At 64.9% G+C, this 54,933-nt stretch carries 50 protein-coding genes, 1 pseudogene and 1 riboswitch; of the genes and pseudogenes, 16 read left to right on the plus strand and 35 right to left on the minus strand.

The window, feature by feature from the left end; all coding sequences use genetic code 11:
• Nucleotides 1-147: 147 nt before the first annotated feature.
• Together cobW and H8B02_RS09515 are read right to left on the minus strand one after the other, a co-directional pair.
• Complete coding sequence (gene cobW, locus H8B02_RS09510; RefSeq protein WP_229165975.1) at nt 148-1,182, minus strand: cobalamin biosynthesis protein CobW; 1,035 nt, start codon at nt 1,180-1,182, stop codon at nt 148-150.
• Complete coding sequence (locus tag H8B02_RS09515) at nt 1,179-1,553, minus strand: DUF1636 family protein (protein ID WP_229165976.1); 375 nt, start codon at nt 1,551-1,553, stop codon at nt 1,179-1,181. The genes cobW and H8B02_RS09515 overlap by 4 nt, the downstream gene beginning before the upstream one ends.
• 93 nt (nt 1,554-1,646) lie before the next feature.
• Nucleotides 1,647-1,862: riboswitch (cobalamin riboswitch) on the minus strand.
• Between the two features lie 36 nt (nt 1,863-1,898).
• Between H8B02_RS09515 and cobO the strand changes: the two genes are divergently transcribed.
• Together cobO and H8B02_RS09525 are read left to right on the plus strand one after the other, a co-directional pair.
• A complete protein-coding gene (gene cobO / locus H8B02_RS09520) occupies nt 1,899-2,552 on the plus strand; it encodes a cob(I)yrinic acid a,c-diamide adenosyltransferase (protein ID WP_229165977.1) in 654 nt (217 codons plus the stop codon).
• 11 nt (nt 2,553-2,563) lie between these two features.
• Nucleotides 2,564-4,012, plus strand: coding sequence for a cobyric acid synthase (locus H8B02_RS09525; RefSeq protein ID WP_229165978.1), 1,449 nt, complete (start codon nt 2,564-2,566; stop codon nt 4,010-4,012).
• On the opposite strand, the gene cobD is transcribed toward H8B02_RS09525, so the two are convergent.
• Together cobD and cbiB are read right to left on the minus strand one after the other, a co-directional pair.
• Nucleotides 4,009-4,974, minus strand: a complete 966-nt coding sequence (gene cobD, locus H8B02_RS09530) for a threonine-phosphate decarboxylase CobD (RefSeq protein WP_229165980.1) — start codon at nt 4,972-4,974, stop codon at nt 4,009-4,011. The genes H8B02_RS09525 and cobD overlap by 4 nt on opposite strands.
• 11 nt (nt 4,975-4,985) lie before the next feature.
• Nucleotides 4,986-5,927 (minus strand): adenosylcobinamide-phosphate synthase CbiB, encoded by a 942-nt coding sequence (gene cbiB / locus H8B02_RS09535; RefSeq protein WP_229165983.1) that lies wholly within the window; start codon nt 5,925-5,927, stop codon nt 4,986-4,988.
• 149 nt (nt 5,928-6,076) lie between these two features.
• On the opposite strand from cbiB, the gene cobU reads away from it, so the two are divergent.
• Genes cobU through H8B02_RS09560 form a run of 5 tightly spaced genes read left to right on the plus strand, consistent with a single transcriptional unit; the run spans nt 6,077 to nt 8,524 of the window.
• Nucleotides 6,077-6,580: a bifunctional adenosylcobinamide kinase/adenosylcobinamide-phosphate guanylyltransferase gene (cobU, locus tag H8B02_RS09540; RefSeq protein WP_229165984.1), complete on the plus strand. Its 504-nt coding sequence runs from the start codon at nt 6,077-6,079 to the stop codon at nt 6,578-6,580.
• Between the two features lie 32 nt (nt 6,581-6,612).
• Nucleotides 6,613-7,245, plus strand: coding sequence for a 5,6-dimethylbenzimidazole synthase (gene bluB / locus H8B02_RS09545; protein WP_229166053.1), 633 nt, complete (start codon nt 6,613-6,615; stop codon nt 7,243-7,245).
• A complete protein-coding gene (locus H8B02_RS09550; protein WP_229165986.1) occupies nt 7,223-7,567 on the plus strand; it encodes a hypothetical protein in 345 nt (114 codons plus the stop codon). Before bluB ends, H8B02_RS09550 begins: the two co-directional genes overlap by 23 nt.
• Nucleotides 7,568-7,596: 29 nt before the next feature.
• Complete coding sequence (locus H8B02_RS09555) at nt 7,597-7,776, plus strand: CbtB domain-containing protein (RefSeq protein WP_229166054.1); 180 nt, start codon at nt 7,597-7,599, stop codon at nt 7,774-7,776.
• 10 nt (nt 7,777-7,786) lie between these two features.
• Nucleotides 7,787-8,524 (plus strand): CbtA family protein, encoded by a 738-nt coding sequence (locus H8B02_RS09560; protein ID WP_229165987.1) that lies wholly within the window; start codon nt 7,787-7,789, stop codon nt 8,522-8,524.
• A gap of 25 nt (nt 8,525-8,549) precedes the next feature.
• On the opposite strand, the gene H8B02_RS09565 is transcribed toward H8B02_RS09560, so the two are convergent.
• Genes H8B02_RS09565 through H8B02_RS09585 form a run of 5 tightly spaced genes read right to left on the minus strand, consistent with a single transcriptional unit; the run spans nt 8,550 to nt 13,749 of the window.
• Nucleotides 8,550-9,821, minus strand: a complete 1,272-nt coding sequence (locus H8B02_RS09565) for a CaiB/BaiF CoA transferase family protein (protein ID WP_229165989.1) — start codon at nt 9,819-9,821, stop codon at nt 8,550-8,552.
• A 1-nt stretch (nt 9,822) separates the two neighbouring features.
• Nucleotides 9,823-10,557 (minus strand): glutathione S-transferase N-terminal domain-containing protein, encoded by a 735-nt coding sequence (locus H8B02_RS09570; RefSeq protein ID WP_229165991.1) that lies wholly within the window; start codon nt 10,555-10,557, stop codon nt 9,823-9,825.
• Nucleotides 10,558-10,575: 18 nt separating this feature from the next.
• A complete protein-coding gene (locus H8B02_RS09575; RefSeq protein WP_158231186.1) occupies nt 10,576-11,193 on the minus strand; it encodes a DsbA family protein in 618 nt (205 codons plus the stop codon).
• Between the two features lie 20 nt (nt 11,194-11,213).
• The gene (locus H8B02_RS09580; protein ID WP_229165996.1) at nt 11,214-12,434 is read right to left on the minus strand and encodes an ABC transporter substrate-binding protein; all 1,221 of its coding nucleotides are present in this window, start codon (nt 12,432-12,434) and stop codon (nt 11,214-11,216) included.
• A gap of 58 nt (nt 12,435-12,492) precedes the next feature.
• On the minus strand, nt 12,493-13,749 hold the full coding sequence (locus H8B02_RS09585) for a CaiB/BaiF CoA transferase family protein (protein ID WP_229166002.1): 1,257 nt from the start codon (nt 13,747-13,749) through the stop codon (nt 12,493-12,495).
• Between the two features lie 113 nt (nt 13,750-13,862).
• On the opposite strand from H8B02_RS09585, the gene H8B02_RS09590 reads away from it, so the two are divergent.
• Both H8B02_RS09590 and H8B02_RS09595 read left to right on the plus strand, forming a co-directional pair.
• Nucleotides 13,863-14,789 carry a LysR family transcriptional regulator gene (locus H8B02_RS09590; RefSeq protein WP_229166003.1) on the plus strand — a complete coding sequence of 309 codons (927 nt, stop codon included), beginning with the start codon at nt 13,863-13,865 and terminating at the stop codon, nt 14,787-14,789.
• A 130-nt stretch (nt 14,790-14,919) separates the two neighbouring features.
• Nucleotides 14,920-15,960, plus strand: coding sequence for a LacI family DNA-binding transcriptional regulator (locus tag H8B02_RS09595; protein WP_229166005.1), 1,041 nt, complete (start codon nt 14,920-14,922; stop codon nt 15,958-15,960).
• An 11-nt stretch (nt 15,961-15,971) separates the two neighbouring features.
• Here H8B02_RS09595 and H8B02_RS09600 read toward each other — a convergent pair.
• Together H8B02_RS09600 and H8B02_RS09605 are read right to left on the minus strand one after the other, a co-directional pair.
• Nucleotides 15,972-16,381: pseudogene (locus H8B02_RS09600) on the minus strand ((R)-mandelonitrile lyase).
• Nucleotides 16,382-16,506: 125 nt separating this feature from the next.
• Nucleotides 16,507-18,138 carry a flavin-containing monooxygenase gene (locus tag H8B02_RS09605; RefSeq protein ID WP_229166007.1) on the minus strand — a complete coding sequence of 544 codons (1,632 nt, stop codon included), beginning with the start codon at nt 18,136-18,138 and terminating at the stop codon, nt 16,507-16,509.
• Nucleotides 18,139-18,319: 181 nt separating this feature from the next.
• Between H8B02_RS09605 and H8B02_RS09610 the strand changes: the two genes are divergently transcribed.
• Nucleotides 18,320-19,546 (plus strand): ABC transporter substrate-binding protein, encoded by a 1,227-nt coding sequence (locus tag H8B02_RS09610; protein ID WP_229166008.1) that lies wholly within the window; start codon nt 18,320-18,322, stop codon nt 19,544-19,546.
• A 290-nt stretch (nt 19,547-19,836) separates the two neighbouring features.
• On the opposite strand, the gene H8B02_RS09615 is transcribed toward H8B02_RS09610, so the two are convergent.
• The 12 genes from H8B02_RS09615 to H8B02_RS09670 form a co-directional block, all read right to left on the minus strand.
• Nucleotides 19,837-20,670: an inositol monophosphatase family protein gene (locus tag H8B02_RS09615; protein WP_229166010.1), complete on the minus strand. Its 834-nt coding sequence runs from the start codon at nt 20,668-20,670 to the stop codon at nt 19,837-19,839.
• A 57-nt stretch (nt 20,671-20,727) separates the two neighbouring features.
• The gene (mmsB, locus tag H8B02_RS09620; RefSeq protein WP_229166012.1) at nt 20,728-21,918 is read right to left on the minus strand and encodes a multiple monosaccharide ABC transporter permease; all 1,191 of its coding nucleotides are present in this window, start codon (nt 21,916-21,918) and stop codon (nt 20,728-20,730) included.
• A complete protein-coding gene (gene mmsA, locus H8B02_RS09625; protein ID WP_229166013.1) occupies nt 21,915-23,495 on the minus strand; it encodes a multiple monosaccharide ABC transporter ATP-binding protein in 1,581 nt (526 codons plus the stop codon). Before mmsA ends, mmsB begins: the two co-directional genes overlap by 4 nt.
• Before the next feature lie 57 nt (nt 23,496-23,552).
• On the minus strand, nt 23,553-24,620 hold the full coding sequence (gene chvE / locus H8B02_RS09630) for a multiple monosaccharide ABC transporter substrate-binding protein (RefSeq protein WP_229166015.1): 1,068 nt from the start codon (nt 24,618-24,620) through the stop codon (nt 23,553-23,555).
• Between the two features lie 619 nt (nt 24,621-25,239).
• Nucleotides 25,240-25,956, minus strand: coding sequence for an HAD family hydrolase (locus tag H8B02_RS09635; RefSeq protein WP_229166016.1), 717 nt, complete (start codon nt 25,954-25,956; stop codon nt 25,240-25,242).
• A complete protein-coding gene (gene cbbX / locus H8B02_RS09640) occupies nt 25,953-26,882 on the minus strand; it encodes a CbbX protein (protein ID WP_229166018.1) in 930 nt (309 codons plus the stop codon). Before cbbX ends, H8B02_RS09635 begins: the two co-directional genes overlap by 4 nt.
• A 111-nt stretch (nt 26,883-26,993) precedes the next feature.
• Nucleotides 26,994-27,419 (minus strand): ribulose bisphosphate carboxylase small subunit, encoded by a 426-nt coding sequence (locus tag H8B02_RS09645; RefSeq protein WP_229166020.1) that lies wholly within the window; start codon nt 27,417-27,419, stop codon nt 26,994-26,996.
• Nucleotides 27,420-27,431: 12 nt separating this feature from the next.
• The gene (locus tag H8B02_RS09650) at nt 27,432-28,895 is read right to left on the minus strand and encodes a form I ribulose bisphosphate carboxylase large subunit (RefSeq protein ID WP_229166022.1); all 1,464 of its coding nucleotides are present in this window, start codon (nt 28,893-28,895) and stop codon (nt 27,432-27,434) included.
• Between the two features lie 33 nt (nt 28,896-28,928).
• Entirely contained in the window at nt 28,929-30,011 is a 1,083-nt protein-coding gene (gene fba, locus H8B02_RS09655; RefSeq protein WP_229166023.1) for a class II fructose-bisphosphate aldolase, read from the minus strand.
• A gap of 15 nt (nt 30,012-30,026) precedes the next feature.
• Complete coding sequence (gene tkt / locus H8B02_RS09660) at nt 30,027-32,048, minus strand: transketolase (RefSeq protein WP_229166025.1); 2,022 nt, start codon at nt 32,046-32,048, stop codon at nt 30,027-30,029.
• Nucleotides 32,045-32,920, minus strand: a complete 876-nt coding sequence (locus H8B02_RS09665; protein ID WP_229166028.1) for a phosphoribulokinase — start codon at nt 32,918-32,920, stop codon at nt 32,045-32,047. The genes tkt and H8B02_RS09665 overlap by 4 nt, the downstream gene beginning before the upstream one ends.
• 10 nt (nt 32,921-32,930) lie before the next feature.
• The gene (locus H8B02_RS09670; protein ID WP_376711633.1) at nt 32,931-33,962 is read right to left on the minus strand and encodes a class 1 fructose-bisphosphatase; all 1,032 of its coding nucleotides are present in this window, start codon (nt 33,960-33,962) and stop codon (nt 32,931-32,933) included.
• Nucleotides 33,963-34,116: 154 nt separating this feature from the next.
• Here H8B02_RS09670 and H8B02_RS09675 point away from each other — a divergent pair, with 154 nt between their 5' ends.
• The gene (locus H8B02_RS09675; protein WP_229166030.1) at nt 34,117-35,043 is read left to right on the plus strand and encodes a LysR family transcriptional regulator; all 927 of its coding nucleotides are present in this window, start codon (nt 34,117-34,119) and stop codon (nt 35,041-35,043) included.
• A gap of 103 nt (nt 35,044-35,146) precedes the next feature.
• Nucleotides 35,147-36,898 (plus strand): ATP-binding protein, encoded by a 1,752-nt coding sequence (locus H8B02_RS09680; protein ID WP_376711631.1) that lies wholly within the window; start codon nt 35,147-35,149, stop codon nt 36,896-36,898.
• A gap of 55 nt (nt 36,899-36,953) precedes the next feature.
• On the opposite strand, the gene H8B02_RS09685 is transcribed toward H8B02_RS09680, so the two are convergent.
• Together H8B02_RS09685 and H8B02_RS09690 are read right to left on the minus strand one after the other, a co-directional pair.
• On the minus strand, nt 36,954-37,343 hold the full coding sequence (locus H8B02_RS09685; protein WP_229166032.1) for a hypothetical protein: 390 nt from the start codon (nt 37,341-37,343) through the stop codon (nt 36,954-36,956).
• Nucleotides 37,343-38,053: a TetR/AcrR family transcriptional regulator gene (locus H8B02_RS09690; RefSeq protein ID WP_229166034.1), complete on the minus strand. Its 711-nt coding sequence runs from the start codon at nt 38,051-38,053 to the stop codon at nt 37,343-37,345. The genes H8B02_RS09685 and H8B02_RS09690 overlap by 1 nt, the downstream gene beginning before the upstream one ends.
• 156 nt (nt 38,054-38,209) lie before the next feature.
• Between H8B02_RS09690 and H8B02_RS09695 the strand changes: the two genes are divergently transcribed.
• Both H8B02_RS09695 and H8B02_RS09700 read left to right on the plus strand, forming a co-directional pair.
• A complete protein-coding gene (locus tag H8B02_RS09695; RefSeq protein WP_229166036.1) occupies nt 38,210-39,397 on the plus strand; it encodes an HlyD family secretion protein in 1,188 nt (395 codons plus the stop codon).
• 8 nt (nt 39,398-39,405) lie between these two features.
• Nucleotides 39,406-41,019, plus strand: coding sequence for a DHA2 family efflux MFS transporter permease subunit (locus tag H8B02_RS09700; protein ID WP_376711632.1), 1,614 nt, complete (start codon nt 39,406-39,408; stop codon nt 41,017-41,019).
• A gap of 46 nt (nt 41,020-41,065) precedes the next feature.
• Here H8B02_RS09700 and H8B02_RS09705 read toward each other — a convergent pair whose 3' ends face one another.
• The 3 genes from H8B02_RS09705 to H8B02_RS09715 form a co-directional block, all read right to left on the minus strand.
• Nucleotides 41,066-42,709, minus strand: coding sequence for a benzoate-CoA ligase family protein (locus H8B02_RS09705; protein ID WP_229166043.1), 1,644 nt, complete (start codon nt 42,707-42,709; stop codon nt 41,066-41,068).
• A gap of 160 nt (nt 42,710-42,869) precedes the next feature.
• The gene (locus H8B02_RS09710; RefSeq protein WP_229166044.1) at nt 42,870-43,685 is read right to left on the minus strand and encodes an alpha/beta hydrolase; all 816 of its coding nucleotides are present in this window, start codon (nt 43,683-43,685) and stop codon (nt 42,870-42,872) included.
• Between the two features lie 3 nt (nt 43,686-43,688).
• Nucleotides 43,689-44,183, minus strand: coding sequence for a MarR family winged helix-turn-helix transcriptional regulator (locus H8B02_RS09715; protein WP_024579672.1), 495 nt, complete (start codon nt 44,181-44,183; stop codon nt 43,689-43,691).
• A 293-nt stretch (nt 44,184-44,476) separates the two neighbouring features.
• Between H8B02_RS09715 and H8B02_RS09720 the strand changes: the two genes are divergently transcribed.
• Both H8B02_RS09720 and H8B02_RS09725 read left to right on the plus strand, forming a co-directional pair.
• Complete coding sequence (locus tag H8B02_RS09720; RefSeq protein WP_229166045.1) at nt 44,477-45,643, plus strand: ABC transporter substrate-binding protein; 1,167 nt, start codon at nt 44,477-44,479, stop codon at nt 45,641-45,643.
• Between the two features lie 21 nt (nt 45,644-45,664).
• Nucleotides 45,665-46,117 carry a cupin domain-containing protein gene (locus H8B02_RS09725; RefSeq protein ID WP_092125312.1) on the plus strand — a complete coding sequence of 151 codons (453 nt, stop codon included), beginning with the start codon at nt 45,665-45,667 and terminating at the stop codon, nt 46,115-46,117.
• 201 nt (nt 46,118-46,318) lie between these two features.
• Here the strand turns inward: H8B02_RS09725 and H8B02_RS09730 are convergent, their stop codons facing one another.
• The 7 genes from H8B02_RS09730 to H8B02_RS09760 all read right to left on the minus strand — a co-directional run.
• Entirely contained in the window at nt 46,319-47,560 is a 1,242-nt protein-coding gene (locus H8B02_RS09730) for a flavin-dependent oxidoreductase (RefSeq protein ID WP_229166046.1), read from the minus strand.
• Nucleotides 47,561-47,840: 280 nt separating this feature from the next.
• Complete coding sequence (locus tag H8B02_RS09735) at nt 47,841-48,236, minus strand: RidA family protein (RefSeq protein ID WP_229166047.1); 396 nt, start codon at nt 48,234-48,236, stop codon at nt 47,841-47,843.
• A 1-nt stretch (nt 48,237) separates the two neighbouring features.
• Complete coding sequence (locus H8B02_RS09740) at nt 48,238-49,077, minus strand: enoyl-CoA hydratase family protein (protein ID WP_229166048.1); 840 nt, start codon at nt 49,075-49,077, stop codon at nt 48,238-48,240.
• 11 nt (nt 49,078-49,088) lie between these two features.
• Nucleotides 49,089-49,868 carry an SDR family NAD(P)-dependent oxidoreductase gene (locus H8B02_RS09745; protein ID WP_229166049.1) on the minus strand — a complete coding sequence of 260 codons (780 nt, stop codon included), beginning with the start codon at nt 49,866-49,868 and terminating at the stop codon, nt 49,089-49,091.
• On the minus strand, nt 49,865-52,180 hold the full coding sequence (locus H8B02_RS09750) for a bifunctional salicylyl-CoA 5-hydroxylase/oxidoreductase (RefSeq protein WP_229166051.1): 2,316 nt from the start codon (nt 52,178-52,180) through the stop codon (nt 49,865-49,867). Before H8B02_RS09750 ends, H8B02_RS09745 begins: the two co-directional genes overlap by 4 nt.
• 502 nt (nt 52,181-52,682) lie before the next feature.
• Nucleotides 52,683-54,221, minus strand: coding sequence for a sugar ABC transporter ATP-binding protein (locus H8B02_RS09755; RefSeq protein ID WP_229166052.1), 1,539 nt, complete (start codon nt 54,219-54,221; stop codon nt 52,683-52,685).
• A partial coding sequence (locus tag H8B02_RS09760; RefSeq protein WP_512699906.1) for an SMP-30/gluconolactonase/LRE family protein occupies nt 54,218-54,933 on the minus strand: 716 nt, incomplete at its 5' end. The genes H8B02_RS09760 and H8B02_RS09755, both read right to left, overlap by 4 nt.

Below are 54,933 nucleotides of genomic sequence, written 5' to 3' on the forward strand. Positions count from 1 at the left end.
CGGCGCGGCCCCGCCGCCAGCCGGCCGCGAACGCGGCGAGATCGCTGTCGGAAAACGACAACACCACGAGATCGGCCGGATCCTGGCCGAGGTCCCTTGGCGTCGCGGTCTCCTCAAGGCCGCGGCTCTCGCGGAAGACGACGTGCATCAGACACCTAGTCGCGCCCTGATCGCGGCTTCGTCGATATCGCCGTGTTCGCCGATCACGACGAGCTTTGACTGCCGCGCCCGCGCGCCCCAGGGCATGTCGAACTGATGCCTGACCCGCTCGCCGACCGATTGCACCAGCAACCGCATCGGCTTGCCGCCGACCGCGATGTAGCCCTTGGCGCGCAGCACGTTCTGCTCGCGCGCCAGCCCCTTGATCGACGCGATGAGCGCATCGACATCCGCGATCTCCGGAAGATCGATCACCACGGAATTGAAGTCGTTGTGCTCGTGCTCGTCCTCACCGTCATGGTGGGACGGCCGCGACGCGAGGTCATCCTCTGCCGCCGCCTCGAGGCCCAGGATCACGCGGGCGTCGATCGCGCCGTCGACGATGGGCAACATCGGCACCTCGCGCGGCATCTCGGCCGCGATCACCGCCTTGGCCGCTTTGATCCCCTCGGCTCCGGCGAGATCGGCCTTGGTCAGCAGCACGATATCGGCACAGGCGATCTGGTCCTCGAACACCTCGGACAGCGGCGTCTCGTGATCGAGATTGTCGTCGGCCGCGCGCTGCGCATCGACCACGGCCGGGTCCGGCGCAAAGCGGCCGGCGGCAACGGCCTCCGCATCGGCCAGCGCGATCACGCCGTCGACCGTAATCCGCGAGCGGATTTCCGGCCAGTCGAAGGCCTTCAGCAGCGGCTTCGGCAAAGCGAGGCCCGATGTCTCGATCACGATGTGATCGGGCCTCACAGGGCGCGCGAGCAATTGCTCCATCGCCGGGATGAAATCGTCGGCGACGGTGCAGCAGATGCAGCCATTGGCGAGCTCGACGATGTTCTCGGTCGGACAATTGGCGTCGGCGCAAGACTTCAGGATGTCACCATCGACGCCTTCGCTGCCGAATTCGTTCACCAGCACCGCGAGCTTCTTGCCGTTGGCATTCCGGATCAGATGCTGGATCAGCGTCGTCTTGCCGGACCCGAGAAAGCCGGTCACGACGGTGACCGGAACCTTGGCGAGCGTCATCATTCTGCGGCCTCCGGCACGACGGCGATGGGGGGAATTCGGGCAAGCGATTGCTTGCGAAAGATTTCGGGACGGCTGCGCCACGGCACGATGCCGTCAGGCGCCGACGCATAGGCGGCAGCACCGGCGATCACATCCTTGGCATGATCAGCGGACAGGCGGCCGTACACATACGACCACCGGCCCGGAGCGCTGAGCGCGACCGAGCAGCCCTGGCTGCAAGCCGACAGACATTCGACAGGAACCAGATTGACGTCTTCGGGCACGCCGGCCTCAACAAGCGCGGCATGCAGGCGCGCACCGGGCGCGATCTCACCCTCGGCCAGTGTCTGGCCCGCGCGGCAGGTGATACAGACATGAAGTGTAACGCTCATCGCCCTTCCTGGATTGACTGCGGGAAGCGATGAGGCACACGAACCTGACGTGAACAGGTTCGTTCCCCGTCGCGGAACACCCCGTCCGCCGGTCTCAAACACACTGCGTCGGCAGGTCTCCCGGCTTGCGGAGTAGGATTTCTCCCGTGATGCCCACCTTCCCGACTCCATCAGGGAATCAGTGGCTTGGGCATCTCTCCGGTCACGGTCGCGGGGGCGGCTGCGCTTCGGGCAAACCTTACGGTCCGAGCCCTATCGCATTCCCTCTTCGCCTGTCGTAGGACAGGAACCAACGCGGGGTCACCATTCGTCTTGGCCTCGCACTTGTCAAGCCGAAGGAACGTGATGATTTCTGATGGAAACGACGCTGAAGATCGCGACGTCGGCACCGACCCTTCGCTGGATGCGCGGCATGCGGCCAAAATGGCGAAAAAGAAGGTCGCCCGCGACAAGATCATGGCGACCAAAAGCGGTGAAAAGGGCCTGATCATCGTTCATACCGGCGCCGGCAAAGGAAAATCATCCTCCGCCTTCGGTATGATCGTGCGCTGCGTGGCGCATGGCTTTCCCTGCGCCGTGGTGCAATTCATCAAGGGCGCCTGGGATACCGGCGAACGCCGCCTGCTCACCGGGCATTTCGGCGATCTCTGTCAATTCCATGCGATGGGCGAAGGTTTTACCTGGGAGACGCAGGATCGCGCCCGCGACGTCGCGGCAGCGCAAGCCGGCTGGGAAAAAGCCAAGCAGCTGATCGCGGATCCGAGCCTGCGGATGGTCGTGCTCGACGAGATCAACATCGCGCTGCGCTACGATTATCTCGCGATCGCCGATGTCGTCGACTTCCTGACCACTTCGAAGCCGCCGATGACGCATGTCGTGCTCACCGGGCGCAACGCCAAGGACGAATTGATCGAGATCGCCGATCTCGTCACCGAGATGACGTTGGTCAAGCACCCCTTCCGGTCCGGCATCAAGGCCCAGCCGGGCGTCGAGTTCTGACAGACATCACCATGGCGCGCGCATTGATGATCCAGGGAGCCGGCTCGGACGTGGGCAAGTCGCTCATCGTCGCCGGCCTTGCGCGTGCCGCGAAACGGCGCGGCCTGCGCGTGCTGCCGTTCAAGCCGCAGAACATGTCCAACAACGCCGCCGTGACCGTCGACGGCGGCGAGATCGGCCGCGCGCAAGCCTTGCAGGCGCTTGCCGCCGGCGTCGAGCCGCACACCGACATGAACCCGGTGCTGCTGAAGCCCGAGACCGATGTCGGCGCGCAGGTCATCGTGCACGGCAAGCGGATCGCGACCGCCCGCGCGCGCGAATATGCCGCCATGAAGCCGTCGCTGATGGGCGCGGTGATGGAGAGCTTTGGGCGCCTGAAGCAGCGCGCCGACCTGGTGCTGGTCGAAGGCGCCGGCAGCCCCGCCGAGGTCAATCTGCGCAAGTCCGACATCGCCAATATGGGCTTTGCGCGCAGGGCCGACGTGCCCGTGGTCTTGGTCGGCGACATCGATCGCGGCGGCGTGATCGCGCAGCTCGTCGGCATCCAGGCGGTGATCGATCCTGATGATGCTGCGATGATCCAGGGCTTCGTCATCAACAAATTCCGCGGCGATCCGACGCTGTTCGACGACGGCTACCGCCAGATCGAAGCCCGGACCGCGTGGCGCGGCTTCGGCGTGCTGCCCTGGTTCGCTCGCGCCGGTGAGTTACCTGCCGAAGATGCGCTCGGGCTTGGCGACGCGCGCAAGCCCGGCCAGTGCAAGATCGCGTTTCTGGCGCTGTCGCGGATCGCCAATTTCGACGACCTCGATCCGCTGAAGCTCGAACCCGGCGTCGATCTCGTGATGGTGCGGCCGGGTGAAGCCATTCCGGGCGACGCGAAGCTCGTCATCCTGCCCGGCTCGAAATCGACCCGCGGCGATCTCGCCTTCCTGCGCGCGCAAGGCTGGGACATCGACCTGCTGGCGCATCATCGCCGCGGCGGCCATATCCTCGGCCTGTGCGGCGGATACCAGATGCTTGGGCAAAGCGTCGCCGATCCTGACGGGATCGAGGGGCTCGCCGGCGAAACGCCTGGCCTCGGGCTGCTCGACGTCACGACGACCATGACCGAACAGAAGACGCTGACCCGCGTCAGCGCGGTGCACGCTGCGACCCATCAACCGATCAGCGCCTACGAGATCCACATCGGGCGCACCGACGGGCCGGATCGCGCACGGCCTTTTTCAATGCTTGACGGCTCGCCGGAAGGTGCCATGTCGCGTGACGGGCGCGTTCACGGCAGCTATCTGCACGGCCTGTTCACCTCGGACGGGTTTCGCAAGGCGTTTCTTGCGCAGCTCGATATCCCAGCGGCGGATCAGCCGTACGGCGCCAGGGTCGAGAGCGCGCTCGACGCGCTTGCCGAGCATATCGAGACCCATCTCGATGTCGAAGGCCTGCTCGCGTTGGCGCGCTAAGCCGACAACGCGGCGGCAAGGCGGGACCATTCGGCCTCGCTGCCCGGTAGACCGAGGCGCAACCATCCCGGCTTTTGCTGAAAGACGCGCGACCAGATCTGGCCGCGGGCAAGCTTGTCCTGCGCGGCCAGCGCATCGCCGGTCTCGTAGAGACGAAACAGCGGCGTGCCGCCGAGCATCGTCCAACCCAGCGATCGCGCCTCCGCATCGAGCCTGGCGCAATCGTCCGCCAGCCGTGCGGTCGTCGCCGTTGTCCAGTCGTGATCGAGCAAGGCCCGCCGCCCGATTGCGATCGCGGCGCCCGAAACCGGCCATGGTCCCACCATCGCCGCAAGCGCGGCGATATCCGGCTCGCTGCCGATCGCGAAGCCGAGCCGCAGACCCGCAAGTCCGTAAAATTTACCGAATGAGCGCAGGATCAGGAGCCCCGGCTGTCCGGCCGCTCCTGCAAGCGACAGGTCGGATACAGCGTCCGCAAAACTCTCGTCAATCACGAGCCGGCCAACGCGTGGCAGCAGCGCGAGCAGTTCGTCCCGATCATGGCACCTGCCATCCGGATTGTTCGGATTGACGATGATGCCAATGTCCGCTCCCGCAAGCGCTGCGAGATCGGACACCTCGGTCACGTCCCAACCGGACGCCGACAACATCCCGGCATACTCGTTGTAGGTCGGCGCAAGAATGCGTGCCCGTCCGCGCGGCGCCAGATGCGGCAGCAACTGGATGGCGGCCTGCGCGCCGCCCATCGCCACGATCGGCGCGTCGGTGCGGTAGGCCTGCCGCGCGGCGTGATGGAGGGATTCAATTTCGGATCGCGACGGCAACGCGCTCCATTGTCGCAGCTCGACATCGACGTCAGGATAAGGCACCCGATTGATCCCCGTCGACAGATCGATCCAGTCTTCCGCAGCGCCGCCGAAGCGCTGCTGGGCGACATCGAGATTTCCGCCATGCTCACGCATGCGTCGCTCCTTTACGCCAGCGCCAGGGCCACGAACGCCGCGGCCAACAGCATCATGGCGTAACGATAGAGCTTCAGCCCGGTGAGGACATCAGCGGCAGCCGGATCGCGCGCCCCCTCGTTCAGCCAGGGCTCGTTCGCGATGCTGCCGTGATAGATGCGGGGCCCGCTGAGCCGCACGCCCAGCGCGCCGGCCATCGCAGCTTCCGGCCATCCGGCATTCGGCGAGCGATGGCGCCGCGCATCGCGCAACATGCAGGACCACGCCTGCGAGAAGCGCGGCGCAAGCAGCACGAACAGAAGCCCGGTCAGCCGCGCCGGAATCAGATTGGCGAGATCGTCGATCCGGGCGGCGGCCCAGCCGAACGCTTCATGCCGCTCGGTGCGATGGCCGATCATCGAGTCCAGCGTGTTGATCGCCTTGTAGCCAAGAATTCCCGGCAGGCCGAACAGCGCGCCCCAGAACACCGGCGCCACAATGCCGTCGGATGCATTCTCGGCAAGGCTCTCGATCGTCGCGCGCGCGAGGCCGGCGTCGTCGAGCGTTGCGGGATCACGACCGACAATCTGCGCGACCGCCGAACGCGCGGCCGCGATGTCGCCGGACGCAAGCGGATGTGCCACCGCGGCGACATGATCATGCAGCGAGCGCAGCGCCACCAGCGGCCACGCCAGCACACCGACGAGGACGACGCGGACCCATCCGGATGCGAGCGTGGACTGAACCGCCCAACCCAGCGCCGTCGCCAGCGCGATCACCAGGATGGCCGCCGCGACACCGGCGACGCGCCGAAACGCCGGCGGATCGGAGGCCCGGTTCCAGGCGGTATCGACAAGATGGATCAGCCGGCCGAGCCAGGTCACGGGATGGCCGATGCGGGCAAACAGCCAAGCCGGCCAGCCGATCAAGGCGTCCACAGCCATCGCCACCGCCATCGCTTCCGCAAAACCCACGCACCTCTCCTCACCGCGATCCCCCTGATGCGCAAGACGTCGGCCGAGTGCAAGCCCTCCGGGGCGGATTTCGGCTTTGTCTTTTACCGCGATTGGTGGTTAGAGCGTTTTCGAGGCGAAGCGGATACCGGTCCGCAACAGGAGACCATATGGCCGTCATTCTGATCACCGGCGGAGCCCGGTCCGGAAAGAGCCGGCGCGCCGAATTGCGCGCGCGCAGCTTTCCAGGTCGGCCGGTCTATATTGCGACCGCCGAGGCGCTCGACGCGGAAATGGATGAGCGCATCGCCAAGCATCGTGCGCGCCGCGGCGATGACTGGATCGAACGCGAGGTGCCGCTCGATCTCGTGGAGGCGCTGGCCGAGACCGATGGCGGTGGCGCAAGGCTGGTCGATTGCCTGACGTTGTGGCTGTCCAACCTGCTGCATGCGGAGCGCGACTGGTCGCAGGAAGTCGCGCGGCTGGCGGACGCGTTGTCGCGCCAGCGCAGCCCGGTCATCATGGTCACCAACGAGGTCGGCCTCGGCATCGTGCCCGACAACGCACTGGCGCGGACCTTCCGCGACGCTGCAGGACTCATGAACCAGAGCATTGCCGGTGCGGCGGACGAGGTCGAATTCGTCGTTGCGGGCCTGCCGATGAAGCTGAAATGAGCAACACGATCGATCCTGTCAAAGGCCCCGCGATGGTCTCGTTCGACGATGCGTTTCGCGGGCAACTGCACGAACTTTTTGTGTGGCGGCGCGACGTGCGCCGCTTCCGGTCCGAGCCGCTGCCTGATGGTACGATCGAGCGGCTGATCGAGATCGCCTGCCTCTCGCCTTCGGTCGGGTTGAGCCAGCCTTGGCGGTTCGTCATTGTCGACGATGCGGCACGGCGCCGCGCGGTGATCGAGGACTTCAAGAGCTGCAACGCCGACGCGCTGCGATCCTATTCCGGCGAGCGTGCAGCAAAATATGCCGCATTGAAACTATCGGGCCTCGAAGAGGCGCCCGGCCATCTGGCCGTGTTTGCCGAAAAGACCGACCAGATCGGCTCCGGCCTGGGGCGCGCCACAATGCCGGAGACGACGGAATATTCGGTGGTCGCCGCGATCTGCTCGATGTGGCTTGCCGCGCGCGCGGAAGGCATCGGGCTCGGCTGGGTCTCGATCTTCAATCCAGGCCGCGTTCATAAGATTCTGGAGATACCCGATACGTGGAAATTTATCGGCTACCTCTGCATCGGTTACCCCCAGGCGGAATGCGACCGTCCTGAGCTCGAGCAGGCCAAGTGGGAATCGCGGCGAGGTCCGGATGAATTCACCATCCGGCGCTGACCAATCTCCGAGCGGCAGCGGCGCCTCGAACAACGCCGCCCACTGGCGCGCCGACATCGCCTCCCTGGTTTTTCCGCTCCCGGAGCACGGCGCCATCTGCGCGGTACATCGGGGCGCGTTTCGAACATTGCTTGGCGCCGACCCGACGCCGGACGGCTGCCTCGGCTATTTCGCACGGTTTGAAGACGCGTTCAGGGCCGCGGCGCGCGCCAAGATCCTGCGCAAGCGCATCCCCCTTGGAACAAATCTGCATCTTACCAGTCGCGACATCGCTCGAAAGCTGCTAGAAGCCGACCAAATCGAATGTGGAGAACGACCATGAGCCAGTCCCCGGCCGCGCAAACCCAGGTCATGCAATCCCAGGTCACGCATCTGCCGGTCGCGACCGGACGGGTCGGACGGCTTGCCCAGTCCCTGATGGCGATGTCGCTCGGTCTGTTCATCGTCGGGGTGGTGGGCTTCTCGCACATGGACGTGATCCACAATGCCGCGCACGACGTGCGCCACTCCAACGCCTTCCCCTGCCACTGACCCCGCTGGCATGAGCACGTTTCGCTCGATCGTCTTCTCCTCGGTCATTGCCGGATTCATCGTTGGCCTGATCGTCACTGCGGCCCAGCAGTTCGGCACCGTTCCGCTGATCCTCAAGGCCGAGGTCTATGAGAAGGCGGCCGAGCACAAGCACGAAGCCGCCGCGCCAGCGCAGGCCATCCTCGTCCACGATCATGCGGAACATGATCACGGCGCCGAGGCGTGGGAGCCGCGCGACGGCCTGGAGCGCAACCTTTATACCGTCGGGGCGAACATCCTGACCGCGATCGGCTTTGCGCTGCTGCTTTGCGGCTTCTTTTCGGTGCGCAGCGGCGCCACCGGTGAGCCGATCTCGTGGCACGAAGGCTTGATGTGGGGCCTTGCAGGCTTTGCCGTCTTCACGATTGCGCCGGGCCTTGGGCTGCCGCCTGAACTACCGGGGGTCCCCACCGCACCACTGTTGTCGCGTCAGATTTGGTGGGCGACGGCGGTGCTGGCGACATCCGCCGGCCTTGGGCTGATCGTGTTCCGGCGCTCGATGCCGGCCGCCATCGCCGGCGTGGTCCTGATCATGCTGCCGCATTTGATCGGCGCGCCCGAGTTGGAGCATGTCGAGACCAACATGCCCTCGTCATTGTCGCATCAGTTCGTGGTCGCGGTCACGCTGACCAGCCTGGTGTTCTGGTCGCTGCTCGGCAGCCTGACCAGCGGCGCGTTCGCCTATTTCGACCGGCCCGCGTGGGCGTAACGCCCCTGCCTGATATCGTGGCCGCTCAGCTCGCCTGCCTGAGCGGCTTGCCGGCCCGCAGCTCCCTGTCCTGCACCAGCACCTTCTCCGCATAGAGCTCGTCGATCTCCTGCTCGGACAGCCCGAGTTCGCCCAGGATCTCCTCATTGTGCTCGCCGAGCAGGTCGGCCCTCAGCCCAGTGCGCTGCGGCCATTCCGAGAAGCGCATCGGCGCGCCCGGAATCGCAAATTGGCCGATCCGGGGATCGCTGACATGGCGGACCGTGCCGCGCTCGATCAGATGCGGCTGGGCCATGGCGTCATTCAGGGTCAGCACCGGCGCACAGGGGATTCGTTCCTGCTCCAGCGCCGCGATCGCCGCATCGCGTGACGGAAAAGTCTTGAGCCAGGCTTCGACGATCTCCCCCACCAGCACCCTGTTGTCGGCCCGCGCGCGTGCGGACTCGAACCGCGGATCTTTCTCGAGCTCCGGCCGCCCCAGCGCGCGAACCATTTGCGGCCATTGATGCGCCAGCGCGCAGATCACGAGAAACTCACCCCGGCCGCACTCGAACACCCCGACTGGACCGCCATTCGGGTGCAGCGAGCCCTCCCGCTGCGGCACGAAGCTATCCCCGCGCAGCGAGACCTTCGGCACGTTGGCCTCGTGCATGTGAAAATATGTGTCGAGCAGCGTCGACTCGATGAACTGGCCCTCTCCCGTCCGCGCGCGGTGCAGCAGCGCAAAGCCGACGGCCATCGCTGCGGCAACGCCGGTCGAGGCGTCTCCGATCGCAACCGGCACCTGCGCCGGCTTCCCATCGGGATCGCCGATCACGCCGGTGATGCCGGCGAAGGCCTGAGCGATGTAGTCGAAGCCCGGCTTGTCGCTCAGCGGGCCGGTCTGTCCGGCGAAAGAGATCGAGCACATGATCAGCCGCGGATTGATTTTCCTGAGTGTCTCGTAACCAAGTCCGGCGCGCTCCATCACGCCGGGCGTGAAATTCTCCACCAGAACGTCAGCCTTGGCGGCGAGCCGGGTCAGGATCTGGCGGCTCTTCTCATGCTTGAAATCGAGCGCGAGGCTGCGCTTCGAATGGTTCTGCTGGAAGAAGTACGTGCTCTGCGAGGTGTTCTTGTACGCGGGACCGCGCGGCTTCAGGCCTTGGAAGCGCGACCGGTCGCCGAACGGCGCGAGCTCGATCTTGATCACGTCGGCGCCGGCTTCGGCCAGCAGACGCGTGCACGTCGGGCCTGCGACGAACTGGGTGATATCGAGCACGCGATAACCGGTCAGCATTTTGGGAGGCAGTATCATCTCAATTGTCCAGTTGTTGTGACTGAAGAGTTTGGGCGGGCGCGTGTCCGCTCGCCGGCCTCGCTCCAAACAGATTACTGCGGGCCTGCGCGTCGAGCGTCTTGCGCACCCCGCGCCGGCCGACCGCCAACCCCTTCTGGAGCAGCGGCCGCGCGCGCAGCGCGGCGAACCAGCGCCTGACGTGCGGGACATCGTCGAGCGTGACGCCTTGCGCCTTGTGGGTCATCACCCAGGGAAAGCAGGCGATGTCGGCGATCGAATAGTCGTCGCCCGCGACGTGGCTGCTCTCGCCCAGCCGATCGTTGAGCACGCCGTAGAGCCGGCGTGCTTCGTTGCCATAGCGCTCGACCGCATATGGAATCCTGCCCGGCGCATAGAGCGAGAAGTGCCCATTCTGGCCCAGCATCGGCCCCAGCGCGCTCATCTGCCACATCAGCCATTGCTGCACGCGGGTGCGGCCATGCAGATCACGCGGAGCGAACCTGCCGGTCTTCTCCGCAAGGTAAAGCAAGATCGCCCCCGACTCGAAGATCGTCAGCGGCTCGCCTCCGTCCGGCGTATCCCTGTCGACCATGACAGGGATCCGCCGATTGGGATTGAGCTTTCGGAATTCGGGCTTGAACTGGTCCCCGCGCGTGATGTTAACGGGCACGACGGTGTACGGCAGCCCGCACTCCTCGAGCATGATCGAGATCTTCCAGCCATTCGGCGTCGGTGCGAAGTGAAGATCGATCATCGGAGCCTCCGGCACGGCTCAGGCCAGCTGCTTTTCGCGCGACAGCGAGAGTCCGGCCTCCTGCAGCCGCCGTTCGAGCATCGGTACCCGGTCGTTGCCCCAGAACTGCTCGCCGCGAAACACGCAGATCGGCACGCCGAAGATGTGATCACCCTGGCTCTCCTGCTGCGCCTCCTCATATTCGCGCCGGCCGTCGCCTTCGAAATAGCTGCGGAATTCAGCGCCGGACATCCCGAGCGATTCGATGAAGCGCTCCACTGCATCGACCTCGTCGACCGCGAGCTCGCGGCGGAAGAACAGCTCGTAGACCAGGCGGCTGTATTCGATCAGCCGCCCCTGCTTCTCCGCGAACAGCCCGCCGATCAGCGCCGGGGCGGTATCGAAGATCTTCAGCGGGCCGCGGATGATCTTCTTGTCGCCGCGCTCGTTCGCGGACCGCCGCGCATCCATGTAGGAATACTTGACCTTGTATTCCGAATAGACGCTGCGCTGGCCGGAGCCCTTGATCCGGAGCTGGAACGGCCGCCACTGCACCTTGATGTCGAACTTCTTTTCCAGCTCGAACACCGGATCGAATGCCAGCCAGGCATAGGGGCTTTTGTAGTCCGAATACATCTTGAGGACTTCGCGGGACATTGTCTCTCCTTTGTCGATTGTCATTGCGATTGAGCGACGAGCGGGCACTGGCTCTCCGACAACGGCTGCGCCGCCTCGGATGCCGGAATGACCTTCACGATGGTGTAGTAGTCCCAGGGCTTCTTCACCTCGCCGGGGGCCTTGATGCTCGCCATGTAGAACGGATGCATCAGCCAGCCGTCGGCGCGCACAAAACCGTTCTCGACATACATGTCGTTGACCGGCAGCTTGCGGATCTCGTCGGCGACCCTCAGGCCGTCCAGCGTTTTGGCGGCCGCGACGGCCTGCAGATAGTGCAGCGTTCCCGAGTAGACCGCGGCCTGGTCCATGGTCGGCATTGCGTGGTGCTGCCTGAAGAAGCGTTCCGACCAGGCACGCGTCTTGTCGGTGCGGTCCCAGTAGAACGGGGTTGCAAAGGTCAGGCCCTGCACATTCGCGATCCCGAGTGCGTGCACATTGGTGATGTAGGTCAGCGGCACCACGATGTGCTGACCGCCCTCGGCGATGCCGAACTCCTTGGCCTGCTTCAGGGCGTTGGTGGTGTCCTCCGCCGCCGAGATCAACCAGATCACCTTCGCCTTCGACGCCACCGCCTGCAGCAGGAAGGAGCTGAAGTCGGGATTGTTCTGCGGGAAGCGCACTGAGCCCAGCACCTTGCCCCCGGCCGTCTTGATCGCACCCGCTGCAGCGTCTTCCATCGCCTTGCCGAAGGAATAGTCGGCCGACAGAAAGAAGAACGTATCGAGCCCGCGCTCGATCAGCGGCTTCGGTAGCGGCGCCGAAATCGCATAGGCGTTGAGCGACCACGAGAAAGCGGTCGCCGCGCAGGCCTGCTGGGTGATTGCAGGGCTTCCGGTCACGCCGTGGATCACGATCCTGTTGCGCGTCCGCGCCAGCTCCTGAATGGCGAGCGCCACGGCCGACTGCGCGACGTCGACAACGACGTCGGCTCCGCCATTGTCGAACCAGTTGCGGGCGATCGCCGCGCCGACATCGGCCTTCGCCTGGTGATCGCCGGAGATCACCTCGATCGGACGGTCCAGCACCTTGCCACCGAAATCCTCGACCGCCATCCTGGCAGCGAGCACCGAGCCCGGCCCCATGATGTCGCGGTACATCCCCGACATGTCGGTGAGCACGCCGATCCTGACCGGCTGCACATCCGCCGCCTGAACCGGCGTCAGCATCGCGCTGGCGACCAGCAACGCGATCGCTGCACCTGTGGTTGTTGGTTTCTTCACCATGACTATCCTCGACGTTCCCGCTTGGGACGGCATGCATGTGCCGGCCTTCTTGCTTTCAGATGATCCGCCTGGACGTCAGATCGTCGATCCGCCGCCCGGAGAGGCCGAGCAGCCCGCCATAGATCTCCTGATTGTTCTGCCCGAGCGTCGGCGCCGGCGCGGTGTATCCCTTGTGCGTCCGTCCCATCTTGATCGGGAACCCGGCGCCGATGACGCGCTGCTCCAGCGGCTCGGTCGGATGCACGACCGGCTGCAGCATGTCGCGGGCGCCGAGATGCTCCCAGGCGAGGATGTCGTCGATGTCGCGGATCGGGCTCGCGGCGACATCGCCGCGATTGAGCGCCTCGATCGCCTCGAGCGTGGTGCGGCCCAGCGTCCATTCGCTGACGATCGCATCGACGATCGTGTTGTTGGCGACGCGCCAGCCGGTGTTCATGAACTTCGCATCCGCGGCGAGGTCGAGCCGGTCCATCACACCCAATAGCGCCAGCCAGTCCTCATTCGTGGCGGCGCCGAGCGCGATCGCACCGTCGCGCGTGGCATAGGTATTGAACGGCGAGAACCGCATGATGCGGTTGCCCTGCCTTGGCGCCATCCCCATCTGCGGGTAGCAATCCAAGGGCTCGTCGAGCACCAGCGACAACAGGCAGTCGGCCATCGCGACGTCGACGAACTGGCCTCGTCCCGACATGCGCTGCTCGGTCAGCGCGGCGAGGATGCCGGAGACCGCAAAGGCGCCCGTGATGCCGTCGGCAAGCGCGGTGCCGGCCTTGCTTGGGCTGCCATCCGGCGCACCGGTGATCGACATCAATCCGGCGGCCGCCTGGATCATCAAATCGTAGGCCTTGAGCCGCCGGTCGGCGCCGGTCGAGCCGTAGCCGGTCAGCGCGCAATGCACGATCGCGGGGTTGACCTGGCGGTTCGCCTCATAGTCGATCCCGAGCCGCTCGGCCGCACCGGGACGCAGATTCTCGACCAGGATATCGGACTTGCGCAGCAGCGCATGGAACAGTTCCATGCCCTCCGCCGTGCGCATGTTCAGCGTGATCGACTTCTTGTCGCGGCAGCGCTTCAGATAGGCGAGACCGAGATCGCTGTCATGCTTGCGGTCGAGCGAGACGCCGTCCTTGCCGAGGAATGGCGGCCCGGTCATGGTGGGGTCGCCTTGCTCCGGGGTGTCGATGCGAATGACCTCGGCGCCGAAGCCCGCCAGCATCAAGGTCGCGAACGGGCCTGAATAGAACCGCGTGAGATCGAGAACGCGGACACCGTGCAGCGCGCCTTGCCTCGTCGTCGTCGCGCTCGCCGTCATCCGCAATTTCCCTTCCCGCTTGCCGCTCTGTCGTTGTCTTCATCGTTGACGCGGCGGGCATATAGGTCAAATATTTTCCGATCCGGATTATTGATGCGAAAATGGAATGAATGATGCGCGAGCGACGCCCACGCCGGTTCGAGGTCAGCCTCAAACATCTTCGTGCCGCCAACTCGGTCGCGGTGTATGGCAGCTTCACCGCGGCCGCCGCCGACCTCGGCATGACGCAGTCGGCGGTGAGCCGTCTGGTGCTGCAGCTCGAACGGCAGCTCGGCGTCTCGCTGTTCCTCAGATCGACGCGCAACGTCATCCTGACCGCGCCGGGCCGCGAATTCACGGCATCGACGCAGCGCCTGCTCGCCGATCTCGGCGCCCAGGTCGACAATGCCCGCGCGCTCGGCGAGCAGATCAAGGGACGCCTGATCATCTCATGCCTGTTGTCACTCACGCACCACGTGGTGCCGGAGGCCGTGCTGAAATACAGGAAGGCGCATCCGGGTGTTGAGATCCACCTGCGCGAGGGCCTTGGCAGCGAGGTCTATGAAGATGTGCGCAGCGGCCTCGCCGATTTCGGCGTCGGCAACGTCACCGCGCTCGGCCAGGAGGTCGTCAGCGACGACGCGGTGCAGGAGTCCTGCTTCGCGATCCTGCCGTCGCGCCATCCGTTGCGAAACAACACCACGCTGAGCCTCCGCGAACTGCGCAACGAAACCTTCGTCTCGCTTCCGACCGGCTCGGGCCTGCGCAAGCAGATCGACAGCGCCGCGACCGCAAGCGGCATCGTGCTCAATCACAGCACCATCGTCGAGCAGTTCGGCACGCTCTACGATTTCGTCGCAGCCAATGTCGGCATCTCGATCGTTCCGGCCTCGGCGGTGCCGCCGCGGGCGCCGCGCGGCGTGATCGTCAAGCGGCTGGTGTCGCCGCCGCTGGTTCGCAAGATCGGGATCCTGCGGCTGAAGAACCGCCCGCTGACGCCGGCCGCGACCGGATTTCTCGATATCTTCCGGCCATTGTTCCTGAGCGCGTCACGGCGATAGCCCAAGAGCCACCCAAGAATCATTTGAGATTCGCGGCAGAGCCTGATTAGGTTCGGCGATGCCGTCTGCTGCACGCCGCAACTGGCACGCATGGCGGCGGCAATGCCGAACCGACAGGGCCCGACCACCGATGACCAGGACGCGACGGACACGACCGACGATTCGTGACGTCGCGGCCGAGGCCGGCGTCTCCGTCTCAAGCGTCAGCCGCACGCTCAATGGCGGCATCTATACCAGCGCCGAGCTGCATGCGCGCATCATGCGCGCGGTGAAGCGTCTCGGGTTTGAGCCCGACCAGGCGGCGCAGGCGCTGCGCTCGCGGGCCTCCAACACGATCGGCTGCATGGTGGCCGATTTCTCCAATCCGCACTACACCGGCATGGTGAGCGCGGCGGAGGAGGAATTCCAGCGCGCGGGCTTCCTCTTGATGCTGGCGGCGACCAAGCATGAGGAGGCGCGCGAGGCGGCGTTCCTGTCGGCGGTGCGGCGCCGCCAGATGGATGGATTGCTGCTGTTCGCCGGCGACAATTCCCACAAGGATTTCATGAAGGGGCTGGCGACGCTCGACCTGCCCTGCGTCACCGTCGACCGCGAGGTACCTGATAGTGTCATGGTTCGCGTCGATCACCGCGGCGGCGCGCTGGAGGCAACGCGCTATCTGATCGGCCTCGGCCATCGCCGGATCGCGTTGCTGACCGGAAGTGCTGCGGTGCTGCCAAGCTCGGAGCGGCTTGCGGGCTACCGGCAGGCGCATCAGGAGGCGAAGATCGAGGTCGATCCAACCCTGATCCGCCCGCACATGCAGGGCGCCAACACCGCCTTCAGCTCGGTGTGCCAGCTGCTGCAAATGACAAGACCGCCGACCGCGATCATCTCGCTCGGCACCAGCATGCTGGCCGAAGTGCTGGAGGCGATCACCAGCAACGGCCTGCGCTATCCGCAGGACGTATCGATCATGTGCAGCGGCGACACCGACCTGGCCCGCCATGCGACGCCCGCGATCTCAGCCCTGAGCTGGGACATGAACGAGGTCGGCCGCACCGCCGCGCGGCTGTTGCTGGAACGGATCCGCGAGCCCGACAAAGCCGGCAGCAGCGCCCCGGTGTTCCTGCCGACGCGCCTTATCCTACGCCATTCCTGCGCCGCACCGCCAACGCGGGGGCGGAAGTAACGCCGCGCCGATCAATCGACCAGCGGCGCCGCAGCGTATTGCGCGTCGGAGACGTGCTCCATCCAGGTCGCGTAGTCGCCGTCGAGCGCTTCGTGGATCGCGATGTGGCTCATGCCCGTGGTGGCGCCGCGCCGTGCCAATGCTTCTCGCCCGGCGGAATCCATACCACGTCACCCGGACGGATCACGCGGATCGGGCCGTCCCAGCTCTGCACATATCCGGCGCCGGCCGTGACGTAGAGCGTCTGGCCGAGCGGATGGGTGTGCCACGCCGTACGCGCACCCGGCTCGAAGGTGACGCGCGCGGCCTGCACACGCGCGGGTGCGGGTGCATTGACGATCCCGTCAGCCCATACCGTGCCGCTGAACCAATCGGCGCTGCCGCGCCGGCTTGCGATCGATCCTGCGCGCTTGATGTCCATTCGCAATCCTCTCGTCTATCCAGGCTGGAAACGGTTCCAGCATTTCGTCATTGCCGGCTATCGCCCCTCTCAATGACGGAGATCGCCCCTCTCAATGATGGAGCGAGACCGCGGTCGCGCTACTCTCAGCGCAGCACGAAACCCTCATAACCGCGCTGCGCGATCTGCGCGATGCGGTGCCGGTAGCCCTGGCCGACATAGGGCATGAACACGCGCGGCTTGCCCGCGATGTTGGCGCCCTGGTACCAGGAATTCGCCTTCGGATAGAGCGTGCGGCTGGCGGCGTCGGCGACATGCGCCATCCAGGCCCGCTCGGCGTCGCGTACCGGCTCGATCCGCGTCAATCCCTTGGCGCGCATGTTGCCGAGACAGGCGGTGATCCACTCGACATGGTTCTCGCAGGCATGGATCACGTTGCCGATGACAGAGGGGCTGCCCGGCCCGGTCACGACGAACAGGTTCGGAAAGCCCGACACCATCAGGCCGAGATAGGCGCTGGGCCCGTCGGCCCAGGCCTCCTTCAACGTCGCGCCGTCCCGCCCGCGGATCTGCATCGCGGCGAGCGCCCCGGTCATCGCGTCATAGCCCGTCGCCAGCACCAGCGCATCGAGCGTAAAGGACCGCGTCGCGGTCTCGACGCCGGTCTCGGTGACGGTCTCCAACGGCTCTGTGCGCAAATCGACCAGCTCGACATGCGGCAGATTGTAGGTCGCGAAATAACCGGTATCGATGCAGATGCGCTTGACGCCGAGCGGATAATCCTTCGGTGACAGCGCCTCCGCCGTCGCCCTGTCGTGCACGATGCCGCGGATCTTGTCGCGCACGAACTCGCAGGCGACGTCGTTGACGGCCTCGTCGGTCAGGATGTTCGGGAACGCGGTCAGGATACCGCCGCCGCCCTGCTCCCAAAGCTGTTCATAGCGCGCCCACTGCGCGTCCCGCTCCGGCACCGGTGCGTCGAGGGCATTCGCAGGAACCCGCCCGAACTCCGGCGTCTCGAGGCTCTCGCGATATTTCGCGATCACGGGCTCGGCGGCAGCGATGTCGGCTTCGGACAGCGGTGCATTGCGTGCAGGCACCGAGTAGTTCGGCGTGCGCTGGAATACGGTCAGGCGGCTCGCCGCCTTCGCGACCATCGGGATCGTCTGCACACCCGACGAGCCGGTGCCGATCACGGCAACGCGCAAGCCGGAAAAATCGATCTCCTGATGCGGCCATTGCCCGGTATGATAGACCGGCCCACGAAAACGCCCGAGGCCCGCGAGCTTCGGCTTGTTAGGCACCGAGAGATTGCCGGTCGCCATCACGCAAGTCGATGCGACGATGCAATCGCCGCGATCGGTGCGCAACGTCCAGCTCTCGCCTTCTTCGTCCCAGTCGGCGCCCGTCACGCGGGTGTCGAAGCGGATCAGGGAGCGCAGATCGAACCGGTCAGCGACACGCTGCGCGTAGCGCAGGATCTCCGGCTGGGCGGCGTATTTCTCGCTCCAGCGCCATTCCTGCCGCAACTCCTCCGACCAGCTGTAGGAATAGAACAGGCTCGGTATGTCGCAGCGCGCGCCGGGATAGCGATTCCAGTACCAGGTGCCGCCGACGTCGGACGCCGCCTCGATGCCGATCACCTTCAGCCCGAGCTCGCGCAACCGATAGATCGCATAGAGCCCGCCGAAGCCGGCACCGACCACGACGGCATCGCATTCGGCGACCAGCGGCGGCCTCGCGCCATGGTCCGGGCTCGTCTGCTCCAGTCTGCTCATTTGTCACATCTCTCCGGCCGCAGGAATATTGCCATCGGCGGGAACGCGCGCTAATCTGGAAACGTTTCCAGACTGGAAGCGCATACGATAATTGTCGCCGGACGTCAACGCGCCGGCCCTCGGCAAGGGGCCGCGCGCACGTCACAAGGCGATCAACGGACAATCAGGGAGTGACTGAGGGATGTTGGACGGATTTTGTCTTCGTGCGTGCCTGGCGGCCGCGGTAACCATCGGCGCGCTGTCGCCGGCACTCGCGCAGAAGAACTACGGCCCAGGGGTCTCGGATACCGAGATCAAGATCGGCAACATCATGCCCTATAGCGGCCCCGCTTCGGCCTACGGCGCGATCGGCAGGACCGAGGCGGCCTATTTCAGGATGATCAACGACCAGGGCGGCATCAACGGACGCAAGGTCAACTTCGTCAGCTACGACGACGGCTTTTCGCCGCCGAAATCGGTCGAGCAGGCACGCAAGCTGGTCGAGGGCGACGAGGTGCTGCTGGTGTTCCAGCCGCTCGGCACCGCGCCTAATGTCGCGATCCAGAAATATCTGAACGGCAAGAAGGTCCCTCACCTCTTCATCGCATCGGGCGCGACGCGTTTCGGCGATCCGCAAGGCTTTCCCTGGACGATGGGCTGGCAACCGAACTACCAGAGCGAAGGGCGGATCTACGCCAGATACATCCTGGACAAATTCCCGAACGGCAAGATCGCGGTGCTCTGGCAGAACGACGATGCCGGCAAGGATGCGCTCAAGGGGCTGCGCGACGGCCTCGGCGACAAGGCGAGCAGCATGATCGTCGCCGACAAGTCCTACGAGCTGACCGATCCGACGCTGGATTCGCAGATAGTGGCGCTGCGGGCCTCCGGCGCCGACATCCTGTTCACCTGGGCGGCGCCAAAGGGCGCGGCGCAGACCATCAAGAAAGTCGCCGAGCTCGGCTGGAAGCCGACCTTCTTCCTGACCTCCACCGCGACGTCGGTCGCCTCGGTGATGCGCGCCGCCGGCATCGAGCATTCGCAGGGCATCATCTCGGTCGCCTACCTCAAGGATCCGACCGACACGATCTGGAACGACGATGCCGAGACCAGGGAATGGCGGGCGTTCATGGACAAGTACATGCCCGACGGCGACAAGACCAACGGCAATCACGTCTATGGCTACGCCGCTGCGCAAACGCTCGCGCAGGTGCTCAAGCAGTGCGGCGATGATCTCACACGCGAGAACGTGATGAAGCAGGCTGCCGGCCTGAAGGACTTCGCGCCGAAGATGATCCTGCCTGGGATCAGGATCAACACCAGCGCAACGGACTTCCGTCCGATCGAACAGTCGCAGCTGGTGCGGTTCGAGGGCGAGAGCTGGAAGCTGTTCGGCAACATCATCACCGGCGAGGTCGGCAGCGAATAGTGCGCCTGCGCACACTGTTCAATGAGAGGACGGAACGGGACGCAAAGCTGAGGCAATTCGCGTCGCGAGGACGCGGGTGTTTGACTCACGGGCGTGCAGCATGTTCGACGTCGTCCCTGCGAAAGCAGGGACCCATAACCACAAACGGTCGTTATTGCGCGACGCCGGAACTACGAGTCGCAATCACAACACCCGCCGCGGAGTATGGGTCCTGCTTTCGCAGGGACGACACCGAGTGTGTTGCTTGACAGTTGAGCTCGAAACTCTATTCCGAACGCACATCACCCGCCCTACCCGGCCGGCGTCAGGATCGCCTGCTGTGCTGCATGCCAGCTCGCTTCGTCGGGCGCGCAGAGCAAGCCGCCGGTCAGATTGACCGGCTTGTAGGGCGATCCGTCGAAATGTGCGCTGTAGCCGCCGGCCTCGCGATGCAACAGCCAGCCCGCGGCATGGTCCCACGGCATCAGCTTGTTGTAGAACAAGAGATGGCAATGGCCGGACGCCGCCATGCGATACTCATGCGCGGCGCATCTGAGCCAGGCGCTGACGCCAAGCCTGGACAGATTGCCGGCGACGATTGGGCGCAGCGCCTCAGACAGAAAGTTGACGCCAACCACCGCGTCCATCTGCTTGACCGGCACCGCCGGGGCTACCTTCAAATCATGCCGCCTGCCGTCCGGCATTTCGAGCCACGCCCCCTCGCCGCGCAGCGCGAACGCAGTGTCGTTGCTGACCGGGTCATGGATCGCGCCGAACACGATTTCGCCGCGCATCGTGGCCGCCACCATGGAGCCGAACAGCGGCAGGCTCGAGGTAAAATTCCTCGTGCCGTCGATCGGATCGATGATGAAGGCAAGCTCAGCGGTTCCGACCTGATCGAGCGCGGCCGGATCGCGTGCCGTGCCCTCCTCGCCGATCACGACCGCATTCGGAAACGCCCGGAGCAACGCGACCGAGATCGCCTGCTCCGCAAGTTCATCGGCTTCGGTCACCACGTCGAATGCCGATGTCTTGGTCCGGACCTCGATCTCCCGCACGCGGCGGAACCGCGGCATGATCTCGGTGCGGCCGACTTCGGCGAGGATGTTTCCGATGTTCAGCGCATCGGCATGGGACAGTTTCACGCGGCATTCTCCTGCGTTGCGCCGGCATCCTATCGCAGGATCATGACTGCGCGGCAATCACCGGCGCTGGTTGTAGACATCGATGCAGACGGCACCCAGCAGGACGAGGCCCTTGATCACTTGCTGATAGTCGATGCCGATGCCGAGGATCGACATGCCGTTGTTCATCACGCCCATGATCATGGCACCGACCACCGCGCCGCCGACCCGGCCGACGCCGCCATAGGCCGAGGCGCCGCCGATGAAGCAGGCGGCGATCACGTCGAGCTCGAAGCCAAGGCCTGCCTTCGGCGTCGCAGTGTTGAGGCGGGCAGCAAACACCAGCCCGGCGAGCGCCGCCAGCACGCCCATGTTGACGAAGGTGAAGAAGGTCAGCCGCTCGGTCTTCACGCCCGAGAGCTTCGCCGCCTTGGCGTTGCCGCCGACCGCATAGATCTGGCGGCCGATCACGGTCCGCCGCGTGACGAAACCGTACAGCGCGATCAGCAACGTCATGATGACGAGCACGTTCGGCAGGCCGCGATGCGAGGCGATCAGATAGGTGAAGTAGAGCACCGCGCCCGCCAGCGCGATGCTCTTGGCGATGAAGAACGCGTAGGGCTCGACCTCGATGCCGTGCGACTGCTCGCGCGCCCGGCTCTTGGCGCTCGCGAGCACCAGCGCGAACGCCAGCACGACGCCGATCAGGAGCGAGGTCGGATAGAGCGTGCCGGCGCTCGGAAACAGCTCGGGGATGAAGCCCGACGACAGCTTCTGGAAGGTCGGCGGAAACGGCCCGACCGACCGGCCCTGCAGCACCGCGAGCGCAAGGCCCTTGAACACCAGCATGCCCGCCAGCGTCACGATGAAGGACGGAATCTTGAAATAGGCGACCCAGTAGCCCTGCGCAGCGCCGATCGCGGCACCGATCAAGAGACAGACGATGAAGGCAGTCGGGTAGTCGACATGGTAGCTCACCATCAGCACCGCCGCGACCGCGCCGACGAATCCGGCGACCGAGCCGACCGAAAGGTCGATATGCCCGGTGACGATCACGAGCAGCATGCCGAGCGCCATGATCACGATGTAGCTGTTCTGCAGCACGAGATTGGTGAGATTGACCGGCTGCAACAGCGTGCCGTCGGTCACGATCTCGAAGAACAGCATGATCGCAAGCAGCGACAGCAGCATGCCGTAGTTGCGCAGATTGTTCTTGATGAAGCCGGAATGCTTGGGGGTCTCGGGAAGTGACACCGTCTTGTCGGTCATTGTGCTCCGTCTCCCGCCCGTACCTCGCTGTCGTGGGCGCCATTCCCGGACATCCTGACATTGCGCATGATGGCGCGCATGATCTTCTCCTGCGTCGCATCGTCCTTCGCGAACTCGCCGACGAAGGCGCCGTCGTTCATCACGCAGATCCGGTCGCAGATGCCGAGCAATTCCGGCATTTCCGACGAGATCACCACGACGCCCTTGCCGGCCTCCGCGAGCTCGTTGATGATACAATAGATCTCGTATTTTGCCCCGACGTCGATGCCGCGGGTCGGCTCGTCCAGCAGCAGCACCTGCGGATCGGTCATCAGCCATTTCGACAGCACCACCTTCTGCTGGTTGCCGCCCGAGAGCTGTCCGGCCTCCTGATAGACGTCGGAACAGCGGATCCGCATCCGGCTGCGGTAGTCGCTCGCGGCCTTCAGCTCGACGACATCGTCGATCACGCCGCGATCCGACACCTGGCGCAGGCTCGCCAGCGTCACGTTCTTGCGGACGTCGTCGGCGAGGATCAACCCGAGCTGCTTGCGGTCCTCGGTGACATAGGCGAGGCCGGCATGGATCGCAGCCGGCACGCTGGCAAGGTTGGCCTCGCGTCCGTCAAGGCTGATCCTGCCGGAGATATTGTAGCCCCAGGCCCTGCCGAACAGGCTCATGGCGAACTCGGTGCGGCCGGCGCCCATCAGGCCGGCGATGCCGACCACCTCGCCGCGGCGCACCCTGAAATCGACGTTCTTGATCACCTGCCGGGCGGTGTGCAGCGGGTGATACACCGACCAGTTCTCCACCGTCATCACGGGATTGCCGATCGCAACGTTTCGCTCCGGGAAACGATGCGCGAGATCGCGGTTGACCATGCTGCGGATGATCCGGTCCTCGTCGACCTGCTCGATCCGGCAATCGAGGCTGTCGACGGTGCGGCCGTCGCGCAGCACCGTGATCCGGTCGGCGACCCGCGCGACCTCGTTGAGCTTGTGCGAGATCAGGATCGAGGCGATGCCCTGCTCGCGGAATACCAGCAGCCGGTCCAGCAGCGCGGCGCTGTCGGCCTCGTTGAGGCTCGCGGTCGGCTCGTCCAGGATCAGGAGACGCACCTTCTTCGACAGCGCCTTGGCGATCTCGACCAGCTGCTGCTTGCCGACGCCGAGATCGGTGACGAGAGTGTCCGGCGATTCCCGCAGGCCGACCTGTGCCAGCAGCTCTGCCGTCCGCCGGTACACCGCGTTGCGGTCCACCACCCCGAACCGCGACGGTGCACGCGACAGAAAGATGTTCTCGGCGATCGACATCAGCGGGATGAGCGCCAGCTCCTGGTGGATGATGATGATCCCCAGCGCCTCGGAGTCGTTGATGTAGCGGAACCGGCGCTCCTCGCCATCGAACAGGATCGACCCTTCATAGCTGCCGGCGGGATAGACCCCGCTCAGCACCTTCATCAGGGTCGACTTGCCCGCACCATTCTCGCCGACCAGCGCATGGATCTGCCCGGCTTCCACGGTGAAATTGACGTCGCGCAGTGCCTGCACGCCGGCAAAGCTCTTGCTGACGTTACGCATCTCAAGCATCGCCGTCATCGGATCACATCCCGCAACGTCACTAGGCCTCGGCGCTATCAGCCCCGCTCGCCCGCCTTAGTCGAATTGCGAACGCTTGTAGTAGCCGCTGTCAATCAGGACTTTCTCCCAATTGGTCTTATCCACCACGACCGGCTTCAGCAGATAGGACGGAACCACCTTGACCCCGTTGTTGTAGGTCTTGGTGTCGTTGACACTGACCTCCTTCTTGCTCAGCACGGCATCGACCATGTCGGCCGTGACCTTGGCGAGATCGCGGGTGTCCTTGAAGATGGTCGAATATTGCTCGCCGCGCAGCATGGCCTTGATCGAGGGCACCTCGGCATCCTGGCCGCTGACGAACGGCATCGGCTGATCCTTGCTGCCGTAACCGACGCCCTTCAGGGAGGAGATGATGCCGATCGACAGGCCGTCATAGGGCGATAGCACGGCATCGACGCGCTTCTTGCCGTAGAAGGCGCTGAGCAGGTTGTCCATCCGTGCCTGCGCGGTCGCGCCGTCCCAGCGCAAGGTCGCGACCTTGCCCATGCCCGTCTGGCCGCTCGCGACGACAAGCTTGCCGCTGTCGATATAGGGCTTCAGCACCGACATCGCGCCGTCGTAGAAGAAATAGGCGTTGTTGTCGTCGGGCGAGCCGCCGAACAGCTCGATGTTGAAAGGACCCTTGCCGTCCTTCAGCCCGAGCGCATTCACGATCGACCCTGCCTGCAGCACGCCGACCTGGAAATTGTCGAAGGTCGCGTAATAGTCGACGTTCGGCGTGTCCCGGATCAGTCGGTCATAGGCGATCACCGTGATGCCCTGGGCCTTGGCCTGCTTCAGCGCATCGGACAACGTGGTGCCGTCGATCGCCGCGATGACCAGGACCTTGGCGCCCTTGGTCACCATGTTCTCGACCTGGGAGAGCTGGTTCGGGATGTCGTCGTCGGCATACTGCAGGTCAGTGCCGTAGCCGCGTTCCTTCAGCACCTTGACCATGTTGTTGCCGTCGTCGATCCAGCGCGCCGAGGACTTGGTCGGCATCGCGATGCCGATGGTCGGCTTGCTCTGGGCGCGTGCGTCCGGTGCGGTCGCAGTAAGACCTGCCAACGCCAGTGCGATCAACGAGACCTTCAGTTTGAACATGCTTCGCTCCCTTGGTTTTTTTGAGTTGAGGGTACCGTTGCCGTGGACCGCGTCAATCGACGGCTATCATTCGTGGGCCGGCCGCAGATCTACGGCGATGTCGGATCGGCGCCAGGACCGTCACGACCCGAAATTGCGGAATGTCGATTGAACCCGTCAACAGCGCCAATGCTCACTCCGCACAGTCAGCCATGTCGATCCTGCAATACCAAGTTCACCCGCGAGTCATGTCGTGGGATGAACGAGGTGTCGGAATGACGTGGAGGATCATGAGGCGCCGGTCTCCCGGAACTGTTGGCAAGCGCTACCACCCGCCAGACTTTCTGGTGGTACGTCACCGTCTCGAGCAACCTTTGGTGGATGCCACCCCTACTATATGAATGCGCGCACCGACTGGCCATTTATTTAGATAGCCAAATAAATTTATCGGAGGCATGGAGGCTCACGAGGCGTTATCTCCCGAAATAATTGAGCAAGCCTCGCCATCCGCTAGGTGCGGCGCTGCTTCCGACAACCTTTGGTGAGATTGTGCCCCTACTATGCGATGGAGGCAAGCATCATTTATTTAACTTCCAGAATAAATTAATCAGAACTGACGGCCGGCCCGCGGCAGCGGCCTTCAGGCGTCGATGTCAGACAGATCGTCAACAACAAGCAACGCTCCGGCGAAATCGTCGTCGCTGAAATAGGTGCTGCGGGTGATGACCACGGGGATGCCCGCCCGCGCGGCGGCGGCGAGGCCGTTGCCGGAATCCTCGACGGCAATGCAATCCGCCGGTCCGAGCCCAAGCCGCGCCAGCACCTCGACATAGACATCGGGTGCCGGCTTCTTCCGCGGCACGTCGTCGCCGGCGACGATCGCCTCGAACAGATCGGCCCAGTCCAACCCCAAGGCGACCGACAGCAGCGCATCGATATTGCCGTGCGAGGTCGTCGTGGCGATTGCCAGGCGCTGGCCGCGGCTGCGCGCGCCGGCGAGCCAGGCCCGCACGCCCGGCCACAACGGGCAGTCACCCGCTGCAATCAGCGCGGCGTAGCGCTTGGTCTTGATCCCGTGCAGGTCGGCAATGTCGGCGAATGTCAGCGACGGAACCGCGTTGCGCTGGTCGAAGGCGCGGATGCGCTCCTTGCCTCCGGCAACCCGAAGCAGCCGCGCGTAGGTGACCTGGTCCCAGAACCAATCGAGGCCGGCCTCGGCGAACGCCTCATTGAAGGCGCGGCGATGCACTTCCTCGGTTTCGGCGAGCGTGCCGTCGACATCGAAGATCAACGCGCGGGCGCCCGCAATGATGTGGCGCATCCCGGCGTTCCTGATGCCGGCGAGCGCCTGGTTCATTGTGCCTCGCCCGCCGCGCCGGTCCCTTTCGCGAACACGCGGCTGGCGAGCACGTCACCGGCCTCGATCGACATGACGTCGTCGGCAGTGAGCGTGCGGTCGAGCTTTGCCACGATCCGGTTGGCCTGGCGCAGCCGGATGCGGTCGAGCGCGTTGCGGATCGAGCGCGCATTGGAGAACAGCGGCTGTTGCTTGCGGATGCCGATGTACCGGGTGAAGGCCTCGCGTGCTTCCGGAGAGAAACGATAATTCTGCCGCTGCAACATCAGCTCGGCGATCCAGAGCAGCTCCCCGTCAGAATAGTCCGGGAAATCGATGTGATGCGCGATGCGGGAGCGGAACCCCGGATTGCTCTGGAAGAATTTCTCCATACGGTCGCCATAGCCGGCCAAGATCACCACCAGATCCTCGCGCTGCTGCTCCATGATCTGCAGCAGGATCTCGATCGCCTCCTGGCCGTAGTCACGCTCATTCTCGGGACGGTACAGATAATAGGCCTCATCGATGAACAGCACGCCGCCCATCGCCTTCTTCAGGATCTCCTTGGTCTTCGGCGCGGTGTGGCCGATATATTGCCCGACGAGGTCATCGCGCGTGACGCTGATGACGTGGCCGCGGCGCACGAAGCCGAGCTTGTGCAGGATGCCGGCCATCCGCAGCGCGACCGTAGTCTTGCCGGTGCCGGGATTGCCGGTGAACGACATGTGCAGCGTCGGGAAAGTCGTCGCCAGCGCCATCTTCTGCCTGATGCGTTCGACCAGCAGCAGCGAGGCGATCTCCCAGATGCGGGTCTTCACGGGCTTGAGGCCGATCAGTTCGGAATCGAGCTGGTCGAGCACGTCGCCGATGCCGAGATCGGCGAATTCATGCCGGAGATCGATGCTCTCGGGCGGGGTCTCGCGGATCTGTTCTTGCGGTTGCGTCATTATCCTCTCGCTTCGAGAAAAGCTCCGTCGCCGCGGCGGCGACGACGGAGAAGTGCATCCGGACCAGGACGGTCGAGGGAGCAATCCGCCTGGCTTGCAAGCCGGACGCGGTCAACGATCGGTGTAGCGTTCGCCCTCGGGGCGGGTTACTGCATAGGAATGCGTCGCGTAATGCAGGTTGCGTCCGGCAGCCTCCTGGCGGTCGAGGCGGAAGCCGGGTTCCTCGCGCGGCCGGTTGACGATGAAGGAGATGCGAACCGACTCCCAGCCGGGGCCGGAATCGAAGCCGGAGATCCGGATGTAGCGGTCGCCATAGACCCGCCGGCAATCGGCAAGCTCCTTCATGATGCCGGCCGCATCGCGCAGGTCGAACATCGGCAGGCCCCACATGTCCCAATAGGTGTTGCGGGGATGCGGATCGTCGGTGAACTCGATGTTCACCGCCCAGCCCTTGTCGAGGCAGTATTGCACCTGCGCAGCGATCTGCTCATCGGTGAGATCGGGCAGGAAAGAGAAGCAGCCTTGGGTCACGCGCATGAGAAACTCCTGTCAGACCGCCATGCTCGGCGTGGGAACGAAATCGGGGGCGTCGGTCGACTCATAGTTGAAGGTGACGTCCTTCCAGACGTCGAGCGCCTCGCGCAGCGGCGTGCAGGTCTGCGCCGCCTTGGCCAGGATCTCCGGCCCTTCGTGGACGTAGTCGCGTCCCTCGTTGCGGGCGAGGATCATGGCTTCCAGCGCGACGCGGTTGGCGGTGGCGCCGGCCTGGATGCCGCGGGGATGGCCGATCGTGCCGCCGCCGAACTGCAGCACGACGTCCTCGCCGAGCAGGTCGAGCAGCTGGTGCATCTGGCCGGCATGAATGCCGCCGGAGGCCACCGGCATCAGCTTGTTGAGGCTCGCCCAGTTCTGGTCGAAGAACACGCCGTGCTCGAGCTGCATCGGGTTGAAGTCCTCGCGGCAGATGTCGTAGTAGCCGCGCGTGGTGTTCGGGTCGCCCTCGAGCTTGCCGACCACCGTGCCGGCATGGATATGATCGACACCGGCGAGCCGCATCCATTTCGCGATCACGCGGAACGAGACGCCGTGGCTGCGCTGCCTGGTGTAGGTCGAGTGGCCGGCGCGATGCAGATGCAGGATCATGTTGTTCCTGCGCGCCCATTTCGCCATCGACTGGATCGCGGTATAGCCGATCACGAGGTCGATCATGACGATGTTGGAGCCGAGCTCATGGGCGAACTCGGCACGCTCGTACATGTCCTCCATGGTCGCCGCGGTGACGTTGAGATACGTGCCCTTGATCTCTCCAGTCGCGGCCTGCGCGCGGTTGACCGCCTCCATGCAGTACAGGAAGCGCTCGCGCCAGTGCATGAAGGGCTGCGAGTTGATGTTCTCGTCGTCCTTGGTGAAGTCGAGCCCGCCTTTCAACGCTTCATAGACGACGCGGCCGTAGTTACGGCCGGACAGGCCGAGCTTCGGCTTCACGGTGGCGCCGAGCAAGGGACGGCCGAACTTGTCGAGCCGCTCGCGCTCCACCACGATGCCGGTCGCCGGACCCTGGAACGTCTTCACATAGGCGACCGGCAGCCGCATGTCCTCGAGGCGCAGCGCCTTCAGCGGCTTGAAGCCGAACACGTTGCCGATGATCGAGGCGGTCAGGTTCGAGATCGAGCCCGGCTCGAACAGGTCGAGGTCGTAGGCGATATAGGCGAAGTAGCTGCCCGGCGAGTTCGGCACCGGATCGACGCGATAGCACTTTGCCCGGTATTTCTCCGCGGCGGTCAGCCGATCGGTCCACACCACGGTCCAGGTCGCGGTCGAGGATTCGCCAGCCACCGCCGCGCAGGCTTCGGTCGGATCGACGCCGTCCTGCGGCGTGACGCGAAACAGCGCGATCACGTCGGTGTCCTTGGGCTCGTAGTTCGGCTCCCAATAGCCCATCCGCTTGTATTCCATCACGCCGGACTTGTAGCGATCCTTGCCACGCACTGTAATCGATGGCTGTATGTTCATCTCAATCTCCTGTCGTCGTTCGTCGCCGTCTGCTCAGGCGGCCTGGGTGATCTTTCCAATCTGCGGATCGAGCGCGCCGGCGCGATAGCGACGGGCCATCTCCGGCAGTGCAACCACCTTGATCCGGGCCGCATTGCCGGCCGTGCCGAATTGCTCGAAGCGGTCACGGCAGAGTTCGCGCAGCGCATCCATCGCTGGCTTCAGGAATTTGCGCGGATCGAACTCGCTCTTCGACTGCACGGCGACCTTGCGAAAGGCGGCGGCCATCGCCAGGCGGCAATCGGTGTCGATATTGACCTTGCGCACGCCGTGCTTGATGCCGCGAACGATCTCCTCGACCGGCACGCCCCAGGTCTGCGGCATCTCGCCGCCGAACTGGTTGAACAAGTCCTGCAGCGCTTGCGGCACCGAGGACGAGCCGTGCATCACCAGATGCGTGTTGGGCAGACGCGTATGGATCTCCTCGACCACGCGCATCGCCAGGATCTCGCCGTCGGGCCGCCGCGTGAACTTGTAGGCGCCGTGCGAGGTGCCCATCGCGATCGCGAGCGCATCGACCTTGGTGGCACGGACGAAATCGACCGCCTGGTCGGGATCGGTGAGCAGCTGGTCATGGCTCAGCTTGCCTTCGACGCCGTGACCGTCCTCCTGCTCGCCGCCGCCATGCTCGAGCGAGCCGAGCACGCCGAGCTCGCCTTCGACCGACGCACCGACCCAGTGCGCCATATCGACCACCCGGCGGGTGATATCGACATTGTAGTCATAGTCGGCCGCGGTCTTGGCGTCGGCCTTGAGCGAGCCGTCCATCATGACGGAGGTGAAGCCGTAGCGGATCGCAGTGGCGCAGGTCGCCTCCTCGTTGCCGTGATCGAGATGCAGGCAGAGCGGGATCTGCGGATACATCTCCTCCAGTGCGTCGATCATCTTCGCCAGCATGATGTCGTTGGCGTAGGACCGTGCGCCGCGCGAGGCCTGGATGATCACAGGCGCATCGCAGGCCGCCGCCGCCTCCACGATGGCGAGGCCCTGCTCCATGTTGTTGATGTTGAAGGCCGGCACGCCGTAGCCGCGTTCGGCGGCGTGATCCAGCAATTGCCTCAGGGTTATCCGCGCCATGGTGGCGTCCTCCTTTCAATTCGCTCGTTGAATGAGCTGCTTTGCTGCAGCTGCGATCACCGCAGGCGTGATGCCGAATTCGCGGTAGAGCACGTCGGCCGGCGCGGAGGCGCCGAAGCCAGTCATGCCCACGAATACGCCGTCGTCGCCGAGCCAGCGGGCCCAATCGCCCTCGGCTGCGGCTTCCACACCGACGCGCGGCGCTTTGCCGAGCACCTGGGCGCAATAGTCGCGCGGCTGCTGGCGGAACAGGTCGAAGCACGGGGCCGAGACGACCGCGGCCTTCACCCCTTCTTCCGCCAGCAGCTTTGCGGCTTCGAGCACGATCGCCACCTCCGAACCCGTTGCAATCAGGGTGACGTCACGCCCGAAGACCGGCTCGACGAGAACGTAGGCGCCGAGCGCGACCTGGTTGTCCTTGCTGCCGTCGCGGACCGTCGGCAGCGCCTGCCGAGACAGGCAGAGGATCGACGGCGAGGTCTCTGCCTTCAGCGCACAGTCCCAGGCTTCCGCCGTCTCGACCGCATCGGCCGGACGGAACACCAGCACGTTCGGGATCGCGCGCAGCGCCGCCAGGTGCTCCACCGGCTGATGCGTCGGCCCGTCCTCACCAAGCCCGATCGAATCATGGGTCATCACATGGATGACGCGGATACCCATCAATGCTGCAAGCCGGATCGCCGGCCGGCTGTAATCGGCAAAGCTGAGGAAAGTGCCGCCATAGGGGATGAATCCGCCATGCAGCGCGATGCCGTTCATCGCCGCCGCCATGCCATGCTCACGAATGCCATAGTGGATATAGCTGCCGTCGAGTGTTTCCGGCCGCACCGAGACCTGCGACTTCGCCAGCGTGAGATTGGAGTGCGTGAGGTCGGCCGATCCGCCCAGGAGATTGGGCAATACCTCCGCGATCACGTCGATGACCTGCTGCGAGGCCTGCCGCGTGGCGAGCTTCGGCCGCTCGGTCGCGAAGCGTTCGACGAGCGCCGCCATCGCCTTGGTATAGGCGCAGGGCAGTTTCCGGTTCAGTGCATCGTGGAACGGTGACCGTTCGCCCTTGTCGCCCTTGCAGGCACTGCGCGAACGCTCGATCCAGGCCCGCCGCGCGTCGCTGCCACGGCCGCCGAGCTCGCGCCATTCGGCCAGCACCACATCGGGGATCTCGAAGGCCGGATACGGCCAGCGCAGCGCGCTGCGGGTCTTCGCCACCTCGTCGGTGCCGAGCGGCGCACCATGCACCTTCTCACTGCCCTGCCGGTTCGGCGCACCGAAGCCGATCACCGTGCGGCAAGCGATCAGCGACGGACGATCGCTCGCTCGGGCCTGCCTGATCGCCGCAGAGATTGCCTGCGGATCGTGGCCGTCGATGCGGCAGATGTTCCAGCCGCTGGCCGCAAACCGCGCCGTCTGGTCGTCCGAACACGACAGCGAGGTGGCGCCGTCGATCGAGATCTGGTTGTCGTCGAACAACACGATCAGCCGGTTCAGCCGCAAATGGCCGGCGAGCGAGATCGCCTCATGGCTGAGGCCTTCCATCAGGCAGCCATCGCCGGCGATCACATAGGTGTAGTGGTCGACGAGGTCGTCGCCGAAGCGGGCGTTCATCAAGCGCTCGGCGAGCGCCATGCCGACCGCAGTCGCGATCCCCTGCCCGAGCGGCCCGGTCGTGGTCTCGACACCGGGCGTATGACCATACTCAGGATGTCCCGGGGTTTGCGATCCCCATTGCCTGAAGGCCTTGAGCTGATCGAGCGTCATGCGCTCGTAGCCGGTCAGATAGAGCAGTGCGTAGAGCAGCATCGAGCCGTGCCCGGCCGACAGCACGAAGCGGTCGCGGTCGGGCCAGGCCGGATCGGCCGGGTCGAACTTCAGGAAGTCGGTGAACAGCACGGTCGCGACATCGGCCATGCCCATCGGCATGCCCGGATGGCCGGACTTCGCCTGCTCCACCGCGTCGATGGCGAGGAAGCGGATGGCGTTGGCCATCTCGTCGTGGCTGATTTCGGGCCGGCTGGCAACGGACGCAAGTGCGGTCATATCGTTCGCCTCTTTCGTTCGATCAATTGCAGGATCAGCGGGGTGAGGATGAGCTGCATCGCGAGGTCGAGCTTGGCGCCGTGAATCACGATCGAATTGGCGCGCGACATGAAGCTGTTCGGGATCATCGAGAGCAGATAGGGAAAATCGATGCCGCGCGGGTTCTTCAACCGGATCACGACCATCGATTCATCCGGTGTCGGGATCCAGCGCGCGATGAACGGGTTCGACGTATCGACCGTCGGCACGCGCTGGAAGTTGATGTCGGTCTCGCTGAATTGCGGGCAGATGTAATTCACATAGTCCGGCATGCGGCGCAGGATGGTGTCGGTCACCGCCTCGGTGGAGTAGCCGCGATGGCTGCGATCGCGATGCAGCTTCTGGATCCATTCGAGGTTGATGACCGGCACGACGCCAATCTTGAGGTCGGCGTGTTGCGCGACATTCACCTTGTCGGTGACCACAGCGCCGTGCAGGCCCTCGTAGAACAGCAGATCGGAATTCTCCGGCAGCGCCTCCCATGCGGTGAAGGTGCCGGGCTTGGCGCCGTAGAGCCGCGCTTCCTCCTCGTCATGCACATAGTGCCGCGTCGTTCCGGTGCCGGTCTCGGCATAGTCGCTGAACAGCCTCTCCAGTTCCTCGAACAGGTTGGTCTCGGGGCTGAAATGACTGAAATGCTTGTCGCCGCGCTCGGCCTTCTCCAGCATCTGGCTGCGCATCTCCGCGCGGTCGTAACGGTGGAACGCGTCGCCCTCGATATAGGCCGCGACCACATTCTCGCGACGGAAGATATTCTCGAACGTCTTCTTCACCGAGGTGGTGCCGGCGCCGGACGAACCGGTGATCGAGATGATGGGATGTCGACGAGACATGCGCTCCCCCTCAGCGGAACAGGCCGCGCCGCGCGAACAGCGGGGCATCGCTGCTCTCGAACAACGGCTCGACGGTCAGGTGGATCGCATCGACGTCGCGCACGGCGCGCGCCGATCCCATGATGAGCGGCACGCGCTGATGCGGCGTGCGTGCCGAGAGTTCGAGAATGCGCGACCGGCCGCTCGAGGCGGCGCCGCCCGCCCACTCCATGATCAGTGCGATCGGATGCGCCTCGTACAGCAGGCGCAGCCGGCCTTCACGGTAGCCCTGGCGCGCATCCGCCGGATACAGGAACACGCCGCCACGCATCAGGATGCGGTAGGCTTCGGCCACCAGCGAGCCGATCCAGCGCATGTTAAAATCCTGCCCGCGCTCACCGTTCACGCCGGCAAGGCACTCGTCGATGTAGTTGCGCACCGGGCCGCTCCAGTGCCGCCGGTTCGAGGCGTTGATGGCGAATTCCGTCGCGTTCTGCGGCACCCGGAGGTCGCGCGCAGTCAGGACGAACTCGCCGGCTCGCGGATCCAGCGTGAAGCAGTCGACGCACTGGTCGAGCGCCAGCACCAGCACGGTCTGCGGACCGTAGATGAAGCAGCCCGCGGCACATTGCGCCGTACCGGGCTCGAAGAAGGTCGAGATGATGTCGTTTCCCTTCGGCCGGATCGAGAAGATCGTGCCGATCGAGATGTTGTTTTCGAGATTGGCGGATCCATCGAGCGGATCGATCGCGACGCAGACCGGCGCATCGGGATCGAGCGTCTCCGGCAGCTCGACCTCCTCCGAGAGAACCGCGGCGACCGGCGCGGTGCGCAGGGCATCCCGCATCAGGCGGTCGGCGACGATGTCGATGGTCTTCTGGCGATCGCCGTCGGGATTGACCCCGCCGCTCTCGCCGCCGATGCCGGCGAGCGGCCCAGCAGCGATGATGCGCGAGAGCTCGATCGCGGCACCGGCGAGGGCTTCGATCACCGCAACGGTCGCCGCGCGCAGCGGGTTGTGCTGCGTCGGCCACTCCAGATGGGCATGTAGTGCAGGACGAATCTCCACCGGCCTCTCCCTTTGATCGCGCCCTCTGTCCCGAGGTATCGAGAGGCGACCGCAGCGGAGTCGCCTTCGGCCTATCAACGCGCGAATTGCCCAATTAGGGAAATTTCATTATCTTGGGTCTGGGCAAAGTATTTCTTATGGAGCTCTGATGGCCGGCAACTTCTCGCGGGATCTCACCATCCGCCAGCTGCGCGCGCTGTCGGCCGTGCACGCGGCCCGCTCGATCACGTCGGCGGCCAACCAGCTGAACCTGACGCAGCCGGCGGTGACGCTGCAGCTCCGTAACCTGCAGGCGCTCGCGGGATTGCCGCTGATCCAGCGCACCGGCGACGGCATGGCGCTGACCGATGCCGGCGCGCATGTGCTGGCGCTCATCGGGCGGATCGAGGCGGCGCTGAAGGACTGCGAGCAGTCGCTCGACATGATCGCCGGCCGCAGCGGCGGCCGCGTCGCGATGGGCGCGGTCTCGACCGCGAAATACTTCGTGCCGTTCGCGATCGCTGCGTTCTCACGCCGCTTTCCCAAGATCGAAGTGACTCTCAGGATCGGCAACCGCGAGGAAATCCGCGACGCGCTGCGCGGCTACGATCTCGACATCGCGGTGATGGGCCGGCCGCCGGCCGATGTCGAAGTCGAGATGAAGCCACTCGGCCGACATCCGCACTTCATCATCGCCGCACCCGATCATCGGCTGGCGCGGCGGCGGCACGTCGCGACATCGGAACTCGCCAATGAAACCTTCATCACCCGCGAGCAGGGATCGGGCACGCGGATGCTGATGCAGCAATATTTCGAGCGGGTCGGACTGGAGCCGAAGCTCGGCATGGCGATGGACAGCAACGAGACCATCAAGCAGGCGGTGATGGCCGGGCTCGGCATCGCCTTCATTTCCCAGCACACGGTGTTCCATGAACTGGAGGATGGCCGCCTGGTGGTGCTCAAGGTGAAGGGCCTGCCGATCGTCCGGCAGTGGCACGCAATCAGGCGCACCGACAAGATCCTGCTGCCGCCCGCGCAGGCCATGCTGGACTTCCTGGGCAAGGAGGGTTGGCGCTATCTGCCGAATTCGCGCTAACCGCGCGCTGCCGGGAGGCCCGTTCGATCGAAAAAATCGAGTTAACGCCGTATGTTAAGCATTGAAGTTCCCGCGAACGCATGTCACATCTTGAGTGCGGTCAGTGGCGGACCGTATCCCTGCGAGGGAGGATGCACTGCAAAACCAGTCCCCGCCGATGCCTGACTTCAAGGCGTTATTCGAGGCGGCGCCCGGCCTTTATCTGGTGCTGACCCAGCCCGACTTTCATATCGTGGCAGCAAGCGACGCCTATCTGCGCGCCACCAGGACCGAGCGCGCGGCGGTCCTCGGGCGCAACCTGTTCGAGATCTTTCCCGACAATCCGGACGATCCTGCTGCCGACGGCGTGCGGAACCTGCGCGCCTCACTCGAGCGCGTGGTCCAGTTCCGCCGCCCCGACACCATGTCGGTGCAGAAATACGATATCCGCAAGCCCGAGTCGGAGGGCGGCGGATTCGAAGAGCGCTACTGGAGCCCGCGCAATACGCCGGTGTTCGGGCCGACCGGACAGTTCATCTACATCATCCATCGGGTCGAAGACGTCACCAGCTTCATTCAGCTGAAGCAGCGCGGCGCCGAGCAGGACAAGCTGACCGACCGGCTGCGCGAGCGCACCGAACAGATGGAGGCTGAAATCTTCATGCGCGCCCGCGAGGTCGAGGCCGCGCGCGAACAGCTCGAAACCGAGCAGAAGCTGCGCCAGGTGCAGAAGATGGAGGCGGTCGGGCACCTCTCCGGCGGCATAGCCCACGACTTCAACAATATCCTGACCGTCATCACCGGCCTGATCGACATCCTCGCAGAGGCCGTCGAACATGATGCCGCGCTATCGTCTGTCGCCAAGATGATCACCGACGCGGCATTTCGCGGTGCCGAAGTGACCAAGCACCTGCTGGCCTTCTCGCGGCTGCAGCCACTGCAACCGCGTGAAGCCAATCTCAACACGCTGGTGCAGGACACCGCGCGGTTGCTGCGCCCCTCGCTCGGCGAGCAGATCGAAATCGATACCGCGCTCGAACCCGACGCCTGGACGGCCTTCATCGACCCCAATCACATGGCGACCGCGCTGCTCAATCTCGCCGTCAATGCCCGCGATGCGATGCCCGATGGCGGCAAGCTGATGCTCGAGACCAGCAACGTCATCCTCGACGAGGTTTATGCCGCCGCCAACCCGGATGTGCGGGCGGGTAAATATGTGATGGTCGCAGTCAGCGACACCGGAGACGGAATCCCTGCGGCAATTCGCGACAAGGTTTTCGAACCGTTCTTCACCACCAAGGACACCGGCAAGGGCACCGGCCTTGGGCTCAGCATGGTCTACGGCTTCATCAAGCAGTCCGACGGGCATCTCAAGATCTATTCCGAAGAAGGTCACGGCACATCGATCAAGCTCTATCTGCCGCGCAGCACGGGCGACATGGTCGACGTCGAACCGCCCGCCCCGGTCGACACGCGTGGCGGCCACGAGTCCATCCTGGTCGTCGAGGACGATCCGCTGGTCCGCAATTACGTCGCCGCCCAGTTGGAGCAGCTCGGCTACCACACGATGGTCACCGCCAACGGTCCGGAGGCATTGGCTGCAGTCGAGAAAGGCTTCGTCTGCGACGTGCTGTTCACCGACGTCATCATGTCCGGCGGCATGAACGGCCGGCAGGTGGCCGATGCCGTGATCGCCAAGCTGCCCTCGGTGCGCGTGCTCTTCACCTCCGGCTATACCGAGGACGCGATCATCCATCACGGCCGTCTCGACCCGGACGTCACGCTGTTACCCAAGCCCTATCGCAAGGCCGATCTCGCCCGGATGATCCGGCAGGTGCTGACGCAGCCTCCCGCATCGGCGGTGGCGGCCAAGTAACGCGGCTTGTAGCGCGGCTTGCTCAGGGACCAAAGCTCGAGCGGCTCTGGATTTTCTAGGCGCCGCCGAGCAGGCTCAGCACATAGAGAGAATCGTAGACCCCGATGACCGATCTGTCCTCGCGGTAGCGCGTATAGCGGACGGCGTAATGCGCTTTCGCTGGTGAAGACTGCACGAGCTTGGTCTCGTTCCAGGCACTGTGATGCCAGCCATCCTGTTTGCGCAACCGCTCGAACAGGTCCATCGGATTGTTGCCGGGCGGCTGATAGACCGTGACCACGCCGCCGGCGATCCGCACATGCGGGAAGTGCATCAGTGCGTCCATGGCGGACGCGTCGTAACGATTGAGCGCCGCCATCCAGCGCGTCAGCACGTCCTCGCATTTGCCCTGGCCGTCGCTCGCGATCTGCGCCTCGACAGGAAAGGTCGCGGCCGGCTCCGGCATCACACGCCTCCGCTCTGCTTGTTGGCCCGGTCGGCCGGCACGGCGCATCCGGATAGGAACAGCGCAGCACAGGCCTTGGCGCGAGCTTTGATCTCGCTGTGCGTCGGCACTGGCTTGTGCCCGAACATGACGTCGCGCTGCGGCTTGAACACGAACATGCCGAGCAGCATGCCCGCTGCGGCTTCGGTGTCATCCAGCACGATCCGCCCTCGCCGCTGCTGGACGCCCAGCCAATTCGTCAGCGCGGCGATCGAGCGCTGCATGGCCTTTTCATAGAACGTCTCGGCAATGTCAGGGAATTTGTCGCTCTCGGCCAGGATGATCCGTTGCAACGCGATGACCTCGGCATCGAGAATGAGCTCGGCGCAGGTCAGCAGCGCGGCCTCCAGGGCCGCCGCAACATTGCGGCCATCGCAGGCGCCGAGATTCACGATGGACACGAACCGGTCCACCCGGTCGGTCACCATGCCTTCGAACAACGCCAGCTTGGTCGGGATCAACCGATAGAGCGTCTTGGTGGAGACGCCGGCGCGGCAGGCCACGTCGGCGATGCTGGCCGCGGCGAAGCCGCGCGCCGAGAACTCACGGCGCGCGGCCTCATAGATCAGCGCGCGCGTCTCGTCGTCGGAACGAAGCTGTGGCCGCCCGCGGCCGCGCCGTTCCGGCGCCGGCGTGGTCTGCTCTGTCTGGTCTTTATCATTCCGGTTCATCCGCGAGCCATGCTTTTAGATGATGACTGTCATTCTATTGACAGTCCCAATATGGGCTCTATTTTGGAAAACATCAAGTTTCCTAATTATCTCGGGCCGCCGAAATCCAAATTCTTACGGTTTCCCAGCGGGATAGAACGATCAGGAGCGCCTGCCATGAGCCAGCACGAAACGTCCTTCAAGGCCGAGAGCCAGGTTCCGGCCGAGACCGCCAAGCAGTTGATCGCAAATCCGGAGGCGGCCAAGCCCGCCGCCGCCAAGGGCAAGCTTCGCCGCCTGCTCATGACCGGCGCAGCCCTCGCCCTGCTCGCGGGCGGCGCCTGGTATGGCTGGGACTACTGGACGGTCGGCCGCTTTCAGGTCTCGACCGACGACGCCTATGTGAAGGCCGACAACACCACGATCGCACCGAAAGTGTCAGGCTATCTCAGCGCGGTGCTGGTCGGCGACAATGAACATGTGCGCGCCGGCCAGATCCTGGCGCGGATCGACGAGCGGGATTTCAAGGTCGCGCTTGATCAGTCGAAGGCTGACGTCGCCGCCGCCGAAGCTGCGATCACCAGCAAGCGCGCGCAGCTCGACGTGCAGCGCTCGGTGATCGAAGCGGCGCGCGCAACGCTCGCCGTGGATACCGCGAACCAGACCTTCGCCGAGCAGGAGAACAAGCGCTACACCGACCTCGCCGGCACCGGCTACGGCAGCGTGCAGAACGCGCAGCAGGCGCAGTCTCGCTACGCCAGCGCACAGGCCGCCATCGCCCGCGACACCGCAAACCTCGCCTCCGCAGAGCGCCAGGTGGAACTGCTCAAGGCCGACATCGCCCAGGCCGTCGCGGCGCAGGCACGGGCGACCGCGCTCCAGCATCAGGCCGAGCTCAATCTCGGCTACACCACCATCATCGCCCCGATCGACGGTGTGGTCGGCAACCGCACCCTGCGCACCGGCCAGTTCGTCCAGGCCGGCACGCAATTGATGTCACTGGTGCCGGCCACCGGCGCCTATGTGATCGCGAACTACAAGGAGACGCAGCTCACCAATGTCCGCAAGGGCCAGCCGGTCGAGATCGAGGTCGACATGTTCCCCGGTCAGGTCGTGCGCGGTCATGTCGACAGCCTCGCGCCGGCCAGCGGCCAGGAGTTCGCGCTGCTGCCGCCCGACAACGCCACCGGCAACTTCACCAAGGTGGTGCAGCGCATCCCGGTGAAGATCGTGCTCGACGCAACCAATGTCGACCTGCGGCCGGGCATGTCGGTGATCCCCTCCATCGCGACGCTGTCGCATCCCGCCGAGGAAACTCCGCGCTCCAGCGCCTCGCCCAAGCTCGCTGTCGCCTCTTTCAAATAGGTGATGTCATGTCCGACCTCGCGCTCTCCTCCCCGACTGCTGCGCCTCGCGCAGTAGCCGCAGCAGTCGACCCCAACCGCGCCAGCATGGCCGTCTGGATTTCCATCGTCGCCGCGATGATCGGCGCCTTCATGGCGATCCTCAACATCCAGATCACCAACGCCTCGCTGCTCAACATCGAGGGCGGCATCGGCACCGGCGTCGACAACGGCTCCTGGATCTCGACGTCCTATCTGATCGGCGAGATCGTGGTCATTCCGCTGACCGACTTTCTCAGCCGGGTGTTCTCGTTCCGCAAGATCATCATTGGCTTTGCCACGCTGTTTGCGATCTTCTCGGTCGCCTGTGCCTTCACCCACGATTTGCCGTCGATGATCGCGATGCGCGGCCTGCAGGGCTTCTTCGGCGGCGTGCTGATCCCGATGGCCTTCACGCTTGTCTTCACCAAGCTGCCGAAGGTGCAGCAGCCGATCGGCCTTGCGATGTTCGCGCTCGCCGTGACCTTTGCGCCGGCGATCGGCCCGACCATCGGCGGCTACCTGACCGAGAATTACGGCTGGCAGACCATCTTCTTCGTCAACGTGATTCCGACCGCGGTGATGGTCATCACCCTTTCTTTCACCCTGGAACGCCAGCCGATGCAGCTGCATCTGCTGCGCGAGGGCGACTGGCTCGGCATCATCACGATGGCAATCGGCCTCGCGTCGCTGCAGGCCGTGCTCGAGGAAGGCAACAAGGACGACTGGTTCGGCTCGCCCTTCATCGTCAAGCTTGCGGTGATCGCCGCCGTCAGCCTGACCCTGTTCGTCTGGATCGAGCTCGTGGTCGAGAAACCGCTGCTCCGGCTGAGGCTCTTGACTCAGCGCAGCTTCGGCTTCGGCACTATCTCGGCGGTGTTCGTCGGGTTCGCGCTGTTCGGCTCGGTTTACCTGCTGCCCGCCTATCTCGGCCAGGTGCAGCGCTATAATGCCGAGCAGATCGGCCAGGTGCTGGCCTGGACCGGCCTGCCGCAGCTGATCCTGATCCCGCTGGTGCCGAAGCTGATGCAGCGCTTCGATCCGCGCTTCATCGCCTTCACCGGCATGATCCTGTTCGCGGTCTCCTCCTTCATGAACATCCAGATGTCCCTCGACTATTCCGGCGACCAGTTCTTCTATCCGAACATCGTTCGCGCGGTCGGGCAGGCGATTACGCTGGCACCGTTGTCCGCCATCAGCCTCGGCAGCGTTGCGCCGCAGGATGCACCTGCCGCCTCCGGCATCTCCAACATGATGCGCAACCTCGGCGGCGCGATCGGCACCGCGCTGCTCAGCACCATCGTCACCAAGCGTGAGCAGTTCCACTCCAACATCATCGGCCAATCCGTGCATCTGGGCCGCGAGGAGGTGCGCACGCGGATCGCCGAGGTCACCAACTACTTCCTGAGCCACGGCATCTCGGACCCCGCGACCGCACACAGCCAGGCAATCGTGGCGATCGGCAATATTGTGAAGCGCCAGGCGCTGGTGCTCGGCTTCAGCGACGCTTTCGCGGTGATCGGCGTCGTGCTGGTGCTTGCCGCGATCGCGATCGTGCTGACCGGCAAGCCGAAGAACACCGCCGGCGGTGGCGCGGCGCATTGATCTCTCGTTGATCTCCGGGGCGACGGCCGGCGGCCGTCGTCCCCTCTCAGCTCGCCTCGCGCAGCTTGAAGCGCTGGATCTTCCCGGTCTGGGTCTTCGGCAGCGCTTCGACAAAGGAGATCGCGCGGGGATATTTGTACGGTGCGATCGTCGCCTTGACGTGATCCTGCAACGCCTTGACCTCGACATCGTCGCTGCGCGCGCCTTGCTTCAGCACGATGAAGGCCGAGACGATCTGTCCCCGCTCCTCGTCAGGCGCGCCGATCACGGCACACTCCGCGACATCGGGATGGCCGAGCAGCGCGGCCTCGACCTCGGGACCGGCGATGTTGTAGCCGGCCGAGATAATCATGTCGTCGGCGCGCGCCACGAATGACAGCCGGCCGTTTTCGTCGCTGACGAAGGCATCGCCAGTGATGTTCCAGCCATCGCGGACATACTTGGTCTGCCTGGAGTCGGCGAGATAACGGCAGCCGGTCGGGCCGCGCACCGCCAGCTTGCCGACCTGGCCCGGCGGCAGCTCGTTCATGTCGTCGTCGACGATCCTGGCCTGGTAGCCCGCAACGGGCGTGCCCGTGGTGCCGGCGACGGCGCTGCCGGCGCGGTTGGTGATGAAGATGTGCAGCAGCTCGGTGCTGCCGATGCCGTCGAGGATCGGCTTGCCGGTCTTCTTCGTCCAGCTCTCGAACACCGGCGCCGGCAGCGTCTCGCCGGCCGAGACCGCGAGCCGCAACGACGACAGATCGGCACCCTTGTCCATCGCGGCCATCATCGCCCGATAAGCCGTCGGCGCGGTGAAGCAGATCGTCGCCTTGTAGGTCTCGATGATCCGGATCATCTCGCTCGGCGCCGCGTTCTCCAGCAGCGTCGCGGTGGCGCCATAGCGCAGCGGGAAGATTGCGAGCCCGCCGAGGCCAAACGTAAACGCGAGCGGCGGCGAGCCGACGAACACGTCGTCCGGCGTCACCTTGAGCACTTCCCTGGCATAGCCGTCCGCCACGATCAGGAGATCGCGGTGGAAATGCATCGTCGCCTTGGGTTCGCCGGTCGTGCCCGACGTGAAGCCGAGCAGCGCGACGTCGTCGCGGCCGGTCTTCACCGCATCGAACTTGACCGGCTTGTTCAGCGCGATCCGGTCGAGCTCGGCATCGTGGTTTTGCGTGCCGTCGAAATTGACGACCTGCTTGAGGAATTTGCTGGTCTTGGCGCAGGCCACCAGCTCGTCCGCGATGCGGCTGTCGGTCAGCGCCAGCGCAATCTCGGCCTTGTCGACGATCTTTGCCAGTTCGCCGGCGCGCAGCATCGGCATCGTGTTGACGACGACAGCACCGGCCTTGGTCGCCGCGAGCCAGGCCGCGACCAGCGCCGGGTTATTGCCCGAGCGGATCAGGACGCGATTGCCGGGCTTGACGCCGTAATTCTCCACCAGCGCATGCGCCAGGCGGTTCGACCAATCGGTCAACTCCTTGTAGGTGCGCTGGCGTCCATTGCCGATCAGCGCGATGCGATCGCCCATGCCCTGCTCGACGATGCGGTCGGTCAGTTCGACCGCGGCGTTGAGATAGTCGGGATAGCTGAATTCGGGCCGGTCGAGCAGCAGCTGCGGCCATTGCGCTGATGGCGGCAGGTTGCGCCGCGCGAAATCGTCGACATGCCCGGATGGGCCGAGCCCGGGAAATTCACCTGACATTCGATTGCCCCTCGCTTTCCATCCAGAAAGGCCAAGACCAACATCAAGATCAACATCGAGAAGACCAGTATCGAGGACGCCCGGCAGCGTTCCAATCACCAATCATTTTATACTTAAAATAATTTGGCGCAAGGGTGGAAATCGCGCGGTCCTGCAAACCTCAGATCTGCGTAAGCTGCTTCAGCCGCGCGACCATCGCCGAGTCCGGGTCGGCGAGCGGTGCGATGGCGGTGAAATGATTGGCATTGGGCACGGTGCCGAACCGCGTTGCCACGCCCGCTTTGCCCCAGACATCAGCGATGGTCTGGCTCTGCCGGTGATATTCGGCGCTCTCGTCGCCGCCGACCACCGCATCGAGCGTCGCGCCTGCGGGCGCTTTCCAGAGCAGCGGGCTCGCCGCCCGTGCTGCGTCGCGGTCAAGGCCAAGCGCCTTGTTGATGGAGGTGCCGACCAGCGGCTCGAGCTCGAACAGGCCGGAGATCGCGTAAGCAGCCCTGACCAGATCCTTCGGCAGCGACGCATCGTAGGCCTGCCAATCGGTCGCAAGCATGCACGCGGCAAGATGCCCGCCCGCGGAATGCCCCGACACGACCAGCGACCGGCCGAGCTTCGCCAGTTCGCGTGACGCCGCGCGCATCTCGCCGATGATGTCGGCGACTGTCACATTGGGGCAGAGGTCGTAACTCGGCACCGCGACGCTGACGCCCTGGCCGTTGAGGCCCCGCGCGCAGTGGCTCGATGACGAGCCGTCGAGCGCCTGCCAGTAGCCACCGTGAATGAAGACCACGAGCGGTCCGTCGCGATCGCCCTCAAAGAGATCGATGACGTTGCGGCTTCCAGGTCCATAGGTCAGTCGCCGCGGCGGGTGCTGCTCGCGATAGGCCGCGGAGTCCCTCGCCCAGCCGGCCATCAGCGCCGGGTTTTCCGGCACCCGCGCCCGGTTGTTGTATTCGACCTCGTAATCGACCTCGCTCACGGCTTAAGCGGTCCTCGCCTTGGCGGAGCGCTGGGCCGAACCCTTGGCCTTGGCGAGCAGCCGCATCAGCTCGCGGATATCCTTCGGCGACAGGTCGCCGAAGATATCGGCGATCCATTTCTCGTGCTCGGCCGCCATCTTGCGGAACTCGGCGCGGCCGAGCTTGGTCAGCCGGATGAACTGCACGCGGCGGTCCGTCTCCGAGGTGCGGCGATCGAGATGGCCGGACTCGACCAGGCGCTCGACCAGCCCGGTGACGTTGCCGTTTGACACCATCATCCGCTTCGACAGGTCCGACAGCGTCATGCCGTCGGACACCTTGTCGAGCTGGGCCATCAGGTCGAAGCGCGGCAGCGTGACATCGAACTTCTCACGCAGCCGGCTGCGCACCTCGCCTTCGATCAGCGTGGTGCAGGTCAAGAGACGCAGCCACAGCCTGAGCTCGGTGCCGTGATCGTCGGGCAGTTCGACGGCTTTGGTTTCGGAATCGAGGATCATGCGGCGATCGTGCCTCCGCGGCAGGTTTCGGTCGGACCGATTGCTTTCAGCTTCAAGCAATTCGCGGCGTCCCGCAAGGACAATTGCGAATCCAGCCCGACATGCCCGGCCGATCCTGCAATTTCTTTAAACTTCAAGCAATTGGCGCGACGCTTGCATGTGCAACACCTGCATGGAGCGCGGCGGTCGCCCTGACGCAATGCCACATCGCTTGCAGCGGTCGCGCGCGTCAGACTAAGCTGAGGCCAATTGCGTTGAGGCAAAGGCAGCAAGCCGGTGGTTGGGGGAGAGACATGAAGCAATTGACGAAGCTGATGGGGTTGGCGGCGCTGGTGGGTATCGCGGTGACCCCGGCTATCGCGCAGGAGAAGATCAAGATCGGCGTGCTGGTGACGACCTCGGGACCAGCCGCAGCGCTTGGCCAGCAGGTTCGCGACGGCTTTGCGCTCGCGATCAAGGACCTCGGCGGCAAGATGGCCGGCCGCGATGTCGAGATCGTCAACGCCGACGATGAGCTCAAGCCCGACAGTGCGGTGGTCAAGGTGCGCGGCCTGCTCGAGCGCGACAAAGTCGATTTCGTGGTCGGTCCGATCTTCTCCAACATCCTGCAGGCGATCCACCGCCCGGTCACCGAGAGCAAGACCTTCCTGATCAGCCCGAATGCGGGCCCCTCCAGCTACGCCGGCAAGGAGTGCAACCCGTTCTTCTACGTGACGTCGTACCAGAACGATCAGGTGCACGAGGTCCTCGGCAAGGTGGCGCAGGACCGCGGCTACAAGCGCGTCTATTTGCTGGTGCCGAACTATCAGGCCGGCCGCGACTCCGTCGCCGGCTTCAAGCTCGACTACAAGGGCGAGATCGTCGAGGAATCCTACACGCCGATGAACACGCTGGATTTCCAGCCCGAGCTTTCCAAGATCGCCTCGCTGAAGCCGGACGCGCTGTTCACCTTCATGCCGGGCGGCATGGGCGTCAATCTCGTGAAACAGTACAAGCAGGCCGGCGCGACCGTGCCGGTGCTCTCCGCCTTTACCGTCGACGAATCCACCCTGCCCGCGCAGCAGGACGCTGCGGTCGGCATGTTCGGCGGCGCGAACTGGGCGCCGAACCTTGACAATCCGCAGAGCAAGAAGTTCGTCGCAGCCTATGAAACGGCCTACAACGGCGTGCCCGGCACCTATGCCATGCAGGCCTATGACGCGGCACTGCTGATCGACAGCGCAGTCAAGGCCGTGAAGGGCGATCTCTCCAACAAGGACGCGGTCGCGGCGGCGCTGAGGAAGGCCGATTTCACCTCGCTGCGCGGTAACTTCAAGTTCAACAACAATGGCTATCCGATCCAGGATTTCTACCTCACCAAGGTCGCGAAGCGGCCTGACGGCAAATTCCAGACCGAGATCGTCGAAAAGGTGTTTTCGAATTATGGCGACCGCTACGCCAAGGACTGCGCGGCCAAGTAGCTCACAGGAGGAAGTACAAACATGAAAGACGAGATCGCCGGCATCACCCGCGCCAATGAGGGCATCCAGGGCATTTCCTGGAGCATCCTCGGCCAGACCTATGTGCCGAAGAGCCGCACCGAACATTCCTTCTCCTGGCACGCCACCTTCCCGCCGGGCACCTTCGTCCCGCCGCATATCCATCCCGACCAGGACGAATACCTCTACATCCTCGAGGGCAAGCTCGACTTCATGCTCGACGGCGCCGATGAATCGGCAACGCCCGGCGATCTGGTACGCCTGCCGGCGGGCAAGCCCCACGGCATCTTCAACAAGTCGCAGCAGCCGGCCAAGACGCTGTTCTGGGTGTCGCCGACCCGCAGGCTCTACGACCTGTTCTGGGCGATCCACAACATGAAGGAGCAGAACCCGGACGACGTGGTACGGCTCGCCGCCGAGCACAACATCCACTTCCTGCCGCCGCCTCCGGCGTAGCATCGGCGCCGGTTGCTCTCCCCCGTCATCCTGAGGAGCGCGTAGCGCGTCTCGAAGGATGCACGGCCCCACTGGTGGCCGTCGACCCTTCGAGACGGCCGCGTTGCGGCCTCCTCAGGGTGACGGATCGAGTGTTGCGCGCTGCGTCACCATGAGGGGCTGCAGCCTCGGGACTGGTGCGCTCTCCTCCCGGAGTCCTTCTTACTGCCGCGCCACCACGCGCGCGGCGAAGCCGGCCTTCGCGGCATAGCCGCGCACGATCGCCTCGCGCGCTTCGTAATTGAGAATGGTGTCGACGTCGGTAAAACCCTGCGGCGCGAGCTGCTCGACGGCGTCGATCACGCCCTCGGGGCCGCCGCGGCGGTTGGAGGCGACGATGTCCGCGGTCATCGGCAGCCGCTGCCGTTCATAGGCCGCCAGCGCCTGTCGCGGATGTTCTGATCGCGCCAGCATGTCGGCCAGACACCTCGCATCGAGAATAGCCTGCGACGCGCCATTCGAACCGACCGGATACATCGGATGCGCGGCGTCGCCGAGCAGCGTGACGCGGCCGCTCGACCAGTATGGCAGCGGATCGCGGTCGCAGCACGGATACTCCCAGAACTCCGGCGTCGCGTTGATCAGGCCGGCGAAGTCGACCTGCGGAATCGTGAAGCTGGTGACATAGGGCATCATCTCGTCGCGCCGGCCGAGATTGGACCAGCCCTCGCGGCGCGGCGGCGGCGACGAGCCGTCGCCGATCCGCACCAGCACCGCCCAATTGGTGAGGCGGCTCGCCGGGCTCGATCCCGGGGCGATCGGATAGATCACGGCCTTGGCGTTCAACCCACCGGCGATGATCATCGAACGGCCGGTCAGAAAGGCCGGCCAGTCGGTCGCGCCGCGCCACAGCATCAGCCCGTTCCAGCAGGGACCGCCCTCGTCCGGAAACAGCGTCTGCCGCACCTTTGAGTGGATACCATCGGCGCCGATCAGGATGTCGCCGCGCGCGGTGTGCGCATGGCTGCCAGCACGATCGAAGAAATAGGCGAACACACCGCCCTCATCCTGCGTGAACGAGCCGAGCCGGCAGCCAGTGCGGATCGCATCCGCGCCAAGCCGATCGATCACCGCCTGATGGATCACGCCTTGCAGGCGGCCGCGATGAACAGAGAATTGCGGCACGTCGTGGCCGGCATCGAGCCCACGCTTCTCGTGCCAAACCTGCTGGCCATGCCGTGTCAGATAGAACAGCTCAAAGGTGCGGATCGCGACCTCGTCGAGCTTGTCGAGCAGACCAAGCCCCGCCAGCTCGCGGATCGCATGCGGCAGCGTGTTGATGCCGACGCCGAGCTCGCGGATCGTCTCGGACTGCTCGTACAACTCGCAACTGATGCCGCGCGAGCGCAGCATCAGCGCAGTGGTGAGGCCTCCGATTCCGCCTCCGACGATAATCGCCTTCATCGTCCCTTACTCCACTCACAACAGGACGTCTTACACTTTCGCGTAGGATCGCACGGCCCCGCGCCCGGCCGCAAGCGGCTTGGTCGCCCAGGAGTTGGACCGGCCTGCGATGATTGGGCTTAGCCTTAACATTGGCTCAGCATACTCCGATCCATTTCCGTCACCCTGAGGAGCCGCGAAGCGGCGTCTCGAAGGGTCGACGGCCACCAGCCGGGCCGTTCACCCTTCGAGGCTCGCTGTGCGAGCACCTCAGGGTGACGGGTCTGACAGTGCATTCCGATCAATCCGGCACCACGGCGATGGCCTGGATTTCCACCTTGGCGCGATCCTCGATCAGGCCCGCAACCTGGATCGCGGTCATCGCCGGAAAGCGCCGGCCGATCACGTCGCGATAGACCGCGCCGATCTCCTTCAGCCGCGAGGAATATTCCTTGCGGTCGAGCAGGTACCAGGTCATCGACACGATGTGCTCGGGCCGGGCCCCGCCGGCGGCGGCGACCGCGACGATGTTGCGCAGGGTCTGGCCGATCTGCGCCACGAGGTCATCGCTCTCGAACACGCATTGCCCGTTCCAGCCGATCTGGCCGGCGATGAAAATCTGTTTGCCGCGCGCGGCCATGCCGTTGGCGTAGCCGATCGGCTTCGGCCATCCGTCCGGTTGCAGGATTTCGATCATCTCAATTGCCCTCGAAGGCGGGTTTCTGCTTGGCGGCGAAGGCCTCGAAAGCGCGGCGGAAATCGCCCGTCACCATGCAGATCGCCTGCGCCTGCGCTTCGGACTCGATCATCTCGTCGACGCCCATCGCCCATTCCTGATTGAACATCGTCTTCGTCACGCCATGTGCGAACCACGGTCCATCCGCAAGCGAGCGCGCCAGCTCCTGCGCGGCGGCGGCGAGCTCCGCCGGCGGCACCAGGCGGTTGTGAAAGCCCCACGCAAAGCCTTCGTCGGCACTCATCGCGCGGCCGGTGTAGAGCAGATCGGCGGCATGGCCCTGCCCGATCACGCGCGGCAGCAATCCGCACGCTCCCATGTCGGCGCCGGCAAGGCCGACGCGGGTGAACAGGAACGCGGTCTTGGCCTGCGGCGTCGCGAGCCGCAGGTCGGACGCCAGCGCCAGCATCGCGCCGGCCCCAGCGCAGATGCCGTCGATCGCGGCGACGATGATCTGCGGGCATTTGCGCATCGCGCGCACCACCTCACCGGTCATCCGGGTGAAGGCGAGCAGGTCCGGCATCGCCATCCGCGTCAACGGCTCGATGATCTCGAACACGTCGCCGCCGGAGCAGAAATTGCCGTCGGCGCCGGTCAGCACGATGGTGCGAACGTCAGAAGCATATTTGAGGTTGGTGAAGAGGTCGCGCAGCTCCTCGTAGGACTCGAAGGTCAGCGCGTTCTTCTTGTCCGGCCGGTTCAGCGTGATCGTCGCGACGCGCCCGCTCGCATCCGTCGACCAGCGGAAGTGCTTTGCGGGATAATCCCTGAACGGACGGAGCTTTGCTTCCATCTCGGACATGATGTGTTCCTTCACCCGGTAAAGACTTCGCCGCCGGCGACCGCGACGGCTTGTCCATTGATTGACGATGCACCTTCAGATGCGAGCCAGAGGATGCTGTCGGCGACCTCCTCCGGCGTGACCAGCCGCTGCATTGGATTGACCTTGGCGAGCGAAGCCCGCGCCTCCTGCTCGCTGCGCCCGGTCTTGGCGACGATGTTGGCGGCCGCATCCGCCACCAGCGGCGTATCGGTATAGCCGGGACAGACCGCATTCATGGTGACGCCGCGCCGCGCGTACTCCAGCGCCAGCGAACGCGTCAGGCCGACGACGCCGTGCTTTGCGGCGACATAGGCGGAGACATAGGCGTAGCCGGTGAGGGCCGCCGTCGAGGCCACGTTGATCACGCGCCCGCGGCCGCGCTGCGCCATCCCCGGCAGCACCGCATGCGTCACCAGGAACACGCTGGAGAGATTGCTTGCCAGCATGTCCGCCCACAGCGCCACGCTCGTCTTGTCGAACGGCGCGCTCGCGGCCTTGCCGGCATTGTTGACGAGAATATCGATCGGGCCGGCCTCGGCCTCGATCTGCGCGACCCCGTTAGTCACCGCAGCCTCATCCGTCACATCGATCGCGACAACAGAACCCGTGTTCTTGCCGAGCAACGAAGCCGTCGCCTTCAGCGCATCGATCCGGCGTCCGGCGATGCTGACGCGCACGCCGGCCTTTGCGAGTGCGATCGCCGTGGCCGCGCCGATGCCGGAACCGGCACCGGTGACGAGCGCATGTGCGTTGGGCCAGAAGCGTGTCATGCCTTCACTCCTGCGGCTGCGCGATCGAGATTGGCCTCGTACTGCGACTTGCCCGACAGATACTGCTTCGGCCATGCGACCTGCTTGATGCCGATCTTCGCAGCCTCATGCAGCGTCCAGGCCGGATCGGCGAGATGCGGCCGCGCGATGGCACAGAGATCGGCGCGGCCGGCGGCGATGATCGAGTTGGCGTGGTCCGCCTCCGAGATCGCGCCGACCGCGATGGTGGCGATGCCGACCTCGTTGCGGATCTTGTCGGCGAACGGCGTCTGGTAAAGCCGGCCATAGATCGGATGGTCGTCGGCCCAGACCTGGCCCGAGGAGCAATCGATCAGGTCGGCACCGGCCTCCTTGAACAGTTTTGCGAAGGCCAGCGCATCCTCGGGCGTGTTGCCGCCCTCGGCCCAGTCGTGACAGGACAGGCGGACCGACATCGGCTTGTCCTCCGGCCACACCGCGCGAACGGCGCGGAACACCTCCAGCGGATAACGCGCGCGGTTCTCGATCGATCCGCCATAGTCATCGGTGCGGCGGTTGGTCAGCGGCGAGAGGAAGCTCGACAGCAGATAGCCGTGGGCGCAGTGCAGCTCCAGAATATCGAAGCCGGCGCTAGCGGCGCGTCTGGCGGCGGCAACGAACTGGTCGCGCACCTCGTCCATCTCAGCCCGGCTCATCGGCTCCGGGATCTGGCCGTCGGGCAGATAAGGCACCGGTGAGGCCGACACCAGCGGCCAGTTATGGTCCGGCAGCGGTTCGTCCATGCCTTCCCACGCGACCCGCGTCGAGCCCTTGCGGCCGGCATGGCCGAGCTGGATGCCGATCCGGGCTTGCGAATTGCGATGCACGAACTCGACGATCCGCTTGTAAGCCGCCGCCTGCGCGTCATTCCACAGGCCGCAGCAGCCGGGCGTGATCCGCGCCTCCGGCGAGACGCAGGTCATCTCGGTGAACAACAGGCCGGCGCCGCCGAGCGCGCGGGAGCCGAAATGCACCAGATGGAAATCGTTCGGCACACCCTCCTCGGCCGAATACATCGCCATCGGCGAGACGATGATCCGGTTGTGCAGCGACAGGCCGCGGATCTGGAACGGCGTCAGCATCGGCGGCGTGACGCGCTCGTTGGTGGCAGGCACGCCGCTGCGCTCGGCAAACCAGCGCTCATAGCCTTCGAGCCATGTCTTGTCGCGCAGCCGCAGATTCTCGTGGCTGATGCGCTGCGAGCGGGTCAGCAGCGAATACATGAACTGCTCCGGCTCGAGCGTATCGGCATAGCGCGAGCCGACCACCTCGAACCATTCCATCGCGTTGCGCGCGGCGTTCTGGATTCGCGCCACGTCCACCCGGCGCAGCTCCTCGTAAGCCGACAGCACGGCCGGAATGCCGTCCTTGGTCGCGCCGTGAGTCTTGAACTGGTTGGTCAGCTCGATCGCATCTTCCAGCGCGAGCTTGGTTCCGGAGCCGATCGCGAAATGCGCGGTGTGGGCGGCATCGCCCATCAGCACGACATGGCTGTTGCCGTTGAACGCGGTCCACTTGCCGCAGATCAGCCGCGGAAACGACAGCCAGGCCGAGCCGCGCAGATGCCGCGCGTTGGAGACCAGATGGTGCCCCTCGAGGATTTCCGCGAAGACGTTCTCGCAGAACGCGATGGATTCTCCCTGATCCATCTTGTCGAGGCCGTGGGCGAGATACGCCTCCTCGGTGGTCTCGACAATGAAGGTCGCCGCGCCCTCCTCGAACTTGTAGATGTGCGACTGGAACCAGCCATGCTCGGTCTTGCGGAAGTCGAAGGTGAAGGCATCGAACGGGCGGTTGGTGCCGAGCCAGATATAGCGGTTCGGCCGCATCAGCATGTCGGGCTGGAAGGTCTCGGCGTATTTGGCGCGGACCTTCGAGTTGACGCCGTCGCACGCCACGATCAGATCAGCGTCTGGGAATTCGAGATCGGAATTGACCTCGCGTTCGAAGATCAATTCGACACCGAGCTCCTCGGCCCGCGCCTGCAGGATGTTGAGCAACCGCTTGCGGCCGATGCCGACGAAGCCGTGCCCGGTGGTGCGCATGCGGCGGCCCTTGATCAGGACCTCGATGTCATCCCAGTGATTGAAGGCCTGCTCGATCGTGTCAGCGGTGACCGGGTCCCATTTGCGCATGTTGTCCATGGTCGCATCGGAGAACACCACGCCGAAGCCGAACGTGTCGTAGGGCCGGTTGCGCTCGACCACGGAGATCTGGTGCGCGGGATCCAGCATCTTCATCAGGATGCCGAAGTAGAGCCCGGCCGGCCCGCCTCCAATGCAAACGATGCGCATGGCGTTCTCCCGTTGGCTTCGGCCGGGGTCGGTTCTCCCGCCAGCCGATACGGCATATTATTTTATACTTAAAATAATTGTCAAGGGTGGTTGTCGCCCACCCACAATCGTCGTCCCTGCGAACGCAGGGACCCATAACCCCAGGCCTTGGTTGTTGAAATGAACTGTGGCCCCAGCGCTGCAAACCAACAGTAATCGGCGGCTATGGGTCCCTGCTCTCGCAGGGACGACACCGAGTCTGTTGCTCGAGCGGTGGCCGACGCGTCTGCATACGCGCGGCGCGATGGCGCCTGCGCGCTTCACTTCTCGTCTCTTCGTGACAGGGCGCCGAGGCCGTCGGGCAATTCGGCGCCGGGACGCGCCCATCTACTCGTCATTCCGGGGCAGCCCGAACGGCTGAGCCAGGAATCCATCAAGCCGCATCATGCGCGGCGCAATGGATTCCGGGCTCTCGCTTCGCGAGCCCCGGAATGACGACGTGGAGAGACCGCGCCGTGCGACCTCAATGTACCGCGGCGTACAGGATCTTGTCCTGCGTCGCGTCGGCCGCGTCGAACTCGGCGACGATGCGGCCGGTGCGAGCGACCAGGATGCGGTCGGAGACGGCGAGGATCTCCGGCAGATAGGACGAGATCACCACCACCGCCTTGCCCTCGTCGGCGAGCCGGCGGATTTCGCCGTGGATATGCGGGATGGTGCCGACGTCGACGCCGCGCGTCGGCTCGTCGAAGAAGATGATCGACGGCTCCTGCACCAGTGTCTTTGCCAGCACCACCTTCTGCTGGTTGCCGCCGGACAGCTCGATGATCTTGGCCTTGCGCTGCAGCGCGCTGATCTTGAGCCGCTCGACCCAGTAATTCGCGAGCTTGCTGCGCCTTGCGCGCGACAGCAGGAAGCTCCAGCCCTTCCGCGTCGCGAGGCTGCCGATATAGACGTTGTCGTCGACCACCATGGTCTCGAAGAAGCCGTTGGCCTTGCGGTCCTCGGTGATGTAGGCGATGCCGTCGTTGATCGCCTGCCGCGGCACGCGGTAGCGGATCGGCTTGCCGCGCAGCCGGATGGTGCCGCCATTGACCAGGTTGCGCTTCAACGCGCCGTAGACGATCTTGGCGATCTCGGTGCGGCCGGAGCCGATCAGGCCGGCGATGCCGACCACCTCGCCGGCATAGACCGAGAACGACATGTTCTTGACCGCCATGCCCATGGTGACGTTCTCGACCGTCAGCACCTTCTCGCGGCGCTGATGGGTCTTCGCTTTGCCGCCGTAGACCGCCTGCGCCACCTCGCGCCCGACCATGTGCTGCACCAGCGCGTCGCGGGTGAGCTGCTTGGCGGGCGCCGTGATCACCAGCTTGCCGTCGCGCAGCACCGTGATGCGGTCGGCAATCTGCAGCGATTCCTCCAGCGCATGGGAGATGTAGATGATCGAGACCCCGCGGGCGCGCAGGTCACGCACCAGGTGGAAGAAGTGGACGATCTCCTCCGGCGTCAGCGATGCGGTCGGCTCGTCGAAGATGATGATGCGCGCCTTGTTGTAGATCGCGCGCGCGATCTCCACCATCTGCTTCTTGGCGGTGCCGAGCAGCGCCACCGGCGTCGCCGGATCGACGTGGAAGTTGAGCGACTGCAGCAGCTGCTGGGCCTGGATGTTCAGCGTGCGGAAGCGCGTCAGCAGTTTTTCATTGCCGAGCTCGATGTTCTGCGCCGCGGTCATGGTCGGCACCAGGCTGGTCTCCTGATAGACCATGCAGATCCCTGCATCGAGCGCGTCGCGCGGCTGCTCGAAATTGGCGGGCTTGCCGTCCAGCAGGTAGTCGCCGGATGTGAGATTGATCGCGCCCGCGATCGCCTTGCACAGCGTCGACTTGCCGGCGCCGTTCTCGCCGACCAGCGCATGCACCTCGCCGGGATAGAGATCGAAATTGACCCCCTCGATGGCGTGGACGCCGCCATAGATTTTCGAGCCGTTGCTGATCTGCAGCACCGGCTCGCGGGTTGCGGACTGGGTCGCGGTCACAGCCTGCGTCACGCCGTCATTCATCGCAGCTCTCCCGTGTAGCGCAGCAGCCGTCCGGCGCCGCGCGCCGCGATCACGACGCCCGAAGGCGTCGCGCAGGCCGCGGTGATGCCGTGGAAGCGGCCGCCGGCGCGGCTGTGCAGGCTGTCGCTGGCCTCGCCGTCGGCATCGAGACGCACCAGCAGGCCATAGGAGCGCGGCGGCGCCCATGGCTTCTGGATACCGAGTGCCTTGACGCTGCCGATCTGCATCGGCTCCAGGCAATCGCTGCCGCCGACCAGCGCCGGCGCCACCCAGTAATCGGGCGGCATCGTCGCCATCATCTCCTCGCGGAAATCGTCTTCCTTGAGCACGAATTCGATCAGATGGGTGCGGCGCGCGAACATGCCGAGCAGCACCCCACCATGGCCGTCCGGATGCAGCCGAGCCGGATAGCCCGGCATGTTGGCAGCGATGGTCTCGCGCGGGCCGAGCCCGTTGCTAGCGAGTGCGAACCGGCTGACGCGATGCGCCCAGCTCTCGGTGAGCCACAGGCTGTTGCCGTCGGCGGAGACCATCACGCCATAGGGATAGGGCAGGTCGCGCAGCAGCACCTGCGGATTGTCGAGACCGGCGCCACAGCTGATCAGGCGGCCGCCGGCGCGCTTCTCCATCAAATCGTGCCGCCACTCACTTGGGCGGCGGCCGGCGCTGCCTTCGACGGCATAGATGCGGCCATCGGGCGCCGCCGTGACCG

The sequence above is a fragment of the Bradyrhizobium altum genome, assembly GCF_020889705.1.
Classification (GTDB): Bacteria; Pseudomonadota; Alphaproteobacteria; order Rhizobiales; family Xanthobacteraceae; genus Bradyrhizobium; species Bradyrhizobium altum.

What these genes read in the sequence shown, in the direction of transcription:
- cobW (WP_229165975.1), bottom strand. Translation starts at nt 1,182, where the DNA reads ATGATGACGCTCGCCAAGGTTCCGGTCACCGTCGTGACCGGCTTTCTC.
- H8B02_RS09515 (WP_229165976.1), bottom strand. Translation starts at nt 1,553, where the DNA reads ATGAGCGTTACACTTCATGTCTGTATCACCTGCCGCGCGGGCCAGACA.
- cobO (WP_229165977.1), top strand. Translation starts at nt 1,899, where the DNA reads ATGATTTCTGATGGAAACGACGCTGAAGATCGCGACGTCGGCACCGAC.
- H8B02_RS09525 (WP_229165978.1), top strand. Translation starts at nt 2,564, where the DNA reads ATGGCGCGCGCATTGATGATCCAGGGAGCCGGCTCGGACGTGGGCAAG.
- cobD (WP_229165980.1), bottom strand. Translation starts at nt 4,974, where the DNA reads ATGCGTGAGCATGGCGGAAATCTCGATGTCGCCCAGCAGCGCTTCGGC.
- cobU (WP_229165984.1), top strand. Translation starts at nt 6,077, where the DNA reads ATGGCCGTCATTCTGATCACCGGCGGAGCCCGGTCCGGAAAGAGCCGG.
- bluB (WP_229166053.1), top strand. Translation starts at nt 6,613, where the DNA reads ATGGTCTCGTTCGACGATGCGTTTCGCGGGCAACTGCACGAACTTTTT.
- H8B02_RS09550 (WP_229165986.1), top strand. Translation starts at nt 7,223, where the DNA reads ATGAATTCACCATCCGGCGCTGACCAATCTCCGAGCGGCAGCGGCGCC.
- H8B02_RS09555 (WP_229166054.1), top strand. Translation starts at nt 7,597, where the DNA reads ATGCAATCCCAGGTCACGCATCTGCCGGTCGCGACCGGACGGGTCGGA.
- H8B02_RS09560 (WP_229165987.1), top strand. Translation starts at nt 7,787, where the DNA reads ATGAGCACGTTTCGCTCGATCGTCTTCTCCTCGGTCATTGCCGGATTC.
- H8B02_RS09565 (WP_229165989.1), bottom strand. Translation starts at nt 9,821, where the DNA reads ATGATACTGCCTCCCAAAATGCTGACCGGTTATCGCGTGCTCGATATC.
- H8B02_RS09570 (WP_229165991.1), bottom strand. Translation starts at nt 10,557, where the DNA reads ATGATCGATCTTCACTTCGCACCGACGCCGAATGGCTGGAAGATCTCG.
- H8B02_RS09575 (WP_158231186.1), bottom strand. Translation starts at nt 11,193, where the DNA reads ATGTCCCGCGAAGTCCTCAAGATGTATTCGGACTACAAAAGCCCCTAT.
- H8B02_RS09585 (WP_229166002.1), bottom strand. Translation starts at nt 13,749, where the DNA reads ATGACGGCGAGCGCGACGACGACGAGGCAAGGCGCGCTGCACGGTGTC.
- H8B02_RS09590 (WP_229166003.1), top strand. Translation starts at nt 13,863, where the DNA reads ATGCGCGAGCGACGCCCACGCCGGTTCGAGGTCAGCCTCAAACATCTT.
- H8B02_RS09595 (WP_229166005.1), top strand. Translation starts at nt 14,920, where the DNA reads ATGACCAGGACGCGACGGACACGACCGACGATTCGTGACGTCGCGGCC.
- H8B02_RS09605 (WP_229166007.1), bottom strand. Translation starts at nt 18,138, where the DNA reads ATGAGCAGACTGGAGCAGACGAGCCCGGACCATGGCGCGAGGCCGCCG.
- H8B02_RS09610 (WP_229166008.1), top strand. Translation starts at nt 18,320, where the DNA reads ATGTTGGACGGATTTTGTCTTCGTGCGTGCCTGGCGGCCGCGGTAACC.
- mmsB (WP_229166012.1), bottom strand. Translation starts at nt 21,918, where the DNA reads ATGACCGACAAGACGGTGTCACTTCCCGAGACCCCCAAGCATTCCGGC.
- mmsA (WP_229166013.1), bottom strand. Translation starts at nt 23,495, where the DNA reads ATGACGGCGATGCTTGAGATGCGTAACGTCAGCAAGAGCTTTGCCGGC.
- chvE (WP_229166015.1), bottom strand. Translation starts at nt 24,620, where the DNA reads ATGTTCAAACTGAAGGTCTCGTTGATCGCACTGGCGTTGGCAGGTCTT.
- H8B02_RS09635 (WP_229166016.1), bottom strand. Translation starts at nt 25,956, where the DNA reads ATGAACCAGGCGCTCGCCGGCATCAGGAACGCCGGGATGCGCCACATC.
- cbbX (WP_229166018.1), bottom strand. Translation starts at nt 26,882, where the DNA reads ATGACGCAACCGCAAGAACAGATCCGCGAGACCCCGCCCGAGAGCATC.
- H8B02_RS09645 (WP_229166020.1), bottom strand. Translation starts at nt 27,419, where the DNA reads ATGCGCGTGACCCAAGGCTGCTTCTCTTTCCTGCCCGATCTCACCGAT.
- H8B02_RS09650 (WP_229166022.1), bottom strand. Translation starts at nt 28,895, where the DNA reads ATGAACATACAGCCATCGATTACAGTGCGTGGCAAGGATCGCTACAAG.
- fba (WP_229166023.1), bottom strand. Translation starts at nt 30,011, where the DNA reads ATGGCGCGGATAACCCTGAGGCAATTGCTGGATCACGCCGCCGAACGC.
- tkt (WP_229166025.1), bottom strand. Translation starts at nt 32,048, where the DNA reads ATGACCGCACTTGCGTCCGTTGCCAGCCGGCCCGAAATCAGCCACGAC.
- H8B02_RS09665 (WP_229166028.1), bottom strand. Translation starts at nt 32,920, where the DNA reads ATGTCTCGTCGACATCCCATCATCTCGATCACCGGTTCGTCCGGCGCC.
- H8B02_RS09675 (WP_229166030.1), top strand. Translation starts at nt 34,117, where the DNA reads ATGGCCGGCAACTTCTCGCGGGATCTCACCATCCGCCAGCTGCGCGCG.
- H8B02_RS09685 (WP_229166032.1), bottom strand. Translation starts at nt 37,343, where the DNA reads ATGCCGGAGCCGGCCGCGACCTTTCCTGTCGAGGCGCAGATCGCGAGC.
- H8B02_RS09690 (WP_229166034.1), bottom strand. Translation starts at nt 38,053, where the DNA reads ATGAACCGGAATGATAAAGACCAGACAGAGCAGACCACGCCGGCGCCG.
- H8B02_RS09695 (WP_229166036.1), top strand. Translation starts at nt 38,210, where the DNA reads ATGAGCCAGCACGAAACGTCCTTCAAGGCCGAGAGCCAGGTTCCGGCC.
- H8B02_RS09700 (WP_376711632.1), top strand. Translation starts at nt 39,406, where the DNA reads ATGTCCGACCTCGCGCTCTCCTCCCCGACTGCTGCGCCTCGCGCAGTA.
- H8B02_RS09705 (WP_229166043.1), bottom strand. Translation starts at nt 42,709, where the DNA reads ATGTCAGGTGAATTTCCCGGGCTCGGCCCATCCGGGCATGTCGACGAT.
- H8B02_RS09715 (WP_024579672.1), bottom strand. Translation starts at nt 44,183, where the DNA reads ATGATCCTCGATTCCGAAACCAAAGCCGTCGAACTGCCCGACGATCAC.
- H8B02_RS09720 (WP_229166045.1), top strand. Translation starts at nt 44,477, where the DNA reads ATGAAGCAATTGACGAAGCTGATGGGGTTGGCGGCGCTGGTGGGTATC.
- H8B02_RS09725 (WP_092125312.1), top strand. Translation starts at nt 45,665, where the DNA reads ATGAAAGACGAGATCGCCGGCATCACCCGCGCCAATGAGGGCATCCAG.
- H8B02_RS09730 (WP_229166046.1), bottom strand. Translation starts at nt 47,560, where the DNA reads ATGAAGGCGATTATCGTCGGAGGCGGAATCGGAGGCCTCACCACTGCG.
- H8B02_RS09735 (WP_229166047.1), bottom strand. Translation starts at nt 48,236, where the DNA reads ATGATCGAAATCCTGCAACCGGACGGATGGCCGAAGCCGATCGGCTAC.
- H8B02_RS09740 (WP_229166048.1), bottom strand. Translation starts at nt 49,077, where the DNA reads ATGTCCGAGATGGAAGCAAAGCTCCGTCCGTTCAGGGATTATCCCGCA.
- H8B02_RS09745 (WP_229166049.1), bottom strand. Translation starts at nt 49,868, where the DNA reads ATGACACGCTTCTGGCCCAACGCACATGCGCTCGTCACCGGTGCCGGT.
- H8B02_RS09750 (WP_229166051.1), bottom strand. Translation starts at nt 52,180, where the DNA reads ATGCGCATCGTTTGCATTGGAGGCGGGCCGGCCGGGCTCTACTTCGGC.
- H8B02_RS09755 (WP_229166052.1), bottom strand. Translation starts at nt 54,221, where the DNA reads ATGAATGACGGCGTGACGCAGGCTGTGACCGCGACCCAGTCCGCAACC.